This window comes from Marivivens donghaensis (genome assembly GCF_030410045.1).
GTDB lineage: Bacteria > Pseudomonadota > Alphaproteobacteria > Rhodobacterales > Rhodobacteraceae > Marivivens > Marivivens donghaensis.
On the sequence record NZ_JAUFRA010000002.1, the window covers coordinates 55,490 to 110,325 of the forward strand.

At 57.0% G+C, this 54,836-nt stretch carries 59 protein-coding genes (2 of these 59 running past the window's edge); 34 read left to right on the top strand and 25 right to left on the bottom strand.

Features of this window, described 5'->3' with window-relative positions:
* Positions 1-1,015, top strand: the end of a protein-coding gene (gene gyrB, locus QWY83_RS02015) for a DNA topoisomerase (ATP-hydrolyzing) subunit B (RefSeq protein ID WP_249946197.1). Its footprint begins 1,421 nt before the window's first position; 1,015 of the gene's 2,436 nt are visible here — the last part of the coding sequence; its start codon lies off the left edge, out of view; the stop codon is at positions 1,013-1,015.
* A gap of 51 nt (positions 1,016-1,066) precedes the next feature.
* Positions 1,067-1,825, top strand: a complete 759-nt coding sequence (locus tag QWY83_RS02020; protein WP_249946196.1) for a potassium channel family protein — start codon at positions 1,067-1,069, stop codon at positions 1,823-1,825.
* Here QWY83_RS02020 and QWY83_RS02025 read toward each other — a convergent pair whose 3' ends face one another.
* Together QWY83_RS02025 and QWY83_RS02030 are read right to left on the bottom strand one after the other, a co-directional pair.
* On the bottom strand, positions 1,826-2,542 hold the full coding sequence (locus tag QWY83_RS02025) for an LrgB family protein (RefSeq protein WP_249946195.1): 717 nt from the start codon (positions 2,540-2,542) through the stop codon (positions 1,826-1,828).
* The gene (locus QWY83_RS02030; protein ID WP_249946194.1) at positions 2,542-2,883 is read right to left on the bottom strand and encodes a CidA/LrgA family protein; all 342 of its coding nucleotides are present in this window, start codon (positions 2,881-2,883) and stop codon (positions 2,542-2,544) included. The genes QWY83_RS02025 and QWY83_RS02030 overlap by 1 nt, the downstream gene beginning before the upstream one ends.
* A 115-nt stretch (positions 2,884-2,998) precedes the next feature.
* On the opposite strand from QWY83_RS02030, the gene QWY83_RS02035 reads away from it, so the two are divergent.
* Positions 2,999-3,472 (top strand): lytic transglycosylase domain-containing protein, encoded by a 474-nt coding sequence (locus tag QWY83_RS02035; protein ID WP_249946193.1) that lies wholly within the window; start codon positions 2,999-3,001, stop codon positions 3,470-3,472.
* Here the strand turns inward: QWY83_RS02035 and trhO are convergent.
* Entirely contained in the window at positions 3,469-4,371 is a 903-nt protein-coding gene (gene trhO, locus QWY83_RS02040; protein ID WP_249946192.1) for an oxygen-dependent tRNA uridine(34) hydroxylase TrhO, read from the bottom strand. The genes QWY83_RS02035 and trhO overlap by 4 nt on opposite strands.
* A 114-nt stretch (positions 4,372-4,485) precedes the next feature.
* Between trhO and pncA the strand changes: the two genes are divergently transcribed.
* The 3 genes from pncA (at position 4,486) to pncB (ending at position 7,762) form a co-directional block, all read left to right on the top strand.
* Complete coding sequence (gene pncA / locus QWY83_RS02045; RefSeq protein WP_249946191.1) at positions 4,486-5,088, top strand: bifunctional nicotinamidase/pyrazinamidase; 603 nt, start codon at positions 4,486-4,488, stop codon at positions 5,086-5,088.
* A gap of 56 nt (positions 5,089-5,144) precedes the next feature.
* Entirely contained in the window at positions 5,145-6,404 is a 1,260-nt protein-coding gene (locus QWY83_RS02050) for a SulP family inorganic anion transporter (protein WP_249946190.1), read from the top strand.
* Positions 6,405-6,469: 65 nt separating this feature from the next.
* Positions 6,470-7,762, top strand: a complete 1,293-nt coding sequence (gene pncB / locus QWY83_RS02055; RefSeq protein WP_249946189.1) for a nicotinate phosphoribosyltransferase — start codon at positions 6,470-6,472, stop codon at positions 7,760-7,762.
* A gap of 107 nt (positions 7,763-7,869) precedes the next feature.
* Here pncB and QWY83_RS02060 read toward each other — a convergent pair whose 3' ends face one another.
* From QWY83_RS02060 to QWY83_RS02090, 7 genes are all read right to left on the bottom strand, one after another.
* Positions 7,870-8,580 (bottom strand): DUF3800 domain-containing protein, encoded by a 711-nt coding sequence (locus tag QWY83_RS02060; protein WP_249946188.1) that lies wholly within the window; start codon positions 8,578-8,580, stop codon positions 7,870-7,872.
* A gap of 41 nt (positions 8,581-8,621) precedes the next feature.
* Positions 8,622-9,035, bottom strand: coding sequence for an alternative ribosome rescue aminoacyl-tRNA hydrolase ArfB (gene arfB, locus QWY83_RS02065; RefSeq protein ID WP_249946187.1), 414 nt, complete (start codon positions 9,033-9,035; stop codon positions 8,622-8,624).
* 376 nt (positions 9,036-9,411) lie between these two features.
* Positions 9,412-10,044 (bottom strand): queuosine precursor transporter, encoded by a 633-nt coding sequence (locus tag QWY83_RS02070; protein ID WP_249946186.1) that lies wholly within the window; start codon positions 10,042-10,044, stop codon positions 9,412-9,414.
* Positions 10,045-10,125: 81 nt separating this feature from the next.
* Positions 10,126-10,971, bottom strand: coding sequence for an esterase-like activity of phytase family protein (locus QWY83_RS02075; RefSeq protein WP_249946185.1), 846 nt, complete (start codon positions 10,969-10,971; stop codon positions 10,126-10,128).
* Positions 10,972-10,973: 2 nt separating this feature from the next.
* Positions 10,974-11,885 carry a penicillin-insensitive murein endopeptidase gene (mepA, locus tag QWY83_RS02080; RefSeq protein ID WP_249946184.1) on the bottom strand — a complete coding sequence of 304 codons (912 nt, stop codon included), beginning with the start codon at positions 11,883-11,885 and terminating at the stop codon, positions 10,974-10,976.
* Positions 11,870-13,243 carry an MFS transporter gene (locus tag QWY83_RS02085; protein WP_249946183.1) on the bottom strand — a complete coding sequence of 458 codons (1,374 nt, stop codon included), beginning with the start codon at positions 13,241-13,243 and terminating at the stop codon, positions 11,870-11,872. The genes mepA and QWY83_RS02085 overlap by 16 nt, the downstream gene beginning before the upstream one ends.
* 80 nt (positions 13,244-13,323) lie before the next feature.
* On the bottom strand, positions 13,324-13,857 hold the full coding sequence (locus QWY83_RS02090) for an acyl-CoA thioesterase (protein WP_249946182.1): 534 nt from the start codon (positions 13,855-13,857) through the stop codon (positions 13,324-13,326).
* 126 nt (positions 13,858-13,983) lie between these two features.
* Between QWY83_RS02090 and QWY83_RS02095 the strand changes: the two genes are divergently transcribed.
* Positions 13,984-14,271, top strand: a complete 288-nt coding sequence (locus QWY83_RS02095; RefSeq protein WP_105233988.1) for a YggT family protein — start codon at positions 13,984-13,986, stop codon at positions 14,269-14,271.
* Positions 14,272-14,274: 3 nt separating this feature from the next.
* On the opposite strand, the gene QWY83_RS02100 is transcribed toward QWY83_RS02095, so the two are convergent.
* The gene (locus tag QWY83_RS02100) at positions 14,275-15,534 is read right to left on the bottom strand and encodes a UbiH/UbiF/VisC/COQ6 family ubiquinone biosynthesis hydroxylase (RefSeq protein ID WP_249946181.1); all 1,260 of its coding nucleotides are present in this window, start codon (positions 15,532-15,534) and stop codon (positions 14,275-14,277) included.
* A gap of 59 nt (positions 15,535-15,593) precedes the next feature.
* On the opposite strand from QWY83_RS02100, the gene QWY83_RS02105 reads away from it, so the two are divergent.
* The 4 genes from QWY83_RS02105 to QWY83_RS02120 all read left to right on the top strand — a co-directional run bounded on the left by QWY83_RS02105 (position 15,594) and on the right by QWY83_RS02120 (position 21,977).
* Positions 15,594-16,901 carry an amidase gene (locus QWY83_RS02105; RefSeq protein WP_249946180.1) on the top strand — a complete coding sequence of 436 codons (1,308 nt, stop codon included), beginning with the start codon at positions 15,594-15,596 and terminating at the stop codon, positions 16,899-16,901.
* A gap of 120 nt (positions 16,902-17,021) precedes the next feature.
* On the top strand, positions 17,022-18,200 hold the full coding sequence (locus QWY83_RS02110; protein WP_249946179.1) for an aminotransferase class I/II-fold pyridoxal phosphate-dependent enzyme: 1,179 nt from the start codon (positions 17,022-17,024) through the stop codon (positions 18,198-18,200).
* Between the two features lie 12 nt (positions 18,201-18,212).
* On the top strand, positions 18,213-21,221 hold the full coding sequence (locus tag QWY83_RS02115) for a DNA translocase FtsK (protein ID WP_249946178.1): 3,009 nt from the start codon (positions 18,213-18,215) through the stop codon (positions 21,219-21,221).
* Positions 21,222-21,368: 147 nt separating this feature from the next.
* Positions 21,369-21,977, top strand: a complete 609-nt coding sequence (locus QWY83_RS02120) for a LolA family protein (RefSeq protein ID WP_105233993.1) — start codon at positions 21,369-21,371, stop codon at positions 21,975-21,977.
* A 27-nt stretch (positions 21,978-22,004) separates the two neighbouring features.
* On the opposite strand, the gene QWY83_RS02125 is transcribed toward QWY83_RS02120, so the two are convergent.
* The gene (locus tag QWY83_RS02125; RefSeq protein ID WP_249946177.1) at positions 22,005-22,595 is read right to left on the bottom strand and encodes a transglycosylase SLT domain-containing protein; all 591 of its coding nucleotides are present in this window, start codon (positions 22,593-22,595) and stop codon (positions 22,005-22,007) included.
* A gap of 189 nt (positions 22,596-22,784) precedes the next feature.
* Between QWY83_RS02125 and hspQ the strand changes: the two genes are divergently transcribed.
* From hspQ to QWY83_RS02140, 3 genes are all read left to right on the top strand, one after another.
* Entirely contained in the window at positions 22,785-23,111 is a 327-nt protein-coding gene (hspQ, locus tag QWY83_RS02130; protein WP_105233995.1) for a heat shock protein HspQ, read from the top strand.
* 272 nt (positions 23,112-23,383) lie between these two features.
* Complete coding sequence (locus QWY83_RS02135; RefSeq protein ID WP_249946176.1) at positions 23,384-23,845, top strand: GAF domain-containing protein; 462 nt, start codon at positions 23,384-23,386, stop codon at positions 23,843-23,845.
* Entirely contained in the window at positions 23,842-24,489 is a 648-nt protein-coding gene (locus tag QWY83_RS02140) for a pseudouridine synthase (RefSeq protein ID WP_249946175.1), read from the top strand. Before QWY83_RS02135 ends, QWY83_RS02140 begins: the two co-directional genes overlap by 4 nt.
* 53 nt (positions 24,490-24,542) lie before the next feature.
* On the opposite strand, the gene QWY83_RS02145 is transcribed toward QWY83_RS02140, so the two are convergent.
* On the bottom strand, positions 24,543-25,979 hold the full coding sequence (locus QWY83_RS02145) for an aldehyde dehydrogenase family protein (RefSeq protein ID WP_249946174.1): 1,437 nt from the start codon (positions 25,977-25,979) through the stop codon (positions 24,543-24,545).
* Between the two features lie 132 nt (positions 25,980-26,111).
* Between QWY83_RS02145 and QWY83_RS02150 the strand changes: the two genes are divergently transcribed.
* The 4 genes from QWY83_RS02150 to QWY83_RS02165 all read left to right on the top strand — a co-directional run bounded on the left by QWY83_RS02150 (position 26,112) and on the right by QWY83_RS02165 (position 29,272).
* The gene (locus tag QWY83_RS02150) at positions 26,112-26,765 is read left to right on the top strand and encodes a peroxiredoxin (protein ID WP_249946173.1); all 654 of its coding nucleotides are present in this window, start codon (positions 26,112-26,114) and stop codon (positions 26,763-26,765) included.
* Positions 26,766-26,874: 109 nt separating this feature from the next.
* A complete protein-coding gene (locus QWY83_RS02155; protein ID WP_249946172.1) occupies positions 26,875-27,324 on the top strand; it encodes an ATP-dependent zinc protease family protein in 450 nt (149 codons plus the stop codon).
* Entirely contained in the window at positions 27,321-28,226 is a 906-nt protein-coding gene (gene rimK / locus QWY83_RS02160) for a 30S ribosomal protein S6--L-glutamate ligase (RefSeq protein ID WP_067551991.1), read from the top strand. The genes QWY83_RS02155 and rimK overlap by 4 nt, the downstream gene beginning before the upstream one ends.
* Positions 28,223-29,272: a succinylglutamate desuccinylase/aspartoacylase family protein gene (locus QWY83_RS02165; RefSeq protein ID WP_249946171.1), complete on the top strand. Its 1,050-nt coding sequence runs from the start codon at positions 28,223-28,225 to the stop codon at positions 29,270-29,272. The genes rimK and QWY83_RS02165 overlap by 4 nt, the downstream gene beginning before the upstream one ends.
* On the opposite strand, the gene QWY83_RS02170 is transcribed toward QWY83_RS02165, so the two are convergent.
* The 5 genes from QWY83_RS02170 to QWY83_RS02190 all read right to left on the bottom strand — a co-directional run bounded on the left by QWY83_RS02170 (position 29,269) and on the right by QWY83_RS02190 (position 34,201).
* Complete coding sequence (locus QWY83_RS02170; protein ID WP_249946170.1) at positions 29,269-29,880, bottom strand: L,D-transpeptidase; 612 nt, start codon at positions 29,878-29,880, stop codon at positions 29,269-29,271. The two genes, QWY83_RS02165 and QWY83_RS02170, sit on opposite strands and share 4 nt — an antisense overlap.
* 162 nt (positions 29,881-30,042) lie before the next feature.
* Positions 30,043-32,181: a polyribonucleotide nucleotidyltransferase gene (gene pnp / locus QWY83_RS02175; RefSeq protein ID WP_249946169.1), complete on the bottom strand. Its 2,139-nt coding sequence runs from the start codon at positions 32,179-32,181 to the stop codon at positions 30,043-30,045.
* Between the two features lie 250 nt (positions 32,182-32,431).
* Complete coding sequence (gene rpsO / locus QWY83_RS02180) at positions 32,432-32,701, bottom strand: 30S ribosomal protein S15 (protein WP_067551996.1); 270 nt, start codon at positions 32,699-32,701, stop codon at positions 32,432-32,434.
* Positions 32,702-32,837: 136 nt separating this feature from the next.
* Complete coding sequence (locus QWY83_RS02185; protein WP_249946168.1) at positions 32,838-33,599, bottom strand: calcium-binding protein; 762 nt, start codon at positions 33,597-33,599, stop codon at positions 32,838-32,840.
* An 80-nt stretch (positions 33,600-33,679) separates the two neighbouring features.
* A complete protein-coding gene (locus tag QWY83_RS02190) occupies positions 33,680-34,201 on the bottom strand; it encodes a DUF1643 domain-containing protein (protein WP_249946167.1) in 522 nt (173 codons plus the stop codon).
* A gap of 92 nt (positions 34,202-34,293) precedes the next feature.
* Between QWY83_RS02190 and QWY83_RS02195 the strand changes: the two genes are divergently transcribed.
* Entirely contained in the window at positions 34,294-34,605 is a 312-nt protein-coding gene (locus tag QWY83_RS02195; protein ID WP_249946166.1) for a hypothetical protein, read from the top strand.
* On the opposite strand, the gene truB is transcribed toward QWY83_RS02195, so the two are convergent.
* The 3 genes from truB to rbfA form a co-directional block, all read right to left on the bottom strand.
* Complete coding sequence (gene truB / locus QWY83_RS02200; protein WP_249946165.1) at positions 34,602-35,504, bottom strand: tRNA pseudouridine(55) synthase TruB; 903 nt, start codon at positions 35,502-35,504, stop codon at positions 34,602-34,604. The genes QWY83_RS02195 and truB overlap by 4 nt on opposite strands.
* A 63-nt stretch (positions 35,505-35,567) precedes the next feature.
* Positions 35,568-36,266 (bottom strand): phosphodiester glycosidase family protein, encoded by a 699-nt coding sequence (locus tag QWY83_RS02205; RefSeq protein WP_435404495.1) that lies wholly within the window; start codon positions 36,264-36,266, stop codon positions 35,568-35,570.
* Between the two features lie 5 nt (positions 36,267-36,271).
* A complete protein-coding gene (gene rbfA / locus QWY83_RS02210) occupies positions 36,272-36,682 on the bottom strand; it encodes a 30S ribosome-binding factor RbfA (protein ID WP_105236253.1) in 411 nt (136 codons plus the stop codon).
* Between the two features lie 97 nt (positions 36,683-36,779).
* On the opposite strand from rbfA, the gene dapB reads away from it, so the two are divergent.
* Positions 36,780-37,589, top strand: a complete 810-nt coding sequence (gene dapB, locus QWY83_RS02215; RefSeq protein WP_249946163.1) for a 4-hydroxy-tetrahydrodipicolinate reductase — start codon at positions 36,780-36,782, stop codon at positions 37,587-37,589.
* 10 nt (positions 37,590-37,599) lie between these two features.
* On the opposite strand, the gene QWY83_RS02220 is transcribed toward dapB, so the two are convergent.
* Positions 37,600-37,773 (bottom strand): DUF1674 domain-containing protein, encoded by a 174-nt coding sequence (locus QWY83_RS02220; RefSeq protein ID WP_249943133.1) that lies wholly within the window; start codon positions 37,771-37,773, stop codon positions 37,600-37,602.
* Between the two features lie 66 nt (positions 37,774-37,839).
* On the opposite strand from QWY83_RS02220, the gene QWY83_RS02225 reads away from it, so the two are divergent.
* The 9 genes from QWY83_RS02225 to QWY83_RS02265 all read left to right on the top strand — a co-directional run bounded on the left by QWY83_RS02225 (position 37,840) and on the right by QWY83_RS02265 (position 49,366).
* On the top strand, positions 37,840-39,111 hold the full coding sequence (locus tag QWY83_RS02225) for an RsmB/NOP family class I SAM-dependent RNA methyltransferase (RefSeq protein ID WP_249946162.1): 1,272 nt from the start codon (positions 37,840-37,842) through the stop codon (positions 39,109-39,111).
* Positions 39,112-39,226: 115 nt separating this feature from the next.
* Positions 39,227-40,936, top strand: coding sequence for a heparinase II/III family protein (locus QWY83_RS02230; protein ID WP_249946161.1), 1,710 nt, complete (start codon positions 39,227-39,229; stop codon positions 40,934-40,936).
* Between the two features lie 13 nt (positions 40,937-40,949).
* Entirely contained in the window at positions 40,950-42,539 is a 1,590-nt protein-coding gene (gene purH, locus QWY83_RS02235) for a bifunctional phosphoribosylaminoimidazolecarboxamide formyltransferase/IMP cyclohydrolase (RefSeq protein ID WP_249946160.1), read from the top strand.
* Positions 42,539-43,042, top strand: coding sequence for a signal peptidase II (lspA, locus tag QWY83_RS02240; RefSeq protein ID WP_249946159.1), 504 nt, complete (start codon positions 42,539-42,541; stop codon positions 43,040-43,042). The genes purH and lspA overlap by 1 nt, the downstream gene beginning before the upstream one ends.
* Positions 43,043-43,101: 59 nt before the next feature.
* On the top strand, positions 43,102-43,599 hold the full coding sequence (locus tag QWY83_RS02245; protein WP_249946158.1) for a DUF3035 domain-containing protein: 498 nt from the start codon (positions 43,102-43,104) through the stop codon (positions 43,597-43,599).
* 78 nt (positions 43,600-43,677) lie between these two features.
* Positions 43,678-45,006, top strand: coding sequence for a M16 family metallopeptidase (locus QWY83_RS02250; protein WP_249946157.1), 1,329 nt, complete (start codon positions 43,678-43,680; stop codon positions 45,004-45,006).
* A complete protein-coding gene (locus tag QWY83_RS02255) occupies positions 45,003-46,313 on the top strand; it encodes a M16 family metallopeptidase (RefSeq protein WP_249946156.1) in 1,311 nt (436 codons plus the stop codon). Before QWY83_RS02250 ends, QWY83_RS02255 begins: the two co-directional genes overlap by 4 nt.
* Before the next feature lie 54 nt (positions 46,314-46,367).
* Positions 46,368-48,212: a DNA mismatch repair endonuclease MutL gene (gene mutL, locus QWY83_RS02260; protein ID WP_249946155.1), complete on the top strand. Its 1,845-nt coding sequence runs from the start codon at positions 46,368-46,370 to the stop codon at positions 48,210-48,212.
* A complete protein-coding gene (locus QWY83_RS02265) occupies positions 48,212-49,366 on the top strand; it encodes a DNA recombination protein RmuC (protein ID WP_249946154.1) in 1,155 nt (384 codons plus the stop codon). The genes mutL and QWY83_RS02265 overlap by 1 nt, the downstream gene beginning before the upstream one ends.
* Here QWY83_RS02265 and QWY83_RS02270 read toward each other — a convergent pair.
* Both QWY83_RS02270 and QWY83_RS02275 read right to left on the bottom strand, forming a co-directional pair.
* Positions 49,356-49,997, bottom strand: coding sequence for a ChrR family anti-sigma-E factor (locus QWY83_RS02270; protein WP_249946153.1), 642 nt, complete (start codon positions 49,995-49,997; stop codon positions 49,356-49,358). The two genes, QWY83_RS02265 and QWY83_RS02270, sit on opposite strands and share 11 nt — an antisense overlap.
* A gap of 3 nt (positions 49,998-50,000) precedes the next feature.
* Positions 50,001-50,654, bottom strand: coding sequence for a sigma-70 family RNA polymerase sigma factor (locus QWY83_RS02275; RefSeq protein WP_435404492.1), 654 nt, complete (start codon positions 50,652-50,654; stop codon positions 50,001-50,003).
* Positions 50,655-50,757: 103 nt separating this feature from the next.
* Between QWY83_RS02275 and QWY83_RS02280 the strand changes: the two genes are divergently transcribed.
* The 5 genes from QWY83_RS02280 (at position 50,758) to QWY83_RS02300 (ending at position 54,495) form a co-directional block, all read left to right on the top strand.
* The gene (locus tag QWY83_RS02280; protein ID WP_249946151.1) at positions 50,758-52,059 is read left to right on the top strand and encodes an NAD(P)/FAD-dependent oxidoreductase; all 1,302 of its coding nucleotides are present in this window, start codon (positions 50,758-50,760) and stop codon (positions 52,057-52,059) included.
* Positions 52,056-52,814, top strand: a complete 759-nt coding sequence (locus tag QWY83_RS02285; protein WP_249946150.1) for a DUF1365 domain-containing protein — start codon at positions 52,056-52,058, stop codon at positions 52,812-52,814. The genes QWY83_RS02280 and QWY83_RS02285 overlap by 4 nt, the downstream gene beginning before the upstream one ends.
* Before the next feature lie 10 nt (positions 52,815-52,824).
* Positions 52,825-53,367, top strand: coding sequence for a DUF3833 family protein (locus tag QWY83_RS02290; RefSeq protein ID WP_249946149.1), 543 nt, complete (start codon positions 52,825-52,827; stop codon positions 53,365-53,367).
* Positions 53,368-53,369: 2 nt separating this feature from the next.
* Positions 53,370-54,098, top strand: a complete 729-nt coding sequence (locus QWY83_RS02295; RefSeq protein ID WP_249946148.1) for an SDR family NAD(P)-dependent oxidoreductase — start codon at positions 53,370-53,372, stop codon at positions 54,096-54,098.
* Positions 54,099-54,171: 73 nt separating this feature from the next.
* Positions 54,172-54,495 carry a DUF3775 domain-containing protein gene (locus QWY83_RS02300; RefSeq protein ID WP_249946147.1) on the top strand — a complete coding sequence of 108 codons (324 nt, stop codon included), beginning with the start codon at positions 54,172-54,174 and terminating at the stop codon, positions 54,493-54,495.
* A 3-nt stretch (positions 54,496-54,498) separates the two neighbouring features.
* Here QWY83_RS02300 and QWY83_RS02305 read toward each other — a convergent pair whose 3' ends face one another.
* Positions 54,499-54,836 carry the 3' portion of a transglycosylase domain-containing protein gene (locus tag QWY83_RS02305; RefSeq protein WP_249946146.1) on the bottom strand. 1,798 nt of this gene lie beyond the right edge of the window, so only the last 338 of its 2,136 coding nucleotides appear in the window; the start codon falls outside the window, past its right edge — the gene reads right to left on this strand; the stop codon is at positions 54,499-54,501.

The window sequence follows — 54,836 nt, forward strand, 5'->3', positions numbered from 1 at the left end:
CATGTTGTCGTCGCAGGAAATCGGCAACCTCGTCATGGCGCTCGGAACTGGCATTGGTCGCGACGAATTCAATCTGTCGAAACTCCGCTACCACAAGATCGTCATCATGACCGACGCGGACGTAGACGGTGCGCACATTAGAACGCTGCTCTTGACCTTCTTCTTCCGTCAGATGCCGCAACTGATCGAAGCAGGTCACCTCTATATCGCGCAGCCCCCTCTCTATAAGGTTTCGCGCGGTAAATCAGAGGTTTACCTCAAAGATCAGGCCGCGATGGATGAATACCTCATCCAGCAAGGCGTGGACGGTGCGATCCTGCGTCTGTCGAATGGCGCTGAACTTGCGGGTCAGGACTTGCTCCGCGTTGTTGAAAACGCACGCAGCCTGAAACGTGTAATCGACGCCTTCCCGACCCACTACCCGCGCCACATTCTTGAACAAGCCGCTGTCGCTGGTGCCTTTGTTCCGGGGGCTGTGGACGCTGACCTTCAGGGCGTCGCGGACCAGGTCGCGAAACGTCTGGACCTCATCGCTCTTGAATACGAACGCGGTTGGACGGGTCGTATCACTCAGGATCACGGCATTCGTCTCGCCCGTATTTTGCGCGGCGTAGAAGAGGTCCGCACCCTCGACGGCGGCATGCTCCGCTCTGGCGAGGCGCGCAAAACGGGCTCCTTCACCGAGGCGCTGCAAGAAGTCTACAACGAACCCGCGAAACTGATCCGCAAAGACCGCGTTCAGGTCATCTACGGTCCGCTCGGCCTGCTGCAAGCGATCCTCGAAGAAGGCGAAAAAGGTCTTTCGATTCAACGTTATAAAGGTCTGGGCGAGATGAACCCTGACCAGCTTTGGGAAACCACGCTGGACCCAGATGCACGCACCTTCTTGCAGGTTAAGATCGACGATTTGGTTGAAGCCGACGACATCTTTAGCAAGCTGATGGGCGATGAAGTTGAACCACGGCGCGACTTTATCCAGCAAAACGCGCTGAGCGTCGAAAACCTCGACTTCTAATCAATCTGACCCGCCCCAACTGGGCGGGTCTTTTGCTTTCGGCCCGACGACATGGAAAAAATCCGTTCCCTCTACGAAGACGACACCGTCGCCGCACATCGGTTTCGCTACGGCGTCCTCGTGTTCGACATCGCGACAATCCTCTTTGTGATTGGAACATCATTCTATGACCATACCGTCACCATCGAAATCATCGATGCGGTATTCGGCGTTTTGATCCTGACGGACTTCTTCATCCGCTTCTGGATCGAAAAAGAAAAACGCCTCATGGCATTCCGCCTCGCGACATGGGCTGATGTTGCAGCGGTACTATCCTTCCTCGCACCGATCACAGGCGAAGGCGTCGGCTTTCTCCGCATCCTGCGTACGCTCCGCTTACTGCATACATATCAATTGCTTAGCAGACTTCGTCAGGACTTCAGCTTCTTCCGCAAGAACGAAGATATCGTCCTCGCCTCCCTGAATCTCGGCGTGTTCCTCTTTGTCATGACGGGCCTCATCTACGCGACCCAAGTCAACGTGAACCCAGAGATCCGCAACTACGCTGACGCGCTCTATTTCACTGTGACGACGCTGACCACGACGGGCTTCGGCGACATTACCCTGACGGGTCCGTGGGGCCGCATGCTGTCAGTCGGCGTCATGATCTTTGGTGTGACGCTCTTCTTGCGCCTCCTCCAAGTCCTCTTTCGCCCATCCAAGGTCCGACAGGAATGCAAGACCTGCGGCCTCATCCTCCACGATGCGGACGCCGTTCACTGCAAACACTGCGGCGAAACGATCTACATTCGAACCGAAGGCGACGTGTGATCAGAACACGATTGCCCAGAGCACAGGCAGCAAGATCGCGGTCGCTAAGGCATTGAGGCCCATCGCTAATCCCGCAAACGCCCCCGCGACTTCGTTGACCTGAAGCGCCCGCGCCGTCCCGATCCCATGGCTCGCCGTGCCCATCGCGAACCCACGCGCAGCCCAGTCTTTGACCCCGACCGCATTCAGGACGAACGTCCCGAACATCGCGCCGAAAATGCCCGTGATAATTACGACGACCGCCGTGAGCGACGGCAGCCCGCCGATCTTTTCCGCGACAGCCATTGCGACGGGCGCGGTGATTGATTTCGGCGCGAGGGTGGCGAGGATATCTGGCCCTCCGCCCAGCAGCCACGCGATGCCCACAGCGGTGAAAATCGCGGTTAACGACCCGCAGAGCAGGCTCACTCCAATCGCCAAGGCCGACTGTCTGACCTTCGCCAATTGCCGATAGAGCGGAACCGCCAGTGATACCGTCGCAGGACCAAGGAGGAAGTGCACGAACTGCGCCCCTTCAAAGTATTGCGGGTAACTTGTCCCCGTCGAAATCAACACGCCGACGATCACGATCACCGAAATTAGAACGGGATTCAAAATCGGGTTACGCCCCGCCCTTTCGAACAGCCAAAACGCCCCCTGAAACGCGACCAGCGTCAACGTCAGGTGAAACAGCGGTGAGGCGCTCAGATAAACCCATGTATCGCGAAGGTTTTCCATCAGTTGCCTCGCTTCATCAGGCGGCTCATAATGAGGGCCGTCACCGCAATTGTGGCCAGCGTGCTGACGAACAGTGCTGCCGCGATGGGCAACGCCGCCTCACCGATCAGGCCGAAATGCATCATGACGCCCGCGCCCGCTGGGACGAACAACAGCGACATGTATTTCTGCAATCCGCCGGCGACCTCGCCTAAATCCGTTGGAACAAAACCACGTATTATCAAGTAGATGAACAGCAGAACCATGCCGACCACGGGGCCGGGGACGGGTAGGGCGAGCGTGCCCACGATGACTTCGCCGATCAATTGGCAACTGAAAATCAGTGTTAGATAGCCCAGCATCTCGTGCCTCCCGCTGTCGTATGATTAAGGGGTAAAGGGCCAAACCGCTTGGCGCAAGTTCGCCGATCTTTTCGCACCCACTATCCGACGGTATCGCCCCACGCTAAGACAGGCCATGATCACACGTCGCCACGCCTTGTTTGTTACCCTCTCCGCGCTCGCTGCTTGCGGCAAAGGCGGGGATTTGACCACTTTCGACCACGGCTATAACCCGCCGTTTTTCCCGGGTGAGACGCCTGAAATGCGGGTCTTGGTCAACAAATGGGCGGATAGGCATGAAATTCCTAGAACATTGCTCCACCGCGTGATCCAGCGCGAAAGCGACTACCGCGCGGGTGCCCGCAATGGCCCCTATTACGGCCTCATGCAGATCCTTCCGCAGACGGCCAGAACGATGGGGTATGAAGGCCCCGACAGCGGGCTGTTGGACGCAGAAACTAACCTGCAGTACGCGGGACGTTACTTGCGCGGCGCGTGGCTCGTCTCTGGCGGAGACGAGGACGAAGCGATCATGTGGTATGCACGCGGCTACTATTACGAGGCCAAACGCCTTGGCCTGTTGGTCGAAACGGGCCTACGCGCGGGTTAACGACCCAAGTGCTTTTCGCCCCGTTCACGGGCAAGCTCGATCTGTTTCTGGCGCATACGGAACCGCGCCTTATCCTCGTCCGAGGTCTCGTCAACGCACTGGTGGCAGGACACGCCGTTTTCCCATTCGGGGCGCGATTTGTCCTCTGGCATCACAGGACGACGGCATGCATGGCAGAGCTCGTGCGGACCCTCAACCAATCCATGCCCAACTGACACACGTCCGTCGAACACGTAGCAATCACCCTGCCATTTGCTGTCTTCCTGAGGCACCTCTTCGAGGTATTTCAGGATGCCGCCCTTGAGGTGGTAAACTTCGTCAATGCCTTGTTGTTTGACGAAATTCGTCGATTTCTCGCAGCGAATACCGCCGGTGCAGAACATCGCGATCCGTTTGTTGTGGAACCGATCTTTATTCTCTTCCCACCACTGCGGGAACTCGCGGAACGATTTGGTCTGCGGATCAATCGCGCCCTCAAAGGTGCCGATCGAATATTCGTAGTCGTTGCGCGTATCGATCACCACAACGTCGGGCGCAGTGATGAGATCGTTCCAATCCTTCGGCTCGACGTAGTGGCCCACAGCAGCACGCGGATCAATGTCCGGCTGGCCCATGGTCACGATCTCTTTCTTCAGGCGCACCTTCATTTTGCCAAAGGGCTGATCCTTCGCGGTCGAGTTCTTCCAAACCAGATCGGCACAGCCAGGTAGCGCACGGATGTGCGCCAGCATGGTATTGATCGCAGCTTCAGAACCAGCAACGGTGCCGTTGATCCCCTCTTTCGCAAGAAGGAGCGACCCTGTGATCCCTTCGCGTTGGCACAGCTCAAGGAGCGGCCCACGGATTGCAGCGGGGTCGGGGAATGGGGTGAAATGATAGAGCGCGCAGACAGTATACATGGGGTTTCCATACGCCTGTCGCAGCGTGCGGGCAAGTCTGGCCAAACGAGGTAGGCGCATTGACGGTGGTCCTGCAACCGCTAGGGTATGGCCACGCCGAAAACGGAGAGTCCCATGCACCCCAAAACCCACGCACTGATCGTCATCGATGTTCAAAACGACTTCTGCCCCGGTGGTGCGCTCGCCGTTGCGGGTGGGGACGACATCGTCAGCGGGATCAACGCGCTGATGGATGACTTCGGGGTCGTTGTGCTGACCCAAGACTGGCACCCCGCGGGCCATTCCTCCTTTGCCTCGTCTCACGCAGGAAAATCCCCGCTCGAACTGATCGACATGCCCTATGGCCCACAGGTCCTCTGGCCCGATCACTGTATCCAAGGCACCACGGGCGCCGATTTCCACGCCGATCTCCGCACCGATGCTGATCTGATCATCCGCAAGGGCATGAACCCCGCCATCGACAGCTACTCTGCGTTCTTTGAGAACGACCATACCACCCCAACGGGCCTCGAAGGTTACCTTCGAACGCGCGGCATCACCGACGTCACCCTCGTCGGCCTCGCAACTGATTTCTGCGTGAACTACTCGGCCGTTGATGCGGCGAACCTCGGGTTCAAAGTGACCGTTCGAACCGACCTCTGCCGTGGGATCAACTTTGACGGATCGCTTGCCGCCGCGATTGAGGGGATGAAAAGCGCAGGCGTATCGGTCCTCTAAATTTCCTTGCAATAGAAGCAGTTGAGGAGCAGCATCCGCCCGAGAGGACGGACATCATGACCCCCAAATTGCTATCGACCCTGCCAGCGACCACGCTGGCCAGTCTGCGTGCCGATGTGTTTGCGGGCATCACCGTGGCGATGGTGGCTCTGCCGCTGAGCCTCGCGATTGCGATTGCTTCGGGTGCTGATCCGTCGACGGGGCTGGTCACTGCGATTGTCGCGGGCTTCTTGATCTCGGCCTTTGGCGGCAGCCGCGTGCAGATCGGCGGCCCGACAGGTGCGTTTATCGTTGTCGTCTATGACGTGATTGCCCGCCACGGGTTCGATGGCCTTCTGCTCGCGACCTTTTTGGCGGGGATCATCCTGATCATCGCCGCCACCTTGCGCGCTGGCACCCTCATCCGCCACATCCCCGAAGCCGTCATCAACGGCTTTACCATCGGCATCGCCGTTATCATCGCATCCAGCCAGATCAAGGACGGTCTGGGTCTGACGATGGACCACCTTCCCGCCGATATGATCGAGAAAATCCCCGCCCTGTGGGAAGCCCGAGACACCCTTTCTCTCGCCGCTGTTGGGGTCACTCTGGTGACGATGGTATTGATCTATACACTGCGCCGCGCCGCCCCGCGTTGGCCGGGTTTGATCGTCGCTGTCGCCGCGACCTCGGTCGCTGTGCCGCTGTTTAACCTACCCGTTGATACGATTGCCGACCGTTTCGGCACGCTCTCCGCATCTCTGCCTGCGCCGCAGCTCCCCGACATGGATTTCGCCCGCCTAAGGGAACTCTTCCCCTCGGCCATGATCATCGCCTTCCTCGCGGGCATTGAATCGCTCCTCTCGGCCATCGTCGCCGACCGCATGATTTCGGACCGCCACAAACCCAACGCAGAGCTTTTGGCCCAAGGCATCGCCAACCTCGCCTCGCCGCTCTTTGGGGGACTGCCCGCGACAGGCGCCATCGCACGCACCGCGACCAACGTGCGGGCAGGGGGGCGGACACCGCTCGCTGGCATGATCCACGCGCTGGTGATCCTCGTCGTGATGTGGGTCGCTGCCCCGCTCGCCTCTGGTCTAGCAATGCCCGCGCTGGCTGGTCTCCTGATCCTCACCGCATGGAACATGGCAGAGCCGCACAAATGGGGCGAATGGATGCGCGATGACCGCGCAAATGTCGCGCTCCTCCTGATCACGCTCGGCCTGACGGTCCTCACCGACCTCACCATCGCCATCGGCACGGGCGTCACGCTGGGCCTCGCCCTGCGCCTTCGTAGCAACGCCAAACCACTAGATTGGACCCCTCGGGACAAGTGAACCTTGCACCTGCCCCCTGATCTTTGATCTAAGCGGCCCTAACGTAATCCGAAAGGCCCCGTGTCATGGTCGATCTCGCAACTCGCGTCTATAACCACAAATGGAAGATCGACCCTATCGTGCGGTCGCTCATCGATACGGACTTCTACAAGCTGCTGATGTGTCAGTCGGTGTTCCGCAACAAACGCGACACCCGCGTGACCTTTAGCCTGATCAACCGCGCCAAACACATCCGCCTTGCTGACATGATCGACGAAGGCGAACTGCGCGAACAACTCGACCACGTGCGGTCCTTGTCGCTCACCCGCGGGGAATCCACTTGGCTGCGCGGCAACACCTTCTACGGCAAACGCCAGATGTTCCGCCCCGACTTTATGGAGTGGTTCGAGAACCTCCGCCTGCCCGCCTACCACCTCGAAAAACACGACGGCCAATACGAACTCACCTTCGAAGGCTCCTGGCCCGAGGTCATGCTCTGGGAAATCCCCGCGCTCGCCATCCTGATGGAACTCCGCTCCCGCGCGGTCCTCAACACCATGGGTAAATTCGAACTCAAAGTGCTCTACGCCCGCGGCATGACGAAACTCTGGGAAAAGGTGGAATCCCTCCGCACGATCCCCGACCTGAAACTCGCGGACTTCGGCACCCGCCGCCGCCATGGCTTCCTCTGGCAGGACTGGTGCGTTCAGGCCCTCATCGAAGGCCTCGGCGATAAATTCATCGGCACCTCGAACTGCAAAATCGCCATGAAGCGCGACATCGAAGCCATCGGCACCAACGCCCACGAGCTTCCCATGGTCTACGCCGCCCTCGCCAAAACCGACGAGGACCTCCGCCGCGCGCCCTATGACGTGCTCGCCGATTGGCACGAGGAACACGACGGCAACCTCCGCATCATCCTGCCCGACACCTACGGGACCAAGGGCTTTCTCGACAACGCCCCCGATTGGCTCGCCCAGTGGACGGGCATCCGCATCGACTCTGGCGATCCCGCCGAAGGGGCCGAGACCGCGATCCAATGGTGGAAGGCCCGTGGCGAAGACCCCACGAAAAAGCTCATCATCTTCTCGGACGGGCTGGACGTGCACAAAATCCACGAACTGTCAGACCAGTTCCGTGGGCGCGTGAAGGCCTCCTTTGGCTGGGGCACCATGCTCACCAACGACTTTATCGGCCTCACTGACGGAGACGCCCTCGCCCCCTTCTCGCTCGTCTGTAAAGCGGTCGAAGCCAACGGCGCCCCCACCGTCAAACTCTCCGACAACCCCAACAAAGCCATGGGCCCCACCGATGAAGTCGCCCGCTATAAGCGCGTGTTCGGAGTCGGTGAGCAGGAGGCGCGGGAGGTTAGGGTTTGATTTTTCAGCAAAACATTTACTTGTTGTTAATGCATTTTGCATTATAACAGAACATGAAGACCGGCAGTTCAGTGACACTCGTCTTGACAGCCTTATGGCGCCGGTCATCACTTACTCGGGTAATCTTTGTATCTCTTGGGGAAGCGCTTTGCGCTGAAACCTTTGATTATTTTTTCGAGTTTTGATCGGTGAGTGGAAGTATTGTCGCCATGTAAAAATTGACGACAATATAAATCGACGTCCGCTAATTGGATTAACCTACTATGATGACTTTTCGCGAAATGGACCGTGTCGACTAGTTGTTTAATTTCGCGCCCTAAAAGACGGCTTGTTCCCTCTTCCCTAAATTTCGACAAGTTTGCGACTGATGGACCAATGTTTGGCTCATCATAATCGCCGATTAGCATACCCACACTTTTTTCTGATTTTAAAAAGCTATCTACCCTTTCCACAAAACACATAAATGTAAACTCTTCGCAATCTTGCGATGTATTTATGAATGTTACTGGCTCGGGTCGGACCCTAGCATAGATCGAGTTTACCTCTGGTTCCGCGCTGATAGCGATGAGTTTCTCTAAGATCTCCAACCGCTCATCAATCGGTTTTCCTTTAAAGTTCTTTTTCCCGTGGAAAATATCTTTTGCATGAAATTCTGTGTCGACACTTAGAAGCGCAGTCCCAAATACATCTTTCGCAAGTTGATTTAACTTTTCCTCAACGCTTGCGATATCTTTGGAGGATATGACAACACCTCCGAACCAATGTGCTTCTTGTTTACCAAATTCGTATTTGACTTCGTCATAGTAAACTAAGTGCATTGTTTGAGCGGCCCTACAAAGAGTGAGTGTTAACTATCTAGTTACTCAACCTTACCGCGTAAAGCCTTAACCTCCCCCCTGATCTTCTTCGCCTCAAGCCGTCTCCTGACCGACCCCTTCGTGGGCTTTGTGGGGATGCGGCGTTTGGGGACGTGGGTGGCTTTGAGGATCATCTGGGCGAGGCGGTCGCGGGCGATCTCTCGGTTGGTGGCCTGCGAACGGGTGTCCTGTACAAAGATCACGATGGCGCCGTCGGTCGTCCATTTGGACCCCGCGATGTGCCGCAGCCGTCGTTTCACCGCATCGGTCAGAGAGGGGCTGCGTTCGGCCTCGAACCGCAGCTCGACCGCCGTTGACACTTTGTTCACGTTCTGACCGCCGGGGCCGGAGGCGCGGACAAATTGCTCGGTCAGTTCCCAGTCTTGCAGGGTGATTTCGTTAGAAATCCGTAGCATAAGCGTAAATAAAACCTGTTTTGCGGCGAAAAGGGTGCGATTGCGGGTTTTGCGGTATTTGGATACCGTTCGTGGCTCCCCAAATACGTCCTGAATCTGCCCGAAACAGGTGCGATTGCAAGGAAAAGGGCCGCCCCGGCGATGAGGCGACCCTTCGAAAGTCCAGGAGGTGGGTGCGGTTAGGTCGTCCCACCTGAGTTCGTCGTCAGCCAAGGGCTGCCTTAGCTGCGATCCCCCCAAGCTGTCCCGACACCATTCTCCAATACCTTTCTTGACACTGGATCACCTCCTTTCAATGAGTTTCGCCTGTAAACTCAGGGTGACACATATGTCGTGTATGTCAAAACTTTTTGAGCCAGATTTAGTGAAACTTTTGTTACGCTGCCGATTTTTTGGCCAACATTTGGCCGACAATGACGCGGAAAGGCACAAGCGCGAGAAGCGCAATCGCCAGTTTCACGGCATAGTCCGCAACGCCCAAAGTCACCCAAAACGGCATCTCAGCGCCCACCGTCATCACCGGCATCGCGTCCCAAGCCCAAGAAATCTCAGCATTCGCCGTTTCCCCGAAATTGATGAAAGCAGCAAAAGCGATGGTGAAGAAAAGCACAGCATCAACGGTCGATGAGATGACAGTCGAGATGATCGGAGCTTTCCACCAGCTGCCGTTGCGCAGGCGGTTAAAGATAGCAACATCAAGGAGTTGCGCGACGAGGAACGCCGTTGCAGACGCGATCGCGATACGCAGCGGAACGGCTGGGCCGAACTCGAGTTGGATCTGGTTGCCGATCAACGAGCAGACGATACCGACGACAAAGCCAGCAAGGATCACCTTGCGAGCAGCCTGCGCGCCATAGACGCGGTTCATGATGTCGGTCACGAGGAACGCGATCGGATAGGTGAAGGCACCCCAAGTTAGGATCCCATCAAGGATGAGGAACTGAACGAGGATGTTCGAGGCCACTACAACGATGGCCATGGCGAGAACGCCAAAGAGGATACGGGTCATGTCTATATTCCGTTTTTACAAGGTAGCGGCGACTTGGCCCCTTTCGGGGACGCGGTTGATTAGAGCCGCTGCGACCTTCTGTCAATCGGTCAGTTGATACTCGACCAGAGTGCTCGGGCCAAAGGTCTGGCCGTTGTCGGACACCATGGTGAGGCGGATATGGTCTGTTTCATCGCGCCAGACGGCGATGCCTTCGAGGTTGCTGTGGGTGCGCAGTTCGGTCTGGAGGAGGGTTTCCTCATTCGTGCCGTCCATGTCGAAACGGCGAACACGGGACCTAAACCCGACGCCGAGGAAGTCGCGCTCAAGCAGGTAGAATTTGCCATCGGGTCCGATGTCCGCGCCCGTTACGAGGAAAGAGTCGCTGCGAGGGATGGTAAAAGCGACGTCCCAATCATTGCGGTAGCGGTAGACGGGAAACGGTAGGTCAAAGCGGCCAGAGCGTTCGGGGACGGTGTAGATCGTGCCATCTGGCCCAGTGGCGAGTGCTTCTAGCCCAGCGTTCGATTGAAAGCTGTCAAAGTCGGCGGAGCGTGCAAATGGCAGGGCAGGGCCGTCGGGCTGATCGTAGGCCATGATGCGGGAACGGGCTTCGAAACTGATATAAATCTGGCCGTTGGGACCAAAGGCGATCCCTTCGGAGTCGGTTTGTCCGTCGCGCAGAGGCCGACCATCCTCTCCGTTTAGAGGGATCATTTGCCTGACGGACAAGCCCGTCAGAACCTGGTCGTTTCGGGTCAATTCGCCCCGCAAGAGATAGCCGCGGTCCGTGACCATGGTGAAGGCCGTGCCCGTTGGGTTAAGCTCAATGGCGGACAGCTCCTCGGCCCCTGGGATGTTGAAGGCGAACTTGGCGACAAGTTGGGCTTCGGACAGCGCAGGGGTGGCCCCGAGCAGGGCGAATGCAACAGTAATCCAGTGTTTCAATGTCAGCGTCCAGCGACCACAGCGCATTGATCGGGAAGGTCATTCATCCGCAGCGGACCACGTGGCGGAGCAGGCGGTTGGCCTGAGGGCGGCGGCGGATTGAGGATGTCATTCACCCATTTTTCCGCATCTTCGCAGCCATCGCCTGCAGGAATAGGGGCCTGATCCTGACAGGCGTCATCGCCAGCGGGACAGTTCAAACGCACATGGAAATGGTAATGGTGTCCCCACCACGGACGGATTTTGCGGAGCCAATCACGGTCGCCTGTCGCGTTCTTGCACATTTCGACCTTGGCGCCTGCGAATACAAAGATACGGGCGACGCGGGGGTCTTCTGCAGCGCGACGAAGGATGGCCTCGTGTTGTGGCGACCAATCGCTGTTGGTGTAGGCACCGTTCGCACGTTGCATGGTGATGGAGGAGAGGCTTTCGCGTTCAGCCTCGGTCAGGTCGAGGCGGCTGGGGGGAAGCATCCAGATATCGACGTCGAGGCCGATTTGGTGGCTCGCGTGTCCTGTCAGCATCGGGCCGCCACGCGGTTGGCTCATGTCGCCAATATAGAGGCCGTCCCACCCGGGTTGGGTCGCGGCAAAGGCGCTGAGGTCCTCGACAAAGGACACAAGCTGCGGCTGACCCCAGTTGCGGTTTCGGCTGAGGCGCATCGCTTGCCACGTTTGACCGTTTTCAGGCAGCTCCATCGCGCCGGATTGGCACCCACGGGCGTAGGAACCGATGGCCTCTGACGCGCCGTTGCTGGGTGTCGGGATGTGGCCGAACACCTCTTTGGCGACGCGTGTGTCGTTCGAAGATTGTGACGACATCACCGATGATGATGTCGTCGTCTGTGCGGTGTCGTTTGCCTTGCAAGCCGTGAGGGCCAGCAATACACACAATGCCCCTAGTGTGCGGACCATGCTGCGCGATCTCCTTCGCTGTTGACCCAGCGTAGCATCAGAAGACCGATCAGGAAAAGGACGATTACAGGGATAAAGCCCAACTGGTTGCTGCCCGTGGCGTAGGTCGTGATGCCGATCATCATGGGCGCGAGGAACGCAGTCGCCTTGCCTGTGAGAGCAAAGAGGCCAAAGGCTTCTGCGGGGCGTTCGGGGTTCGTGTGGCGCACCATCAAAGAGCGCGATGCAGAATACAGCGCGCCGCCTGCGCCGCCAATTGCGGCCCCACAGATGTAGAAGATGATATCGGGCAGGCTCGATCCTTCGGGCAAGGCCATCGGGCCAATGTGAGTGCGCGACATGCTGACGATGATGGTGCAGACCACCATAAGGACGACGATGGCCGCTGTGATCACCGCTTTAGGGCCGTAGCGTTTGTCAGCTATGCCGCCGATCCATGTAACGATCGCTGCGGTGATTGCGCCGATGATACCAAAGACGCCGATCTGCATCGTTGCCCAACCCAGCACCAATTTCGCGTAGACGCCGCCGAAGGCATAGAGCGAGTTCAGCGCGTCGCGGTAGAGCATGGAGCCTACGAGGAACGAGGTCAGGCTGCGGCTTTGACCGATGGATTTCACCGCGCGGATCAGTTCGGGGACGACTTCGCCAAAGCTGGTTTTGCGGCGAGGCGTTGAGGTGTCATCGCGGACCCAGAGGAAGAACGGGATCATGAACACGAGATACCAGATCGCGATGAAGGGACCGACCGAACGGGTACCTTCGCGGGTCGATGCGTCGAGGCCAAAGATGGGGTCGATGCCCAAAAGCGTTTTGCCGCTGTCACCTTCGGCAAACAGCAAGAGCATGATGAACAGCGATACCACGCCGCCCCAGTAGCCAAAGGCAGAGGCCGAGCCAGAGATTTTGCCGACCTCTTTGTCCGTGCCGAGCGAGGGCAGGATCGCGTTGACGAAATTCAGACCAGATTCAGCGGCGATGAAGCCGATGTAGAAGATGATCAGCGAGATGGTGAGGGTGGCACCGTCTGGTGTCAGGCCCCAGAGGAAGGCAGAAGACACCACGTAAATCACTGAAAAGAAGGCGATCCACGGGATTTTGCGTCCGCTGAGGTCGGCCCAAGCGCCCATGAATGGCGCTGAAATTGCGATGATCACGCCCGCGATGGCAGAGCCGAGGGACCAGAGCGATTGCGCGTCGGCTTCGGGGGTGGCGGAGCCGCTTGCAGTGAACCAGTCGGCTGCGACGGCAGCGAAATAGGGGCCAAAGATAAAGGTCAGGCCGAGCGTGTAATAAGGCTGTTGCGCCCAATCAAAGGCCATCCAGCCCCAGATGCGCTTTTTCGCTGATACTGACATGATGTTTCCCCAACCGTTTGATCGATATAGATCAGAGAAACCGTCGGTCTGGCAAGCAAACCTTTAGTAACAGGGTGTTATCAGTGTTTCGGCGGCCAAGGACGTTTGGTCTCTGCGTCTATCCACGCTTTGACCCATTCGCCCAAGTCTGGCGAGGGGCCTGTGTGGCCCATACAGGCAGCGACTTTTTCAGGGGCAATGATGCCTGATTTACTGGTCACAGCCGAACGGATCAGAACGTGGTTCGCGCATTCCCCGTTCGAGAGCCACATGCTCTGCTCAATGTAGATGAACTTATCGTCCCAGCCGATGGGCACGGACTTCATCGTGATTTTATCGAACATGCGGATACGACGGCGATAACGCGGGGTCGAACCAGCAACCGTTAGGCCCCAGCCGTTCTGTTTGAGCGCCTTGAGGAGGCCAGACGCCTGACCGAGCGGCAAACGCCCCATGTCAAACAGGGTCAGCGTCCGTCCATTGTTCAGTTCCCACCAGAGGTCGAGGTCCCACGGCCAGCAGATATGATGGGTCACATAGGTTTCACCAAACTTCACCTTTGGGTCGTTGCGATGAACGAACATCTGCCAAATCAATCGGAGGAACGGATACATGTGTGACCTTTCATTCTGCAGATGCAAAGAAACGTCAGCCGCACCCAAGGTCAACTGGAACGTTGGGGCAGGGATTGCCGAATGGCCCTGCGCACATTACCTGATGAGCAACTGAAAGGACGCGATATGACCTCTATCTTCCAAATCCTGCTGATGATTATCGGCGTGGCCCGTTTTATGATCTTCGCTCACTTTATCATGAGCTGGCTGATCAGCTTCCAAGTGCTCAACGTGCGTCAGCCTCTGGTTGCGCAGGTTTGGTATGGTCTTGAGCGGTTGCTCGACCCGATTTATCGCCCGCTGCGGAATTTCCTGCCGCGCATGGGCGGGTTGGATTTGTCGCCGGTTGTCGCGCTTTTGGGCCTAGAGGCAATCCGGATCATCCTGATCAACAACATCGCGATGTTCTACTAAGACTTAGCTGCGCATCAAGCTGGGCAGATCACCAGTGAGGCCGGCGGCTTCGCGGACGAAATTGCGTCGTAAGGCGGGGATGGAGTTTACCACGCCCATGCCCACATCGCGCACCGCCCGCAGCAGCGGGTTGTCGTTCGAGAAGAGTTTGTTGAACGTGTCCGTCGCGACCGCGAGCGTTGCCGTGTCAAAGCGGCGCCACTGTTGGTATTTGCTCAAGACGATTGGGCTTCCGATGTCCTGACCTGTGTGGCGTGCATCACGCAGCACGTCGGCGAGCGCGGCGATATCCCGTAGACCCGCGTTGAGGCCTTGACCTGCAATGGGGTGCATCCCGTGGGCCGCATCACCAACCAGAGCGATACGATCAGCGATAAAGCTGTTCGCGAGGGTGAGGTTCAGCGGATAGGTGAACCGCTTTCCTTCGAGGCTGATGTCGCCAAGGAAACTGCCAAAGGCGGGTTTGAGGACCTCGAGGAAGGTCGCGTCATCCATCGCGGCACATTCGGCGGCGCGGGCGTCAGTTTCGCTCCACACGATAGAGGAACGGTTGCTTTTGAGCGGCAGGATGGCCAGCGGGCCGTGCGGCATAAAGAACTGATGGGCGACGCCGCCGTGGGGTTTTTCATGTGCAACGGCGCAGACAATACCCGTTTGTCCGTAGGTCCAGCCTGTGCGTTTGATGCCAGCACGCTCTGCAGTGCCTGATTTGCGTCCGTCACAGCCAACCAGCAGGGCCGCGGTGAGTGTTTTGCCGGACGCGAGCGTGACGCTGATCCCGTTTTCGGTCAACGATTGGGCGGTCACGGTTTCGGGTGCGTAAAGGGTAATACGGTCACTTTCCTCCATCGCCTCCATAAAAGCGGGGCGGAGGTGGCGGTCTTCGACCATGTAGCCCATCGGGCCTTCTTCGATTTCGGCGTGGTCGAAATGGAGCATCCACGGGGCAGGGCCTTGGCCTGCGATACCGTCGGTGACTTTGATCTCGAGCATTGGTTCGGCGACGCCCGCGACTTTGGACCAGATGCCGATCCCTTTGAGCAGGCGTTGAGACGCGAGGGCCAGCGCATAGGCGCGACCGTCAAAGGATGGGTCCTTGTAGGTGTCGAGCGGCACGGTATCAATAACCCCGACCGAGAGGCCGAAGTGAGCGGCAGCCAGAGCAAGCGCGGGGCCATTTAGGGCGCCGCCGACGATGAGGAGATCGTGGTCGTAGGTCATGGCGTGAATATGGGCCAAATCGCGGGATTGTCCATGCGACATCGTCCCGCTAGCGTTGAGTCAATTGCACGAGGGAGATTGCCATGCAGTATTGGCGGTGTATGACAGCGGCAGACTTGGGCCGTGGGATCGGTTCGGGGGAAATTGACCCCGTTGACCTGACAAAGGTGTTCCTGACCGCAATTGATGAACACGAACATCGCGACCGCATTTATGCGCGGGTGACCCCCAAACGCGCCTTGGCAGAAGCACAAGCCGCGTCTGATCGTGCTAAAGCGGGTTTGCGTCGGTCGGCGCTCGACGGGGTGCCGATCAGCTGGAAGGATTTGTTCGACACGGCGGGGACGGCGACAGAGGCGGGGACGCTCTATCTAAAGGATCGTATTCCTTCGCGGGATGCAGAGGTTCTGCGGAACGCAACGGCTATGGGTTTGGTGTGCTTGGGTAAAACCCATATGACCGAGATCGCCTTTAGCGGTTTGGGGTTAAACCCGATCACGGCAACGCCGCCTTGTGTGAATGATCCTGATGTTGTTCCAGGTGGATCGTCGTCGGGGGCTGCAGCCTCGGTCGCCTTTGGTCTAGCTGCTGCGGCGGTTGGGTCGGATACAGGTGGATCGGTGCGCGTGCCGAGCGTTTGGAACGATCTGGTCGGTCTAAAGACAACGCATGGGCTTTTGTCGCTGAAGGGCGTTGTGCCCCTGTGCAAGACCTTTGATACCGTCGGGCCGCTGTGTCGGTCGGTTGAAGACGCGGCGCTGATGCTGGGTGCATTGGGTGGTCACGCGGCCGATTTGACGGGGAGCGACCTGAACGGCGTGCGGTTGGCTATCCTCGATACGATTGCAATGGAAGATGTGCGCGATGCCCCGAAGACGGCGTTTATGGCGGCTATCGCTCGATTGGAGGAGGCTGGCGCAGAGATCGAACATGTCCGGTTTGAACCGCTTCGCCGTGCCTTTGAACTGGCGGGTATCCTCTACACCGTTGATGCCTATGCCTATTGGCGCGACATTATCGAAGCTGATCCGTCGAAGATGTATCACCAAATCCTGACGCGTATTCGCGCGGGCGATGCCTTTAGCGCGGTGGATTTCGTCGCGGGTTGGGCGGAACTCGACGAAATTCGTGCGGAATATCACGCTGCACTGGCTGGTTTTGATGCGGTTATCATGCCGACCTCTCCGATTTTGCCTCCGAATGCGAAACGGTTGGAGGAGGACGGGGAGTATTTCGTCCAAGAAAACCTGATGACGCTCCGCAATACGCGTGTCGGCAACCTGATGGGCGAGTGTTCTCTGACGCTCCCTACGGGCGTTCCGTCCTGTGGCATCATGCTGAACGCGGCGCCAATGAGCGAAGCACGATTGCTGCGGATCGGTGCAGCGGCAGAGCGTGCCTTGGCCTAAATGCCACATTTCTGATGCGGGACGCTCTGGATTCGTTCCGTTTTTCTGGACAGCGCAGGCGGTCGGGGGTTATCAAGGTACAAAGCGGGACGAAAATGATCTCGCAACATTGAGGCAGAAATGATCTATCCGGAGCGGTTCTCGAACCTTGCGGACTACGCATTCCCGCGTTTGCGGGCTCTACTCGACGTCCATGAACCGGGCGGAGAGCCTCTGGCGTTGACCATTGGAGAGCCACAACACGCGTTCCCGTCGTGGGTTGGGGCTGTCTTGGCCGACAACATCGCTGGTTTTGCGAAATACCCGCCCAATGATGGCGAGCCTGATCTTCTGGCTGCAATTTCTGCATGGATTGACCGTCGCTATGGCGTCGTCGTTGGGCCTGATCGGATCATGGCGCTGAACGGGACGCGTGAGGGGCTTTATAATGCTGCCATGGCGCTTTGCCCTGAAACGAAGAACGGCAAACGGCCTGTCATCCTGACGCCGAACCCGTTCTATCAAGTCTATATGATCGCTTCGATTTCGGTTGGTGCGGAGACTGTTTTCGTTCCTGCGACCGCAGACAATGGGTTCCTGCCTGACTATGCGTCGATGCCTGCGGATGTGTTGGATCGCACGGCGATTGCTTACATCTGTTCCCCGTCGAACCCACAGGGTGCTGTGGCGTCGCGGGACTACTGGCGCGAGTTGATTGCGCTGGCCGAGAAACACGATTTCCGCATTTTCGCAGACGAGTGCTATTCCGAGATTTACCGCGATGAAGCGCCTGTGGGTGCTCTCGAAGTGGCTGCGGAAATGGGTGCGGACCCAGAGCGGATCACGATTTTCCATTCGCTGTCCAAACGGTCGAACCTGCCGGGCTTGCGGTCTGGTTTCGTTGCGGGCGGGACAGAGTCTATACGGCTGATCCGTCAGTTGCGGGCTTATTCGGGTGCGCCTCTGCCGCTGCCTATACAATGTGTATCTACACGTGTTTGGAGCGATGAAGAGCACGTGATTGAGAACCGCGCGCTCTACAACGCGAAATACAAGATGGCCGAAGAGGTTCTGGGGAACCTGCCTGGCTATCACACGCCCGAGGGCGGATTTTTCCTGTGGTTGCCTGTCGAAGATGACGAGGCGGCTGCACTGAAGCTATGGCGAGAAACCGGAGTGCGTGTGCTGCCCGGCGGGTATCTGAGCCGTGATGTTAACGACAAAAACCCCGGTAAGGGGTTCATTAGGGTCGCCATGGTGGCTCCGATGGAAGAGATGCGACGCGGTCTGACTTTGATCCGCGAATGCCTCTACGATTAAAGGGATTTTGGTATGGCCTCTTATTCGACACGTCAGCGCGACCCGCTCTTGGATAGCACCACGCAGGCTATTCTGGAAAAACGTGGCAAAGAGCTTTTGGGCCTCGGCCTGATTGCACTGGGGGTCATCGTGGGGCTGATGGTCGGGTCCTATTCGCCCGAAGATCCAAGCTGGATGCTCGCCACCGATGCGCCTGTTCAAAACTGGATGGGCCGTATGGGTGCGTCGATTGCTGCGCCGTTGATGCTGGTCGTTGGTAAGGCATCGTGGTGGCTGGCGCTGATCCCAATGGTCTGGGGTCTGCGGTTGACGCTGCACTACGGTGCTGAGCGTGCCTTTGGCCGTTTGGTGTTTTTCCCGATCCCGATTGTCGTCGCGGCGATCTATTTTGCGACCTACTCTGCCGATCCAAGCTGGACCCATTCATTTGGCTACGGCGGGATGCTCGGTGATACGGTTCTGGGGATGATCCTGACGCCGCTCGTAGCGGGGTCCTTGCTGTGGGTGAAGGTCGCGGCCCTGATTTCGGGTATCGCGATGCTGGCGCTGGGTGCGTTTGTTCTGGGCTTTACGATGCCAGAAATTCGCACGGGCTGGCGTTTCTTCCTCTATGGCCTCGTTGTCCTCTACGATCTGATTTTGCGCCTTGTTGGGCGCGGTGCGGATATGTCCGTTCGTGCGGCGCAGGTTGGATATGCCAACGTACAGAGCCGTCGTGATCAGGCTCGCAGCGACCGCAAATATTCCCAAGACGAGATTGACGCGTTCTACGCTGTGCCTGATCCAGAAGAGCGTCAGCGCGTGGCACATGTTGTGCGTAGCAATCCTGTCACCGCCGACACGATGCCGAAGATGCCGAAAATCGTTGCTGCGGCCGCGATGGCGGCACCTGCGCGTCCCGTCCCAGCCGAGGCCTCTGGTCTGCGTAGCCTGATGCCGAAAATGTTCGGTCGTGCGCCTGAGGTGGAGCTAGAGCCAGAACTGATCGAATCTGAGCCGCCGATGATGGCTGGTGCACAGGCGCCTGATGATGATCGTATTCGCGCCCGTATTTCTGATGTGATCCGTAACCGTAACGTCCAGCCTGTTGTTGAGCAAAAGCAGCCGCCGATCGTTCGCACGGCAGACGGCGTGCGGATTGAACCGACATTGGTTGCGGGGCGTGGTCCTCGTCCGCTCGTCGCGCAGCCTACGATTGCGGCGCCTCATTCTGTTGAGCCGCCAGTGATGCGTCAGCCGATGCCAGAGATGGGCATGGAGATGCCGCAGTGGGCCGATGAGACCGAAATTCTGGTCGATGGCGACGATTCCAACATCTTTGCTGACATTGATCGTGATGATTACGAGCCAGACTATGAACCTGCGCCGATGCCGCAAATGCGTGCTGCGCCGATTCCGACAGCAGAGCCGCGTCGTCTGGTTCAGAACTCGTTGAAGCGGTCTGTTGTTCCGTCGAAGCAGGCGCGTGCTGAAGCCCAGCCTTCGCTATCGTTCGAAGACAAAGGGATGGATTATGAGACGCCACCGCTGAACCTGTTGATGGACCCAGCGGATGTTGAACGTCACGTTCTGTCCAACGAAGCGCTCGAAGAAAATGCACGGATGCTCGAGGCGGTTCTGGATGACTACGGTATCAAAGGCGAAATCGTATCGGTTCGTCCCGGTCCTGTTGTCACGATGTACGAGCTTGAACCTGCGCCGGGTCTGAAGGCGAGCCGTGTTATCGGTCTGTCCGATGACATCGCGCGTTCGATGTCAGCCCTGTCCGCACGTGTATCGACGGTTCCCGGTCGTTCGGTCATCGGTATCGAACTTCCCAACGATAAGCGCGAGATGGTGAGCTTCCGCGAAATCCTGTCGAGCCGCGATTATGGCGATGGCAATCATCGTCTGCCGCTGGCGCTGGGTAAGGACATTGGTGGTGAGCCGATCGTGGCGAACCTCGCGAAGATGCCTCACTTGCTGATCGCGGGTACGACGGGTTCGGGTAAATCGGTTGCGATCAACACGATGATCCTGTCGCTGCTTTACAAGCTGACGCCTGATGAATGCCGTCTGATCATGATCGACCCGAAGATGCTCGAACTGTCGGTCTATGACGGCATTCCGCACCTTCTGTCGCCTGTTGTGACGGACCCGAAAAAGGCGGTCGTTGCCCTGAAGTGGGTCGTCGGTGAGATGGAAGAACGCTATCGCAAGATGTCCAAGATGGGCGTTCGTAACATCGAGGGTTACAACGGTCGCGTTCGTGATGCGTTGGCGCGCAACGAGATGTTCGAGCGTACCGTTCAAACTGGATTTGACGAAGAGACGGGCGATCCGATCTTTGAAACCGAAGAATTCGCACCAGAAGCAATGCCCTACATCGTCGTTATCGTCGACGAAATGGCAGACCTTATGATGGTTGCGGGCAAAGAAATCGAAGCCTGTATTCAGCGTTTGGCGCAGATGGCGCGTGCTTCGGGTATCCACCTGATCATGGCAACGCAGCGTCCGTCCGTGGACGTGATCACCGGCACGATTAAGGCGAACTTCCCGACGCGTATTTCGTTCCAAGTGACCTCGAAAATCGACAGCCGCACCATTCTGGGTGAACAGGGTGCTGAACAGCTGCTCGGTATGGGTGACATGCTCTATATGGCTGGCGGTGGTCGCATCACACGTATTCACGGCCCGTTTGTCAGCGATGAAGAAGTCGAAGAGATCGTGACCTATTTGAAGTCCTATGGCCCGCCGACCTACGTCGGTGGTGTAGTCGAAGGTCCAGATGAGGACAAAGAGGCTAACATCGATGCAGTCCTTGGCCTAGGTGGCAACACGAATGGGGAAGACGCCCTATACGACCAAGCCGTTGCTATCGTGATCAAGGACCGTAAATGTTCCACCTCCTACATCCAGCGGAAACTGGGCATCGGCTACAACAAAGCTGCGCGTCTGGTTGAGCAAATGGAGGACGAAGGTGTGGTTTCGTCTGCGAACCACGTCGGAAAGCGCGAAATATTGGTGCCTGAACAGCACTAAGAGCGAGAGGCGCGGAGGATGAGGACCTTCCGCGCCTTTTATCTTTTTACCGAATAACACTGGCTTGTTATCGCTTAGCCGTTGGAAAACAGGTCGATTGTCCCCATGTTTTGGGGCAAGAACGCCTCGTTTGATAAAGGTAAGTTGATGAATAAACTTCGCCGTACATTATTGGCCGCCCCGCTTTTGCTGGCTGCACTGGGTGGGCACGCACTACGGGCTGAGCCTTTGTCGCTCGGGCAGATTTCGGATTTCTGGAATGGTCTCCAGACGGCCGAGGGCACGTTTACCCAGATCGCGTCTGACGGAACGATGTCGACGGGAACGCTGTATATTAAGCGCCCAGGTCGTATCCGCTTTGAATATGATCCACCCGAAGAGGCGATGGTGATTGCGGGCGGCGGGTCGCTCGCGATTTTTGACCCGCGGTCGAACACTGGCCCTGATCGCTATCCGCTGAGCGAAACGCCACTGAGCATTATTCTGCGTCGGGACGTTGATCTGACCGATGAAAGGATGGTGGTTGATCATCGTTCAGACGGGGCGACCACTCAGATCACGCTGCAAGACCCAGATCACCCTGAATACGGGAACATCAAACTGGTGTTCACCGACCCGCCGATGCTCAACCAGTGGATTGTCACGGATAACGCAGGTGGGCAGACGACGATGGTGCTGAATACGCTTCGGATTGGCGGACGGGTGCCAGAGCGGTTGTTCAATATCATCGCGGAAGAACGCGATTGGCAGAAATAAGAAAGGCGGCCTAGGCCGCCTTTTCCATTAGAACCGTGCAGCGCGGCAGCGTGTTAGCTGCTGTTGATACATGGTCGAACGATCCGCGACTTCGCCCGCGATCCGCACGAGCCATGATTTCGCGCGGTAAGTGCCGCGCAGGTAACCCGTCCGACCCTCGTGGTAGGCGAGGTATTGGTTGCGGGTGTCGTTGAGTGGGATACCCGTGTCTTCGGTCGTTTGGGTCATATACCAACCCATAAAATCGGCCGAGTCTCGGATGTCATCACGACGCGCGCCCATTCCGCCTTCGGCCCGCTGATATTCGCGCCATGTCCCGTCCAAGGCTTGGCTATAGCCGAACGCGGAAGACTGACGGCCCATCGGGATGACGCCCAAAGCATATTGATGCGGCGTGCGGTTGTTCGAGATGAATTTGCTTTCCTGATAGATCATCGCCATCAGAACATGGGGTTCGACGCCCCAATTGCGCTTTGCAGCGCGGAAAGCGCTAACGTATTGCGGGCGCTCTGTCAGAATTGCGCAGGCGTTATCGAGGTTCCGCGGAGCGGTCCCTTCGCGCTCGCCACAACTGCCAAGCACCAGCACAACCAACAATGCGCGAAAGATTCTGCTCATCTGCCTCTCGCTCTCTATTTTTAAAGAAGTTTAGCCGATTTCAGCGGTCAATGAAACGTGAATCCCTGTTTGCGTCATAAAGTTTACTGGTCGCGGGTTGATTTGGTTTACAGACTGTTTCCAACGTTTCGTGTCACTGGCGTAGACATTCGGGGTGAGGCACGGATAGTAGTTAACGGGGGTACTGCTATGCTTAAAACGCGCGCGCGCTATCAATTGGGTCAAGTTGTTCGGCATCGGAAGCATCCCTTCCGTGGTGTTGTCTTTGACGTGGACCCAGAGTTTTCGAATACCAACGACTGGTATGAGGCAATCCCGGAAGACAGCCGCCCCCGTAAGGACCAGCCGTTCTATCACCTTTTGGCTGAGAACGACGAAAGCTACTACGTCGCCTATGTGTCCGAGCAGAACCTCGTTGCTGACTACTCGGGCGAACCCGTTCGTCATCCTGACCTAGAAGAATTTTTCGGGGGCTTTCAGGACGGCCAATACGAAATGTACGTCCAATTTAACTGAGTAGCTGAACCTCGACGCCACACAACTGGGTGGGGGCATTAGTGCATAGCGCCGAGGGAAGCATATTGCAGCTACGATTGTATTATCTCTCCTTATGCGGGCAATCGCATGTTCGAATAAGGGCAGTCTGGTGGCGCGATCGGATATACCGCAGAGCAGTTGCACTATGCTTGTAGACTGTTTCGACCTTAAAGGTCGCTCTGCACTGGTTTTTGCGGTTTAGTCGGACTATCCCAAGGTTTGGATAGACTTGAGAGAAAGGCATTCAAACCATGCGAGTGACCTATTCCGATTTGGCAAAAACCATCGATGCGCTGACGGCGGGCGAAACCGACGAGGTCGCGCTGATGGCAACCGTTGCGTGTGAAGTGCATCACGCCGATGATCGGTTCGATTGGACCGGCTTTTACCGTGTGGTTGAGCCCGAGGTGCTAAAGATCGGGCCGTATCAGGGTGGGCACGGGTGTCTGGTGATCCCGTTTGCGCGTGGCGTGTGTGGCGCAGCTGCGCGGACCCAAGAGATCCAGCTGGTGCCTGATGTCGAAGCGTTCGAGGGTCACATCGCCTGTTCGTCCTCGACGCGGTCTGAAATCGTTTTGCCTGTGTTTAACGGTGCGGGTGATCTGATTGGCGTGTTCGACATTGATAGCAATCTGCCTGACGCCTTTACCGAAGAAGATGCTGTGGAGTTGAGCGCCATTCTAGCGACTGTGTTCGGGAGTTCCCTGACATGAGCGACGACTATAATCCGCCCCAAGATCCGCTCGTGGTTCTGGATCAAGACCATGAGATTTTGGTCGTCGACAAACCCTCTGGGCTATTGTCCGTACCGGGGAAGGGTGAACATCTTGCCGATTGTCTGATCGCTCGGGTTCAGGCGGCTTTTCCCTCCGCGCTTTTGGTACATCGTTTGGATCGGGACACGTCGGGCGTGATGATCTTTGGCCTGACGCCACATGCGCAGCGGCATTTGGGCAAACAGTTCGAGGATCGGCGCACGAAAAAGACATATGTGGCAAGAGTTTGGGGCGAAGTCGCCGCAAAGACGGGCACGATTGATTTGCCGTTGATCGTGGATTGGCCGAACCGTCCGTTGCAGATGGTCGATCATGAAAATGGGCGGTCTGCGGTCACGGATTATCGAGTGATGCGCGTTGGAAAAGGGGAGTCGCGCGTGAGGCTCTACCCAAAAACGGGGCGGTCCCATCAGTTGCGTGTGCATATGAAAGAGATCGGGCATCCGATTTTGGGCGACCCGTTCTATTCGACGGGTGCAGCACGCGATTTTCCGCGTTTGATGCTGCATTCAGAGACGCTGCAGTTCTTACACCCTGATGGTGGGCAGGGGATGCGGGTCACGGCTAAAGCGCCGTTCTAGACATGAAAAAGGAGGGGCGAGCCCCTCCCTTAATCGTTTGATATGTTTGGAACTTATTCGTCCCAGCCAGCGATGGTTTTGGATTCGAGGAACTCTTCGATCCCCCAAACGCCGCCTTCACGTGCGCGGCCAGAGGCCTTAACGCCGCCGAACGGAGCGCCTGCTGCACGGCTACGACCGTTCATTTCCACCATGCCAGAACGCAGGACGCGAGACAGGCGACGGCGACGTTCGGTGCTGGTGGACTGAACGTAGTTCGTCAGACCGTAGGGGGTGTTGTTGGCGATCGCGATGGCTTCTTCTTCGGTGTCGAAGGGGATGATCGACAGCACGGGACCAAAGATTTCCTCTTTTTCGATGGTCATGCCCGGCTTCACATCCGCGAAAACGGTCGGACGCACGTAGAAGCCCTTGTTCATGCCTTCAGGCAGGCCAAGTCCGCCTGCAACCAAACGCGCACCTTCGTCGATGCCCTTTTGGATATAGCCTTGGATCTGGTCCCACTGGCGTTTGTTCACCACGGGGCCGATGTGATGACCGCTCTGATCGGCTGGGGCGACTTTGGTCTTTTCGGCGGTTTCTTTCGCGATTTCAACGGCCTGATCGTAAATGCTGCGTTCGACTAGCATACGAGTTGGGGCGTTACAGGACTGACCAGAGTTGTTAAAGCAGTGACGAACGCCACGCACGACGGCCTTTTCATCGGCGTCTGCAAAGATCAGGTTCGCGCCTTTGCCACCGAGTTCGAGCGTCACGCGCTTCATCGTTTCGGCGGCTGTCTTGGAGATCGCACGGCCAGCGCGGGTCGAACCCGTGAAGCTGATCATTTCCACGTCTTCGTGTGCGGACAATTGGGTGCCAACACCCATGCCGTCGCCATTCACGAGGTTGAACACGCCAGCGGGGATGCCTGCATCGTGGATGAATTCCGCAAAGAGCATCGACGACAGTGGCGACTCTTCTGACGGTTTCAGGACGATAGTGCAGCCAGCGAGCAGCGCGGGGATGACCTTGAGCGTGACCTGGTTCATCGGCCAGTTCCAAGGTGTGATCAGACCGACGACGCCAATCGGTTCTAGCGCGATTTGGGTGTCGGTGACGCTGTCACGTAGCGGACGGATCCATTCGACTTCGTCAAAGGCCTTTAGGAAGTTACCGAGGTGCCACGGAATGCATTCTGCCTGATCGTCGCGGGACATGTCGATAGGCGCGCCCATTTCCATGCTGATCGCTTGGGCCATTTCCTCTTTGCGGAGGTAATACTGGTCTAGGATCTTAGCGACGAGCGCCTTGCGTTCTGCGGGCGCAGTTGCAGCCCATGCGGGGAACGCAGCCTTTGCCGCGGCAACAGCTTTGTCCGTATCGGCCTGACCACCAAGCGAAATCACGGCGCAGGGTTCCTCTGTCGAGGGATTGATTACCGCACAATCGTTTGGCGTCGCCGGAGCAACCCATTCAGCATTAATATAGAATTCGCGTTTCTCGATCATCTCACCCTCTCTCCGATAATTTGATCATATCTGAGCGGACCCTATCAACGTGCGACAAAAGCGCAAGAGTGGGTAGCGATAACGTTACTGACTCCATATATCTCGGGCCAATGACATCCATAGGAGGTAGTTATGGGTCTTCGTATTAATGATATTATCCCGAATCTGACTGTCGAAACCGATCAGGGCGCCTTTGCGTTGCACGATTGGATTGGCGATCAGTGGGCCATTCTTTTCTCGCACCCCAAAGATTTTACGCCTGTTTGCACCACCGAATTCGGCGCTGTTGCTCAGCTCGCTGACGAATGGGCAAAACGCGGCACCAAAGTGATGGGTATCTCCGTTGATGGTGTTGAAGAGCACAAGAAATGGAAAGGCGACATCGAAGCATTTGCAGGCGCAAAAGCCGGTTTCCCGATCATTGCTGACACCGACCTCGCTGTTGCGAAAGCATTCGACATGCTGCCTGCCGAAGCCTATCTGCCCGATGGCCGCACACCTGCTGACACCGCGACTGTACGTTCGGTGTTCATCGTTTCCCCAGACAAAAAGCTACAGCTGACAATGACTTACCCGATGTCCGTTGGCCGTAACTTTGCCGAAGTTCTGCGCGCGCTGGATGGTCTGCAGGCAACCTTTGGCAACCCGATCGCGACGCCCGCGAACTGGACCGTTGGTCAGGATGTTATCGTTGCTCTGTCGCTAAACGACGATCAAGCACGCGAAAAATTCGGCGAAATCGACGTAAAGCTGCCATATCTGCGCACTGCAAAACACAACGCCTAATCCTCTTTGGATCAGGTCAAAGCCCCGCCTGTGTTGCGGGGCTTTTTCTTTTCGTAGACAGGCACATCAGGTTACGATAGCGGAGCGTCACGAACCTATGAGTCTGCGTATGGCTACCAAACCCCCTATCATTATTGGATGGCGTGAATCCGTTGCCCTGCCTGAGCTGGGCATCCAAGAAGCCATTGCCAAGATTGATACAGGTGCGCGGACCTCTGCGATCCATGCCACGCGGATCAAAGTGTTTGAAAAAGACGGGCAGGACTGGGTGCGGTTCCACGTGCCGCATGCTGGGCTTGAGAGCGCAGTCACCTGCGAAGCCCGTCTGGTTGATCGTCGCGAGATCAAGAATACCTCTGGTATTCCCCAAGAGCGTTTGGTGATCGAAACCCAATTGGTGCTGGGGCCACATACTTGGAAAGTGGAGGTGTCATTGGCGAACCGTGCCAATATGAACCTGCCTCTCATCCTCGGGCGAACTGCGATTCGCCGTCGTAATATTCTTGTTCATCCCGGCCGGTCGCATCTGGCGGATGGCACCCGAAAGGACCACAAATGAAAATCGCGATGCTGGCGCAAAACGCCGATTTGTATTCCCATCAGCGTATGAAAGAAGCGGCTGAAGCGCGGGGTCATGATTTTGATATCATTAAGACTTTGCGTTGTTACATGAACATCGCGAGCCGTCGGCCCGAGGTCTATTACAACGGTGAAAAGCTGCCGCATTATGACGCTGTTATCCCGCGTATCGGGGCCAGCGTGACGTTCTATGGCCTCGCAGTGTTGCGTCAGTTCGAGATGATGGGTGTCTATCCTTTGAACGAATCCGTCGCGATTGGGCGCAGCCGCGATAAGCTTCGGTCAATGCAGTTGATGGCGCGTGATGGCATCGGTCTACCTGTCACGACATTCGCGCATGACCCAAAGATTACCGACGAGGTGATCAAGCTCGCTGGTGGTGCGCCTGTGGTGGTGAAGTTGCTCGAAGGGACGCAGGGGATCGGTGTGGTTCTCGCCGATACTGACCGTTCGGCAAAGTCGGTGATCGAAGCGTTCCGCGGTGCTGACGTGAACATCATGGTGCAGGAGTTCATCAAAGAGGCTGGTGGCACGGACATCCGCGCCTTTGTGATCGGTGGCCGCGTTGTTGCCGCGATGAAACGCACGGGCGCTGAGGGCGAATTCCGTTCTAACCTGCATCGTGGGGGATCGGCTGAGGTTGTCCGTTTGTCCCCCGAAGAACGCTCGACCGCGATCCGTGCGGCAAAGGCGATGGGCTTGAATGTCTGTGGCGTCGATATGCTGCGGGCGAACCACGGTCCTGTGGTGATGGAAGTGAACTCGTCGCCGGGTCTCGAGGGTGTTGAGGCTGCGACGGGTATCGATATCGCGACTAAGATCATTGAATTCATTGAGAAAAACGCAAAAATCGGAAAGACAAAGACGAAGGGCAAAGGATGACGACGCCTCGTAAGCCCTTTGAAATGGCGGGGCGTCGTATCGCGCCCGGCCAGCGCAGCACTGTCGATTTGCCCGTTAGTACGCTGTCTGATCACACCCCTGTCACCATGTCGGCGCATGTCATTCATGGTAAAAAACCAGGTCCCGTGATGTTCGTTTCGGCGGCAATCCACGGCGATGAGGTCATCGGGGTTGAGATCGTTCGTCGTCTTCTTCGGACGCCGAATTTGGATCGTTTGGCAGGGACGTTGATTGCGGTTCCAATTGTGAACACCTTTGGGTTTTTGAACCAATCGCGATATCTGCCTGACCGTCGTGATTTGAACCGTTGTTTTCCTGGCTCGCCTTCTGGCTCGCTGGCTGCACGGTTGGCGTATCTGTTTTTGACAGAGATCGTTGAGCGGTCGGATTTTGGCATCGACCTTCACTCTGCTGCGATCCAGCGGACGAACTTGCCGCAGGTGCGAATTAACCCTGGAAATGAACGTCTGATCAAAATGGCAGATGTTTTTGGCGCTCCTGTGATCATTCCATCAAAACAGCGTGATGGTAGCCTTCGCAAAACGGCTGCTGAAGTGAACTGCGATATGCTTCTTTATGAGGCGGGCGAGGGGCTTCGGTTCGACGAATATGCTGCACGCACGGGCGTGATGGGCATTCTGCGGGTGATGCGCGAACTGGGTATGATTTCGTCTCGTGGCGTGACCAAACCCAAGGTCCGGCCCGTTCGGGCCACGACATCGTTCTGGCTGCGGTCCCCTGCGGGCGGATTGCTGCGGATGTTTCGTCAGACGGGCGATGCGGTGCGTGAAGGAGAGGTTCTGGGCATCGTGTCCGACCCGTTCGGCGAGAATGAAACAGAGATCGTCGCGGATCAGGCGGGGATCATCATTGGTCGGTCGAACTTACCCGTGATCAACGAAGGCGACGCGCTGTTCCATATCGCGGTATTGCCACGACCGAAGGCGGCGACCGAGACCGTAGAGACCCTCGCAGAGCAGTTGGTCGAAGCTCAGCCGCTCTTTGATGAGGATGAAATCATTTAATAGGCGTGGATGACCGTTCCGATTGGAACACGATTATAGAGGTCAATCACGTGGCTATTATACATGCGGAAGCAGCCGTTTGAGGACGCGCTGCCGATGCTGCGGGGGCTCGTCGTGCCATGCACGCGGATCGCCGTGTCGCGGCCGTTTTCATAGACATACATCGCGCGCGCGCCGAGCGGATTTTGCGGACCACCGGGCATGCCGTCAGCGTATTGTGCATAGGCATCGGGGTTCCGCTGGATCATCTCTGGCGTTGGTGTCCAGCTCGGCCATTCGACCTTGCGACCGATCACGCCAGTGCCGAAATAGGCTAGACCTTCCTGACCGATGGCGCAGCCGTAGCGGATGGCATAGCCCTCAGCAACGGTGAAATAGAGGTGTTTGCTCTGCGGGAGGATGTGAATTTCCCCGACAGGTAGGTTCGGGTTCACCGATACCACGGTTGCCCAGTATTTTTCGGGGATCGAGTAATTGCCTTCGGTCTTGCCCGGTAAGGTCGCGCTTAATTCGCTGAGCCATGTCGATTGCGGAGCTGACCGGGCAAATGCGCTGGTTGCAAAAAGGCTGGCAGCGGATGTTGTCAGGAAAGTGCGGCGATTGATCATGGCAAACCTCATGGAACGGATACCCTACAATACAGTTTAAGCGTGTTTTCGCATAGGTCATACACGATGCTGTGAACTGGCAAGCCTCGATTCATAGGGTAGGGCAAAAAGAAAACCCCGACGCGAGCGCCGGGGTTCCCAAGATTTCGAAGGAAGAACGCCTTATTCTTCGGCAGCTGCTTCTTCTACTTTTGCTTCTTCGCCAGTTTCCTGATCGACAACCTTCATCGACAGGCGAACCTTGCCGCGATCGTCGAAGCCGAGGAGTTTCACCCAAACTTCTTGACCTTCCTTGAGAACGTCAGACGGGTGGTTCAGGCGACGGTTTTCGATCTGCGAAACGTGCACCAGACCGTCACGTTTGCCGAAGAAGTTCACGAAAGCACCGAAGTCGACGAGTTTGACAACTTTGCCTTTGTAGACCTTGCCTTCTTCTGGCTCTGCAACGATCGAGTAGATCATGTCGTAGGCCTTCTGGATCGCTTCGCCGTTGGCGGATGCGATTTTGATGATGCCTTCGTCGTTGATGTCGACTTTTGCGCCCGACACTTCAACAATTTCACGGATGACCTTACCGCCCGAACCGATCACTTCACGGATCTTGTCGGTCGGGATCTGCATGGTTTCGATTCGCGGAGCGTGAACCGAGAACTCGTTAGCCGAGGTCAGAGCTTTGCTCATTTCACCGAGGATGTGCAGACGACCCTGACGGGCTTGCTCGAGTGCTTTTTCCATGATGGCCGGAGTGATGCCCTGAACTTTGATGTCCATCTGTAGCGAGGTGATACCAGCTTCGGTGCCTGCTACTTTGAAGTCCATGTCGCCGAGGTGGTCTTCGTCGCCGAGGATGTCGGTCAGAACAGCGTAGGAACCGTCGTCTTCGAGAACGAGGCCCATTGCAACGCCAGCAACAGGTGCTTTGAGCGGAACGCCAGCGTCCATCATCGAAAGGGAGCCACCACAGACCGAAGCCATGGAGGACGAACCGTTCGATTCAGTGATCTCGGACACAACGCGGATGGTATACGGGAAGTCGGTCGCTGCTGGCAGAACTGCCTGAAGCGCACGCCATGCCAGTTTACCGTGACCGATTTCACGACGACCCGGCGAACCAACGCGGCCAACTTCACCAACCGAGTACGGAGGGAAGTTATAGTGCAGCAGGAAGTTCGAACGGAAGTTGCCGTGCAGAGCGTCGATGATCTGTTCGTCGTCGCCGGTGCCGAGGGTGGTAACAACCAGACCTTGGGTTTCGCCGCGAGTGAACAGAGCCGAACCGTGAGTACGCGGCAGCAGGCCAGTTTCACATACGATCGGGCGAACCTGATCCAGTGCGCGACCGTCGATGCGCTTACCTTCTTTAACAACCGAACCACGAAGAACCGAGGATTCGAGCTTTTTCAGTGCGGAACCGAGATTGCCGTCTTCGAGTTGTTCTTCGGTCAGGGTCGCTTTGATTGCTTCTTTTGCAGCAGCAACAGCAGCAACGCGTTCCTGTTTGTCGGTGATCGCGTAGGCAGCGCGCATTTGCTCTTCGCCAGCGGCTTTCACAACTTCGTAGAGGTCAGAGTAGTTCGGCGGAGTGAACTCGAACGGCTCTTTTGCGGATTCTTCTGCCAGATCAATGATCAGGTCGATAACCGGCTGGATTTGCTGGTGGGCAAAGTTCACAGCGCCGAGCATTTCTGCTTCGGTCAGCTCGTAAGCTTCGGATTCAACCATCATCACAGCGTCTTTGGTGCCTGCAACAACCAAGTCGAGGCGCTGCTCGGGGTTGGTGCGCAGGTTCTGCATATCGTCAACTTCAGGGTTGAGGACGTATTCGCCATCAACGAAACCAACGCGGCAACCAGCGATTGGGCCCATGAACGGTGCGCCAGAGATGGTCAGTGCAGCCGAAGCAGCGATCATCGCAACGATATCCGGATCGTTAACGAGGTCGTGGCTCAGCACGGTGCACATCAGAAGAACTTCGTTTTTGAAGCCAGGTGCGAACAGCGGGCGGATCGGGCGGTCGATCAGACGCGCGGTCAGCGTTTCTTTTTCGGTCGGGCGCGCCTCGCGCTTAAAGAAACCGCCCGGAACTTTACCGGCGGCATAGTATTTCTCTTGGTAGTGAACCGTCAGGGGGAAGAAGTCCTGACCCGGTTTCTGTTCCTTAGCGAAGGTCACGTTTGCCATGACCGAAGTTTCGCCAAGGGTGGCAATCACAGTGCCGTCAGCCTGACGGGCAATCTTGCCGGTTTCCAGAGTGAGCGTTTCTTCGCCCCACTGGATGGATTTTTTCACTTCATTGAACATCAGCGTATCCTAATTGGGAGCACTCCCGCCCCTGCGGGTCTCCCGTTTGCATGGTGGCCCCATTGCCACCGACCCCTCTATCCTAACTCGAGCGCCGGGGTCTAAGCGCAGCGTCTCAGATAGCGGGCGGATACAGGAAAAATAGGGTTTTGGGAAGTCTTGTGTTTGTAGGCGTCTGGACGGTCTGCTGAAACGAAAATCGCCCGCTCGGGAACCGAACGGGCGATCAAAATCACAAAACCTGGCGCGATTAGCGGCGGATGCCGAGGCGCTGGATCAGGGACTGATAACGAGCTTCGTCTTTAGCTTTGGTGTAGTCGAGCAGCTTACGGCGCTGAGCAACCATCATCAAAAGGCCACGACGACCGTGGTTATCTTTTTTGTGGGTTTTGAAGTGTTCTGTCAGCGTCGCGATGCGCGAGGTCAGGATTGCAACCTGAACTTCGGGCGAACCTGTGTCACCTTCTTTGGTGCCGAATTCTTTGATCAGACGTGCTTTTTCTTCTGGCGTAATCGACATCGGGGTCTCCTTTAGGATTAAGGGTTATGGCGCGTGCCGGGATGTCGTCCAGCAAGGCCCGTGGAGTATCAAGCGGTCCAACGACCGAAGATTGGGGGCGGATAGTCGATTCCTTGCATAAAATAAAGGGAAATCGTCAGAGGGCGACAAGCTGGACCAATGACATGTCCAAATTGGCGACCCCGTGTAGGTAGGCGATTGATGTTCCGTCCGCTAAAAGATGGAGCCCGCCATCGTCGGTCATTGTCGATAGTTCGGGCAAAGTTCCCTCGTAACCGATCACGATAACGTCCTCCTCGGTCATGTCATCAATGTCGACTTCGGTCGTGGAGCGCGACAGGAGGGCAAAGATGTCCGCACCTGTACCGCCGTTCAGATTATCGCCGTCACCGCCCAAGAGGACATCGTTGCCTGCACCGCCATTTAGGTAGTCGCGGGTTTGGAAGTCCGTCTCTCGGCCGTTCAGGATATCGTCGCCTGAACCACCGTGGAGCACATCTGAACCAGATCCGCCGTCCATCACATCATTTCCAAGCGAGCCAAGGAGCGAATCGTTTCCTTCGCCACCCGACATTAGGTCATCACCATCGCCACCAATGATCTGATCGTCGCCGGTTCCGCCGAGAATTGTGTCGGTGCCGATGCTGCCGAAAAGACTATCATTCCCAGCATCGCCAAAAACGGTGTCGTCACCTGCGCCTCCGATCACCTCGTCATCGTCATTGCCACCTGACAGGAGATCGTCGCCACCGCGCCCGTCGATGAAATCTGCGCCATTTCCCCCCGATATTTCGTCGATATCTTCGCCGCCCAGCAGGATGTCGTCCGCATCAGATGTGACGGGGATAAGGGCTGCGCCCATGGCGGCAATGCTCATCAAACCGAGTAGCCAGAACATTTGAATCCTCATCCACAACAGAACATGCCGCGACCATAAAACAGTTCGGCCTGGGCTGAGAGGATTCTCGGGTTAACTGGTTAACCGACCCAGAGTTCGGGTTGGCTATCGTAGCCGATATAAAGCGGGTGTTTGGGGTGGCCTGATTTGGTGACACCTAATGAATAAAGGGGTTTTCCTACAGCACGCAGTAATGTTTCAACTTGCTTGCCTCTATCCAGATGATCACCGTGGGCACCCCAAGCGCAGATGATCTGATCGCCGTCGCGGATCCAGTCGCGGGCAGAATTTTCGATGGCCTCGTCATTCAAAGGGCCGACGGGATCGGCCGCGGCGCGCATCTTTTTCGGGTCTGTGTCGCGCCACGCAAAGATATTCGTGACCCTAAACGCGCCAAAGCCGAGCGCACGGGCACGACGTTCGCAGCGTTCGACGGTGGGATCGTTCTGAACTTCGGTCGCGGTCGATGGGTTCAGCATTACAAAAAGGGCACGCCGACCTGATGGATTCCACTCGCGCGTAAGGTGATATCGGTATTTTTCACAATCCGAATAGGTTGCAACTGACGCTGCATCGCCTTTGAGATGCCTTTTTTCGATCATGTTCCGACATAAATTGACCCAAATTTTCGCTACTATGATGAGGAACTCGCCGGATTGGAAGCGAGATAGGAAACGAATCGAGAGGCAGACCGATGGACTGGGGAAGCTTATTGACCTTTGCCACGCTAGGCGTGGGCGCCGCCGTTGATTTCACGTCAGGCGGTAAAGATGCCGATGTGTCGGCAGAGGATGACCATCTTCATGAAGAGGACGGTTTTGACGATGTGGCGACAGCTTCGCTGGACCCATTGTTTGATGACGCGGCAGACGAAGATGACGGTTATTACGCCGTAGCGGATTTCTATCCGACGATTGATCCGCAGACGGCGATTTTGCCTTGGGGCGATCCCGAGGTGGATGGTGATTTCGACGATAGCGACTTTACGCTAGGACTTGCGGCTTAACGAACAAAGACGCGGGCGGGATGTATTTCACCTGCTTTGAAGACGCCGACAGCGACCGCTTCGCCATCAAAACTTGCCCAACATTCTTCGCCGTATTCGACGTCGTGCGCGATCACGACGGCAGGGTTGCCATTGCGCAGTTTTGCGAGGCTTTCGGGCGGGCAGCGGACTTCGGCGATGTCGGCAAGACCTTGTTCGAGCGGGCGAAGATAGCTGTCTAGCTCTGGCTGTTTTGCCAATTCTTCGAGTTTTTCCAGAGACATACCCTCTTCGGCGGTGAAGGGGCCTGACCAGATGCGGCGCAGGTGATGGACGTGGCCGAAGCATCCGAGTGCCTCACCCAGATCACGCGCGATGGACCGCACATAACCGCCCTTGCCGCAGGTCATTTCTAGGACGACGTGGTCAGCATCGGGGCGGTCAACCATCAGCAGCTCTTCGACCCAGAGGGGACGGGCTGCGATTTCGAACTCTTCGTCATCGCGGGCCAGTTTGTACGCACGCTGACCGTCGATTTTCACAGCAGAGAATTTCGGTGGCACCTGCATGATTTCACCGAGGAAACCACCCAAGGCACCTTTGATCTCGTCATCGGTGGGACGTTGATCCGAAGTTTTGATGATCTCACCCTCTGCATCATCGGTATTCGTCGCAGCGCCGAGGGTCACGGTGAACTCATACGCTTTGAGCGCGTCCGTGATGTAGGGGATCGTTTTTGTCGCCTCTCCCAGCGCAACAGCCAAGACGCCAGTCGCTTCGGGATCGAGCGTCCCAGCGTGCCCAGCCTTTTTCGCACCAAAGGCCCAACGGACCTTATTCACGACGGCAGTCGAGGTGATCCCAGCGGGTTTATCAATCACCAGCCAGCCGGAAATATCGCGACCTTTGCGTTTGCCCATGTTTACCTCCGTCGTGTCGGGTTGCGCCCACTATCGCTCATAGGCCTAGGGGTCAACCATAGGCTAGGGGGCGACTACGCCAACTATTGGTCCCATGCGTACGCCATTTGCGGTCCGACCAAGCTGTGGTGCGTAGAGACGTGACACTCGTCCATCGAGGTAAAGCGCGTTCTTTGTCTGCAGTACGTCACGGAAGAATTCGCCCATCTCCCAAAAAGTTACTGGTCGGTTAGAAATTGCAAAATAAGCGGTTCCGTCGGCTCCGACGCCAACACCGTTCCGAAAGTTGCGGGATGTGCTTTCACGAAGAAAACGCGGGTGAAGAGCGCCATCGATGACCAACATGGGGCCAGATTGGGTGGCGTAGGTGCAGTCGGGCGCCTCGGTTTCAAAGCTTAGCGTTTCGATGACCCGGGCGCTGTTTTCGGTGATGCAGAGCACGCCATTGGGCAGCATGCCGAAGTTCCCCGGACCTGCGTTCGTTACCAGCCGCATGGTTTGGATGCTGTCCTCTATGTAGAGGCCGACGGGGCTGCGGTCTTCGTGATACATGCCCGCGTTCATCGCAAAGGACAGTGGGCCTATGTCCGCTTCGACTGCGGAAAAGCTGCCGTAGACTGCGCCGTTGTCATCGCTGTGAAACAGCCGCAGGTCTTCTGTCGCGGGATCGACCGCGCAGACGGTGAAATCACCATCGTCGGTGCAAATGACCGCCTTTGCAGGTCCGCACAGGATGCAGAGCAAGGCGATTAGCCCACGCATCAGGGTCATTCTTCTTCGTCGGAGCGGTCCAGATCGCGACGCACGTGTTCATCAGCGAACATGCGGCGCGTGTCATCCATACGGTCGAACGTCTCGTCGAGTTCGAACTTGATCTGAGGCGCGAACTTGAGCGTGATGCCGCGTGTGACCAGATGGCGGATCTCTGCCGTATTACGGCGGAGCGCCTGCAGACACAGTTCTTTATCCTTGCCGCCAAGCGGAAGGACGTAAGCTGTCGCTGTTTTCAGATCGTTGGAAACACGCACTTCGCCAACGGTGATCGACATGCGCCCGAGTTCGGGATCATGCACGTCACCACGAGCGAGCACTTCGGATAGGGAGCGACGAACAACTTCGCCAACGCGCAACTGGCGTTGGGAGGGTCCGGCACCTTCATGTGAACGGTTCTTTGCCATATTGCTCATGTAAGCCTGTTGTCGGCCCTTGCCAAGCAGGGCTTTGAGGGGCAAGCAGGGGTGCACGCAGGAATAAACGCACGCGAAGGACGCCGATATGACAGATTTACCAGGTATTGTGATCACCGGAGCTTCGGGCCGGATGGGTCAGATGCTGATCAAAACCGTGGTCGAATCGGACAAAGCGCGCCTGGTAGGTGCGATTGAGCGGGCAGGCCATGCATGGGTTGGTCAGGATGTTGGCACTGCAATGGGTGGCGCTGCGCTGGGCGTGATTGTCACGGATGATACGGCTGCCGCGTTTGCAAATGCTGATGCTGTCATTGATTTTACCGCGCCCGTTGCGACGATTTCCTTTGCCCAAGAAGCTGCGAAAGCAGGCGTTGTGCATGTGATCGGCACCACAGGTTTCGAGGATGAACATTTGGCCGAGGTTGCGGCTGCGGCCTCTAAGACGCCGATCATTCGTGCGGGGAATATGTCGTTGGGTGTGAACCTTCTGACCGTCCTCGCTAAGAAAGTCGCTGCTGCCTTGGATGACGATTTCGACATCGAGATCATCGAGGCGCATCACAACAAGAAAGTCGACGCTCCGTCAGGGACTGCACTGATGCTGGGTGAAGCTGCTGCCGAAGGGCGCGGGGTGTCGCTCAAGGACGTGCGCGATTCGGGGCGTGACGGGATTACGGGTGCGCGCAACAAAGGCGACATCGGTTTTGCGGTCGTTCGTGGCGGCGATATCGTTGGTGAACACGACGTGATGTTCGCCGCTGCCGGAGAACGGATCGTGCTGCGCCACATCGCAACGGATCGCGCTGTTTTTGCTCGCGGTGCTCTCAAGGCTGCGCTTTGGGGGCAGGGCAAACCCGCTGGCGAATATTCGATGATTGACGTTCTGGGCCTTTAATACAGGCCGATCAGAAGTCGATCGCGATTCCCTTTTTCTCCCAATCACCAAAGCGCACGGCCTCTGGGCCGTCGCGTCCGCCGAGTTCGGTGGGCAGGTCCAACGGCTTTGCAGCTTTGCGGCGTTCTTCTGCTTCGGCCAAAGCGCGGAGTGCTGCGGGCGGTAGGTCTTTTTGATCAGTCATGTGCTTTCCTTGTCCCTGTGGTTCCTCTGATATAGTCGGGGTTATCTTTTCGGCCAAGAGGACGCCATGACACAGACCGGCATTGCCCCGCGCCTAGCCGCGCATAGACTGCTAAACGCCGTGACCGAAGATGGTCGTCTATTGTCCGAAGTGACAGCACACCACTTGGCCAAGCTCGAACCCGAAGATCGCGCCCGCGCCCAGCGGTTGGTTGTCGATACGCTGCGCGGATTGGGGCGTGTGGATCGTGTTTTGAAACCCCATTTGCGGAAAATGCCGCCTTTGTCGGTGCAAAACGCGCTGCGGTTGGCGTCCTTTGAATTGCTGACAGGTGCTGCTGGTCATGGCGTTGTGAACGCATATGTCGAAATCGTTGGTAAGGATCGCAAGACGGTTGGCCTTAAGGGTCTGGTAAACGCCGTGCTGCGCAAGGTCGCTGCCGAAGGGTCGGATAACTGGGGCAAACTGCCCGTTCCGCAGTTGCCGAAATGGCTGCGCGTTCCTTTGATCGAGGCATGGGGCAATAAGGCTGTGATGGCGATGGAGCACGTGCAGATGCGTGGCGCGCCACTCGACATCACTGTTAAAACCGATCCAGAGGCTGTTGCGGCTGCATTGGGTGGCGAAGTGCTGCCAACAGGGTCCGTGCGTCTGTCTGATGGCGGGCAGGTCTCTGCCCTAGCTGGTTTTGATGCTGGCGACTGGTGGGTTCAGGACGCAGCAGCGGCGATCCCTGTCAAGGTGTTGGCCCCGAAGGCGGGGGAAACCATCCTCGACCTTTGCGCGGCCCCCGGTGGTAAGACGATGCAATTGGCTGCAGCTGGCGCTGAGGTCACGGCGCTGGACGTATCGGAAGCGCGGATGGCACGGGTGCAGGAAAACCTGACTCGCACAGGTCTGACGGCCAAGATTGTTGTCGCGGATGCCTTTGCGTTTGATGAAGGCGGGTTTGATGCGGTGCTGCTTGACGCGCCGTGTTCTGCGACGGGCACAATTCGTCGGCACCCTGACCTGCCTTATGCGAAAAACGGGAGCGAGTTTGGGGCTCTGATCGACCAACAGGTTGGTCTGATCGATCACGCGTTGTCGCTGGTGAAACCGGGTGGACGATTGGTTTACTGCACCTGCAGCCTTTTGCCAGACGAGGGCGAAGTTCAGATCGAAGAGCTGCTCGAGCGTCATCCTGACCTGACCATCGACCGTGATGCGCTGTTGATCGAGGGTGTGGACCCCGAATGGATCACCGAAGAAGGCGGTCTGCGTCTGCGTCCAGACTACTGGGCGGACAAGGGCGGTATGGACGGATTTTACCTTGCAGTTGTGCGAAAGCCTGCGTGACACACGTTGCTTTGGCAGCTAACATCCGCGACAAAACAATGACGCGGACACCGCAGACCGAGGCAGACCTGATTTGGCCCAACCAACGACACGGCGTGGGAAATATACCCATTTCATGAACCGCTTTCAGGCGCGGTTGGCTGGCCGTAAGCGGTTGCCAACGGGTTTCGTGTCGCAGCCAGAACCGCAGTCGATTGGTTTATTCGCCAAAGGCCGCCAGCTTTGCGCTGGGAACTTCTTGTTTGCGGGTCAGTTGGTCGAAGCACCCGATACGTCTATTTGGGATATCGCCACCGAAGAGTCGCCGATTGCGCCGTTGTTGCATGGCTGTGCGTGGTTAGATGATCTTGCTGCGGTTGGGGATCACAAGGCCCGCACAAAAGCGCAAGATTGGGTGTTTGAATGGATCGACCGTTACGGGCGAGGTCGCGGGCCAGGTTGGACGCCTGACCTCACCGGGCGGCGTCTGATCCGGTGGATCAACCACGGCTTTTTCATCATGCGGTCGCGGGAAAAGGTCGATATCGACAAATACCTGACGAGCCTTGCACGGCAGACGTTGTTCCTTTCGCGGCGTTGGAAATCCACGCTGCCTGGTTTGCCTCGGTTCGAAGCGCTGTCTGGCATGATATACGCGGGTCTTTCTCTCGAAGGAATGTCGTCGCATGTTGCCCCCGCCTTGGCAGCGTTGTCGCGGGACTGTCGGGATCAGATCGACGTTGAGGGCGGTGTTCCGACACGCAATCCCGAGGAGCTTTTGGATGTTCTGACGCTTTTGTGTTGGGTCGTTCAGGCTCTTGAGGAAAGTGAACGTCCCGTTCCTGAAACCATCACCGCCGCGATTAATCGGATTGCACCAACCCTACGTGCGATGCGTCATGCGGACGGTGGGTTGGCACGGTTCCATGGTGGGGGACGAGGCATCGATGGGCGGCTCGACTATGCGCTGGGCGCGTCGGGGAATAAGGACCTGCCCGATCACAGCCGACATATGGGGTATGGCCGACTGGCGGCTGGGCGCACAACGGTTGTGATTGATGCGGCCCCGCCTCCTACAGGTCAGGCGAGTTATGATGCACATGCGTCGACCTGCGCGTTTGAGCTGACCTCTGGGCGTCGCCCTGTTGTGGTGTCCTGTGGGTCTGGCCGAAATTTTGGCATGGATTGGCGGCGGTTTGGTCGTGCAACGGCCAGCCATTCGACTTTGTCGCTGGCTGGGTATTCCTCGTCCCGTCTGGGTGCGCCAAGCCGATTGAACGGCATCCGTCATGAGCTGTTGGTGGATACACCCGACCTTGTTCCTGCCGAATATTCGACGACGCAGTTCGGCACACGCTACGAAGTCGCTCACAACGGCTACCAGATGACCCATGGTTTGACCCATGCGCGGACGCTGGATTTGTCGGTCGAAGGGCGGGATCTATCGGGCGAAGACCTGCTGACCACGCTGAGTGACGCCGACAAACTGCGGTTTGACCGCGCGATGGAGCGTGATGCGGGGGGGATTCCCTTTGGCCTGCGGTTCCACCTGCATCCCGAGGTCGAGGCCTCCTTGGATATGGGGGGCACGGCTGTGTCGCTGACGCTCAAGAGTGGCGAGATTTGGGTGTTTCGGCACGATGGATCGGCTGAAATGCGGCTTGAACCGTCAGTTTTCCTAGAAAATGGCCGACTAAAGCCCCGTGCGACACAACAAGTGGTTTTATCTGGGCGCGCGATGTCCTATGCGACGCGCGTTCGCTGGACTCTGGCAAAGGCGCACGAGACACCAAATGCGGTGCGTGATTATGCCATGGACGATCCGGCAGGGCTGGAAAACGACTGAACCGGAGAAAACGATGACCGACCTTTACCCCGTGCGCCGTGCGCTGCTTTCTGTATCCGATAAAACCGGATTGATCGAACTGGGGCAGGCGCTTGCTGCTCGTGGTGTCGAGTTGTTGTCGACTGGTGGGTCGGCGAAAACCCTGCGTGATGCTGGTCTGACGGTCAAAGACGTCGCCGACATCACAGGTTTCCCCGAGATGATGGATGGTCGTGTAAAGACCCTGCACCCGAATGTGCATGGCGGCCTTCTCGCCCTGCGCGACAATGCGGATCACGTCAAAGCGATGGAAGAGCACAACATTGGCGGTATCGATCTGTTGGTCGTGAACCTCTACCCTTTCGAAGCTGCTCTGGCCCGTGGCGCGGACTACGAAGAGATGATCGAGAACATCGATATCGGTGGCCCTGCGATGATCCGTGCCTCTGCGAAGAACCACGGTTTTGTTGCGACGGTTGTGGACGTTGAGGATTACGCTGCCCTGTTGGCTGAACTGGACGCAAACGACGGTCAAACCTCTTATGCGTTCCGCCAGCGGTTGGCGCAGATCGCTTATGCGCGGACTGGCGCCTATGACGCTGCCGTATCGAACTGGATGGCCAAAGCAATCGGCGAGGACGCGCCGCGCCGTCGCGTTGTTGCTGGCGAAATCAAACAAACTCTGCGCTACGGCGAAAACCCGCACCAGAACGCTGCATTCTACGTCGACGGTACGGCACGCCACGGTGTTGCGACTGCAGTTCAGCATCAGGGCAAAGAGCTGTCCTATAACAACATCAACGACACCGACGCGGCCTATGAACTTGTTGCTGAGTTCGATCCGGCCAAGGCTGCTGCCGTTGCGATCATCAAGCACGCAAACCCTTGTGGCGTTGCCCAAGGCGCGACCCTGATCGAAGCTTATCAAAAAGCATTCGATTGCGACCGCACCTCGGCGTTTGGTGGCATTGTTGCGCTGAACCAACCGCTCGACGCTGAAACCGCGCAAGCGATCACCGAAATCTTTACCGAAGTCGTCATTGCGCCAGGTGCATCGGACGAAGCGAAAGCGATCTTTGCGGCTAAGAAAAACCTGCGCCTCCTGACCACCGAAGGTTTGCCCAATGTCCTCGACGCATCGTTCACCGTGCGTCAGGTCGCTGGAGGTATGCTGGTGCAGGACAAAGACGCGGGCTTTATCGGTATGGACGACCTGAAGGTTGTCACGAAAAAGGCACCGACTGACGAACAAATGGCGGACCTTTTGTTCGCGTGGAAAGTCGGCAAGCACGTTAAGTCCAACGCAATTGTTTACGTCAAAGATGGCGCAACGGTTGGCGTTGGTGCGGGCCAGATGAGCCGCGTCGACTCTGCCCTGATCGCGGCCAAGAAAGCTGAACGTATGGCGGATGTTCTGGGCCTTCCTGCGCCACTGACCATCGGTTCTGCTGTTGCCTCTGACGCGTTCTTCCCGTTCCCTGACGGTCTGATGGAAGCCGCTGCTGCTGGCGCGACCTGCGTGATCCAGCCAGGTGGTTCGATGCGCGATGATGAAGTGATCGCAGCCGCAGACGAGGCGGGCCTCGCGATGGTCTTCACCGGCATGCGACACTTCCGTCACTGATGACTGGGCGCGCAAAACGTAATGGATTCCGGCTCGTTTTTTGGGCCGGATTCTGGACCTTCCTTTTGGATCAGATCACCAAGTTTTTGGTGGTTCACGTTCTGGGCCTGCGTGTGCTCGAACGGATCGAGGTTTTGCCGCCGTTCATCGAATTCCGGATGGCGTGGAATCCTGGCGTGAATTTCGGACTTTTTGCAGGGTTGGATATGCGCTGGGCGTTGATTGCGCTGGCGATTGGTATCTCGGGCTTTGTCCTTTGGTGGCTAAAGCGTGAAGGCGGCAATCGCTGGACGTATCTATCGGCGGGACTGTTGATCGGCGGTGCGATTGGCAACGTCGTCGATCGGGTTCTCTACGGTGCGGTGGCAGATTTCTTGAATATGTCCTGCTGTGGCTTTGAAAATCCCTATGCGTTTAACGTTGCAGATATCGCGATTTTTGTAGGTGCGTTTGGGCTTGTGATCTTTACTGGAGAGCGGAAGCCCGCCAAATCGCAGAAATAGACCCCGTGACGAGCGCCTCATCCTGCGCTAAACACAAGGCGAAATCCGGAGGGTATCAAATGCGTGGATTACTACTGGCCCTATGTGCGGCGCTGACGTTGTCGGCCTGTGGCGGCGGTGAACGCACCCTGCACCGGACCAGTCTGACGGATGGATCGCCTGATGAATTCGGCGTTCAACCCACGCGCACCTTGGAACTTCCACAGTCGATGAACCTGTTGCCCACCCCGACTCCTGGCGGCGTGAACCTTGCGGATGCAAACCCTCAAGCGGATGCCATCGCGGTTCTGGGTGGCTCTGTGACAGGTGGTGTCGGCGGTGATGCAGCACTTATGGCGCAAGTGTCCCGTTTCGGTGTTGATCCGTCGATCCGTTCTGTTTTGGCGGCTGAGGATGCTGCGTTCCGCAAGCGTCGCACCAATTTGTCGCTGTTCCGCATCTTCAATCGCGATCGCTATTTCCAAGCGTATCGTGGTCAATCTCTGGATGCCTATGCACAGCTAGAACGGTTCCGCTCTTTGGGCGCTGCGGTGCCGTCTGCACCTCCAGCTAACTGACGGTAACAACTGCGTTTCCATGTCTTGCGGTGGCCGCCCTGTGGGGTAGGTTCTATGCGACCCTGTTGGAGGATGCGTATGTTCCGAACTTTGTTTGCTGCCCTGTCCCTTTTGGCTATGCCTGCCATCGCCGAAGAGGTGACGACCTTTACCCTCGATAACGGGATGGATGTGGTGGTCATCGAAGACCATCGTGCCCCTGTTGTTGTGCATATGGTTTGGTATCGGCGGGGCTCTGCGGACGAACCGTTGGGGCAATCGGGCGTCGCGCATTTCTTGGAACACCTGCTGTTTAAGGCGACCGACAACATGGCGTCGGGTGAATTGTCCGAGGTCGTCGCGGCGAATGGTGGGTCGGACAACGCGTTCACGAGTTATGATTATACCGCATATTATCAACGGGTTGCGGCGGATCGATTGCCGTTGATGATGCAGATGGAAGCCGACAGGATGGTTAATCTACGGCTGACGCCAGCGGACATTGCCACTGAACGCGACGTGATCCTCGAAGAACGAAATATGCGGGTCGAGAACAACCCGTCCGCCTTGGCACGTGAACAGATGATGGCAGCGCAGTATTTGAACCATCGATACGGTGTTCCTGTGATCGGTTGGAAGCACGAGATGGAGAGCCTCGAGCTAGAGGACGCGCTTTCGTTTTACGACCTCTACTACAGCCCCAATAACGCCGTACTAGTCGTCGCTGGTGATGTTGATCCTGCCGAGGTGCGATCGCTTGCCGATCAATATTACGGTGTCATCCCGCCCGAGGAAAACCTGCCCGAACGGCTACGTGCCGAAGAACCACCGCAGACCGCTACCCGTCGATTAACCTTTGTCGATCCGCGTGTGTCGCAACCCTATTTGGCACGCAGTTATCTGGCCCCTGAACGGGATAGTGGTGATCAACAGAAAGCCGCAGCGCTCGTCTATTTGGCAGAAATGCTGGGTGGTTCACCGTTTTCGTCTGCTCTTGGAGTGGCGCTCCAATTTGATACGCAGCTCGCTGTTTATACTGGTGCTGGATACGATGCCGATAAATTGGATGATACCACATTTTCGCTGAGCGTGGCTCCAGCTGAGGGCGTCGCTCTATCCGAAGTAGAGGCTGCAATGGATGCTGCGATCGCAGAGTTTTTTGCCTCGGCGATTGACGCGGCTCGGCTTGAAAGCATACGCACCCAACTTCGCGCGGGGCAGATTTACGCACGTGATAACGTTGAAGGACTGGCTAATCGATACGGCGCCGCACTGTCCCAAGGGTTAACCGTTCAAGACGTTCAGGATTGGCCAGCCGTACTAGAGGCCGTAACCGCCGATGACATCAAAGCGGTCGCAGCAGAGGTATTGGACACCAAGAGGTCCGTCACAATGTGGGTTGCGGCTAGCGAAGGAGACCTGAAATGATCCGCTTTATCGCTGCTTTTGTAGTCGGTTTCATTGCTATTGCCGCCCGTGCTGACGTTGCCATTCAGGAACTCACAACGCCATCGGGTATCAATGTTTGGCTCGTAGAAGAGCATTCTATTCCCTTTGTGGCGCTTGAGGTGAACTTTGTCGGCGGCACGGCCTTGGATGAGGCTGGAAAGCGTGGCGCGACAAACCTGATGATGGCCCTGATCGAAGAAGGTTCGGGCGACATGACTGCCCAGCAGTTTCAAGCGGCGCGGGAGGCATTGGCCGCAACCTACGAATTTGATTCTTACGACGACGGCGTGACGATTTCGGCTAAGTTCCTAACTGAAAATCGTGATCAGGCGGTCGCACTTTTGGCTCAGGCGATCAATCAGCCGCGGTTCGATCAAGACGCCATAGATCGTGTGCGGGGACAGGTTTTGGCCAATATCGCGTCCAGTGCTAAGAACCCAAATCGGATCGCTGGAGAGGCATTCTACAGCGCTGCGTTTGGCGATCATCCTTATGGCTCGGACGACAGCGGAACTGTTGAGACGGTCAATGCGTTGACCCAAGACGACATGTTCACAGCCCACCGGAATGCGTTGGTACGGTCGCGTGCTTATGTGTCTGTCGTTGGCGATATTGATGCAGAGGCCGTTGGTCCAATAGTTGATCAGCTTTTGGCTGGGTTGCCAGAAGATGGCCCTGCGTTGCCAGATCACGTCGACTTTGGCCTCAAGGGTGGGGTGACGGTGGTGCCGTTTGATATCCCGCAATCTGTTGCTCTATTTGGTCAGGCGGGTCTAAAGCGCGATGATGAGGATTTCTTTGCCGCCTATATCCTGAACACCATTCTAGGTGGGAACGGCCCCCAGTCGATCCTGATGGAAGAGGTGCGCGAAAAGCGCGGGCTGACCTACGGGATTTATTCCTATTTGGTTCCCAAAGATCACGCCGAAATGTGGTTAGGCTCAGTTGCGTCAGCGAATGATCGGATGGCCGAAACGTTAGATGTCGTCATGGATCAGTGGGCGCGCGTTGCGACCGTGGGTGTCTCTCAAGAAGAGCTCGATGCCGCAAAGACCTACCTGACGGGGGAGTATCCGCTTCGTTTTGACAGCAATCAAGCGATCGCGGGAATTATGGTTGGGATGCAGGTTGAGGGGCTTCCGGTCGATTATGTGATCCATCGGAATGACTATATTAACGCGGTGACCTTGGAGGATGTGAACCGCGTGGCGCGTGAAATTCTCGACCCCGAAGCCCTGCATTTCGTGGTCGTCGGTCAGCCTGTCGGGTTGGAAACGACAGAGTAATGTTCACGAAATACCCCTGTTAGAATCGTGTGAGGCCGTGCTAAACCTTGTGGCATGGCCTTACCTGACCCCAATATAACCGAAACCCGTCCGCATATTCGACAATTGGACGATGCCGCGATTAATAGGATCGCGGCGGGTGAGGTGGTCGAACGCCCAGCCTCTGCCGTCAAAGAACTGGTCGAGAACTCTATCGATGCGGGATCGCGTCGGATCGAGGTCGTGATTGCTGATGGTGGCAAGACGCTGATCCGTGTGACGGACGATGGCTGGGGTATTCCATCGGATGAATTGCCTTTGGCCCTGTCGCGTCATGCGACCTCGAAAATAGACGGCTCGGATCTGCTGAACATCAACTCTTTTGGGTTTCGCGGCGAGGCGCTGCCGTCGTTGGGTGCGGTTGGTCGTTTGTCGATCACCTCTCGCGTTGCGGGGGCCGAGGCCGCGACGATTACGGTCGCGGGTGGGCGGATTGAGGCGGTCAAACCCGCCGCGCTGTCGGCGGGCACCGTCGTCGAGCTGCGGGATTTGTTCTATGCGACCCCTGCGCGACTGAAATTCCTGCGGACCGATCGGGCAGAAATGCAGGCGATCACGGATGTAGTGAAACGTCTGGCGATGGCTGAACCCTATGTGAGCTTTTCGCTGATTGATGCGTCGAATGGGGATCGTCGCGAAGTGTTCCGTGCGGATTCTGAACAAGGCGAGATGTTCGATGCGCTGAACGGTCGTCTTGCAGCGGTGCTGGGCCGTGAATTTGCCGACAACGCATTGCCGATTGATGCAGAGCGGGATGGGTTTCACCTGACGGGCTATGCGGCGTTGCCGACCTATTCTCGTGGCTCTGCCGTCGCGCAGTTTCTGTTTGTGAATGGTCGCCCTGTTCGGGACAAGCTTTTGGTGGGCGCTCTGCGTGGTGCCTACATGGATTTCTTGAGCCGTGATCGACATCCTGCGGCGGCACTGTTCGTCGATTGTGATCCGACGCTGGTCGATGTGAACGTCCATCCCGCAAAGTCCGAGGTGCGTTTTCGTGAACCCGGCATTGTTCGGGGATTGATCGTGTCTGGGCTGCGCCACGCACTTGCAAATGCAGGGCATAGGGCATCGACGACTGTGGCTGCGGATACGCTAGGTGCGATGCGTCCCGAAGCGCCGCAGAGGCCGATGTATCAGATGGACCGACCGTCCTACGGGGCGCGTGCGATGACCTATCAGATGCAAGCCCCTGCACCGCAGACGATGGGATTCGCCGAAATGGCGGCACCCTCGGCTCGGTTCGAAGAGGTGACTGAGGACGAGGTGAAACCGCTCGAGTCATTGCCTCTGGGTGCGGCGCGGGCGCAGGTTCATGAGAACTACATCATCGCGCAGACCGAAACGGGCATGGTTATCGTGGACCAGCACGCAGCCCACGAACGGCTTGTCTATGAAAAGCTGAAACGACAGATGGCGGAAAACGGTGTTGCGGCGCAGGCGCTCCTGATCCCAGAGATCGTAGAGATGTCGTCGGGCGATGCAGCGCGATTGCTGGAGATTGCTGACGACTTGGCTCGGCTTGGCCTCACGCTGGAACCATTTGGTGGTGGTGCGATTTGTGTGCGCGAAACGCCTGCGATTTTGGGCGAGGTGAACGCGAAAGCCATGTTGATGGATATCTTGGATGAGCTTGCCGATTTGGGCGATAGCCAAGCGGTTCAAGCCAAGATCGAGGCCATTCTATCGCGTGTCGCCTGCCATGGGTCGATCCGATCTGGTCGCCGTATGCGGGCGGAAGAGATGAATGCGCTTTTGCGTGAGATGGAGGCGACGCCTCATTCTGGTCAGTGCAACCACGGTCGCCCGACCTATGTGGAATTGCGACTGACCGATATTGAACGTTTGTTTGGACGGACCTAATGACGATTGACCTGAATGATCCTCTGACCTTGATCGCAATTGTGGGGGGCGCGTTTGCGCTGGTCCTTGTGATCTTGTTGATCATGGTTGTGAAGCGTGCGGGGCAATCGACGCAGATGGCGCAGATCGTGGCGAGCCAGATGGGTGGCGTGACGCAGCGCGTACAGATGTTGTCGGACGGTCAGCAGCAGTTGTTTGGCGGCCTGACATCGGTGACCGAGGCGCAAGCGCAGTCGCAGGCTAATATGCTCAAGCTGATGGAGCAGCGGTTGCAGAACGTGACCGAGATGATGAACCGCAATTTGACGACCAGTGCCAAAACCACAGCGGCCTCGCTTGGTGAACTACAGCAGCGGTTAAAGACCATCGACAAGGCCCAAGAGAACATCACCAAACTGTCGGGCGATGTACTGAGCCTTCAGGACATTCTGTCGAACAAACAGACCCGTGGCGCGTTCGGAGAAATCCAGTTGCATGACATCGTCTCAAAGGCTTTGCCGTCGGATAGCTACAGCCTCCAGCACACTCTATCCAACGGCAAACGCGCCGACTGTTTGATTCACCTCCCGAACCCTCCGGGGCCGATTGTGATCGACAGTAAGTTCCCATTGGAGGCCTATGAGGCTCTTCGTCGTGCGAAGTCGGATTATGAGCTGAACGACGCTGCGCGTTTGATGCGGACGGCGGTGCGGACGCACATTAAGGCGATCAGTGAGAAGTATATCATTGAGGGTGAAACGGCGGACGGCGCGTTAATGTTCCTGCCGTCCGAGGCCGTTTATGCCGAACTCCACGCCAACTTTAGTGAGTTGGTGCGCGAGGGGTTCAATGCGCGGGTTTGGATCGTCTCCCCGACGACCTGCATGGCGACCCTCAACACGATGCGCGCGATTTTGAAGGATGCGCGGATGCGTGAACAGGCTGGGGCCATTCGCAAGGAATTGGCCCTGTTGTATACGGACGTTGATCGTCTGGGCACGCGAGTTGAAAACCTCGACCGACATTTCGGGATGGCGGCTAAGGATATCGCAGAGATCAAAATCAGTGCGGATAAGGCGGGGCGCCGTGCGCAACGTCTCGATAACTTTGATTTCGAAGAATTGGCACCCGACGCTGATCCCGCCGTGGTGCCGCTGTCCGTGCCTAAATCCTAACGAACCGCTGCGCGATCCGCGGCAGGAACGAATTGAACTTTAGCGGTGCATCGGTCGCGGCGAGGCAAATGCACGCTTCGCCTTCTTCTGCGATTGGCGTGTGGTTCAAGTCCTCGTTGGCGACTTCAACATCACCTACGCCAAAACGATCAGACTCATCTTTAAACGCGCCCTGCAGGACCAGCGTCAGTTCTAGGCCGCGATGCCCATGATCGGGCACGGCGACACCGCCTGGAATATGCAGCAGGCGCACAGTCGCACCACCGTCAGACGCTAGGATCATTTGACGGACGCCGCCGCCAACGGGCCGCCAGCGCACGTCGTCTTTGTCACCGCCAACGTAGTCTTGGAGCGGGGCAGGGAAGATACCCTTGGCGTAGCGTTTCTGCGGGGCTTCGGGCGTGTTTGCGATCAGCGCCATCGTCGCGGCGAAGGAGTCGTTCGACATTGATACCGCACCAGCGGACATCATGACCTCGCCACCCACGGCTTCGAATTCACCGAGCCGAGAACGGCACTCATCACAGAGCGACACATGGGTTGCGACCACGAGGCTGAAGGCTTCGGGAAGGGTGCCAGCGGCGTAGCCCATCAGAAGCTGGTCGGTTAGGTGATGCTTAATTTCAGCCATGTCTTACCTCATCGTGTGGCGCAAGCGGTCCAGCGCCAATCGGATACGGGATTTGATCGTGCCAAGCGGCAGTCCGGTCTGTTCCGCTATCTCAGAATGGCTGAGATCGCCGAAATAGGCCTTTTGGATCAACTCTCGTTGCTTCTCAGGCAGGGCTGCTATCGCCTCACCTAGTTTGTTGGTTTCTTCCTGAAGGACGAGCACCTCTTCCTGATCGGGTTCGGCGTCTGGTCCCCAAGGGAGATCTTCTGGTTCGGGGCGTCGGGCGCGCCGGATCATGTCGATCTGGCGGTTCCGCGCGATGGTAAAAATCCATGTCGCAACACTCGCCCGTGCTGGGTCGAACAACGCGGCTTTGCGCCAGATGGTGGCCATGACCTCTTGGGCGCATTCCTCTGCGACGTCCGCTGACGCGCCTGACCGCATCAGAAACCCTTTAACCCGCGGCGCGAAATGCGCGAACAAGCGCGCAAACGCTGCCTGATCCTGCGTATCGCGGACCGCGTAAATCTCGTCGAGCCATTCGGCCCGAGCGGGGGTCTTCTGTTCGGTCACGCGCGACGTTTCCTTTGGTTTCGATCCAACTGTCTTGGACCAACCATAGCTGTACGGCTGGACAGGTCTATCTGAATCGAGTGTTTGGGTCTGCGTGAACATAAAGATGCTACGTCGCAAAGCGCGTTCTGGATCACCTCGCGAAAGAGTTTCATCCAAAAACCTGTTTGGACCGTAACACCAATAACCAAGTTCGGAGATATCGATGCCATTTGAAAGCCTAACACCCGCCCCAAGAACTATCGCAGTCATCGGCGGGGGTATTTCCGGCATGGGTGCAGCCTATAACCTCGCTCAACATCATCGCGTCGTATTGTTCGAGGCAGAGGCATCAATCGGCGGGCACGCACGCACTCGTCCAGCTGGTCGTGACGGCGCTGATCTCGTGGATACGGGGTTTATCGTTTTCAATTACGCGAATTATCCGCATCTGACGGCATTGTTCGATGAACTGGACGTGCCCGTAGTTAAGTCCGACATGAGTTTTGGTGCGTCAATTGACGGCGGGCGATTTGAATACGGGCTAAAAAATCTGTCGGCGATTTTTGCGCAGAAGAAAAACGCGCTGAACCCGCGTTACCTTCGCATGATCAGTGACATTTTCAAGTTCAACAGCCGCGCCTTGAGCATTGCGAAGTCTGACCAGACAATGACTGTCGGCGGAATGCTCGACAAACTCTGCGTCGGGTCGTGGTTTGCGGAACGGTATATCCTGCCACTGTCGGGCGCCATTTGGTCAACACCCGTCGAGAAAATCATGGAATTCCCTGCCTACGCCATGATGCAGTTCTTCGAAAATCACGCGTTGCTTAGCCATACAGGTCAGCATCAATGGTACACGGTTGAGGGCGGGTCGCGGTCGTATGTGACTCGGCTCGAGGCGCAAATGCGTGCGCGTGGCGTTGAGATCCGTACTGGAGCCTATGTCGATGCGGTGCGTCGAACGGTGGGTGGTGTCGAGGTGAAGTTGTTCGGCGCAGATTGGGAGGCCTTCGACGACGTTGTCTTTGCGACCCACTCCGACGATAGCCTGCGCATGTTGGCCGATCCGCGTGCCCACGAAACGGCAGCGCTTTCGAAAATGGCGTATCAGCCGAACCGCGTTGTTCTGCACTCCGATGCATCCATCATGCCGCGACATAAATCGGTTTGGTCGTCGTGGAACTACACCGAAGTTACTGGCCGCACAGATGAGCCGATTGATTTGACCTATTGGATGAACTCGCTGCAATCGTGGTTAACGGGCGACGACTATTTTGTGACGCTCAATTCGAACCGAACGATCCGCGAAGATTTGATCTGGGACGAGGTGACACTGCGCCACCCTGTTTATGACCTTGGCGCGCTGGAAGCCCAGAAAGAGGTCGCAGCATTTAACGGCACCGATAACACATGGTTCTGTGGCGCTTGGATGAAAAACGGTTTCCACGAGGATGGTCTCTCCAGCGCTTTGGACGTCGTCGCGGGTATCAATACAGCAACCAACGTTCGAGTGGCGGCGGAATGATCCCTGTAGACTACATCGAAGGGCAGACCTTTCATGGGCGGCGGGGCGCGATCCGAAACGCATTTCGCTACTCCATCGACTATGTGCTGCTGGACATGGATGTCGAGGTGAGTGCGCCGTGGGGCTTTGCTCGAAATTCAGCGCGGCCTTGGTCCGTGCGTGATGTAGACCATGGGGGGGCGCCCAAGCAGGGGCAGGGTGTTGCATGGGTACGCAGCGTTCTGGATGCGCACGGGATCGGACAGATGGGCCGTATCCAGCTTCTGACCCAACCGCGCGCGTTGGGCTACGTCTTTAATCCTGTCAGTTTTTGGCTCTGCCATGATCGTGATGGTGTTCTGCGTGTCGTGATCGCCGAGGTGAACAACACCTTCGGTGATCGGCATTCGTATCTGTGTCACCACGATGACCTTGCGCCGCTAAATCGAAATGGTTGGGTCACAGCGCAGAAGATATTCCATGTGTCACCGTTCCAGACGATTTCGGGCGGCTACAGGTTCCGGTTCGATATCACCCGCAGCGCCGTCGATATCGTCATTGAATTTGGAGACGGTGCTGACGGTGGAGTTGTCGCGACCCTAAGCGGCCCTCGCCGTTCGCTGCGAAATCGGGACATCGCGAAGGCTTATCTTCGTCGTCCATTGGGGTCGTTGCGTGTGATGGGGCTCATCCTTTGGCAGGCGATGAAGCTTCGAAGCAAAGGTGCCAAATATCGTGATCGCCCCGTTCCACCCGTTCAAGACGTCAGCCGTTAGGAGGTAGATTATGGTTCAGTTTTTTCTAGGCATCTGCGTCGCCTTTGCCGTTGTTCTACTGATCAGTGCGCGGTTCGGGTTTGCAGCGCAGAAGGTTGAGGATTATCCCTCGGGCCGTCCGATCGACATACGTACAGATTTGAACGGAAAGATGCTGTGCAGTGGTGTGATTTATGGTCCGTTTGGGCGTGTTGCATCACGGTTTTTTGGTCAGTTCAATGCATCATGGGACGGAAATTCCGGCGAAATGACAGAGGAATTCCAGTATGATAGCGGCGCTACGCAGCTTCGCCATTGGGACCTGAAGGTTGCGGAAGATGGCACCATCACTGCGACTGCTCCCGACGTGATTGGCACGGCGACGGGTCGTCAGGGGGGCTCTGCTATCGTGCTGAACTACAAGATCAAACTGACCGAGGATGCGGGGGGGCATGTCCTGTCTGTGACAGATTGGATGTATACATCGCCCTCAGGTGAGCTGGTGAACAGGTCGCAATTTCGAAAGTTCGGTATCAAGGTCGGAGAACTCATCGCGACGATGCGTCGGGTGTAAAGATGCGGGACTGGGCTGGCAAAACCTATTGGCTGATCGGCGCAAGCGAAGGACTGGGGCGGGCACTCGCGGAAATTATGTCCGATGCCGGTGCGGAATTGATCCTGTCGGCGCGCTCAGAAGAGCGACTTCAGGACGTATCGGGTGGCCTGTCATGGCCTGCGCGGATAGTGCCAGTCGATGTGTCTGACACCGAAAACGTTCGCGCCGCTGCAGCCTCAGTCGGTCCAGTTGACGGCGTGGTGTTCCTCGCGGGCGTCTACTGGCCGATGGCCGCGACCGAATGGAACGCGGATGATGCGGAAACCATGGTTGACGTGAACCTCATGGGGGCGATGCGCGTTTTGGGCGCGACCGTGCCCGACATGGTGCAGCGTAATGCGGGCCACATTGTTCTTACTGGATCTCTATCTGGGTTTCGTGGCTTGCCAGGCGCGATTGGCTATTCGGCCTCAAAGGCTGGAATTATGTCGTTGGCCGAAACTATGAAGTCCGACCTCAAGCGAACTGGGATAGAAGTTCAGGTGGTGAACCCAGGCTTTATTCGTACCCGACTGACCGACAAGAACACGTTCAACATGCCGTTCATCATGTCGCCCGAAGACGCGGCGCGCGTGATGTTCGACCATATGAATAGCCGGAAGTTCAAACGCAGCTTTCCGACATTGTTTTCGTGGTTTTTCCGAGCGTCACAGCTGATGCCTGATTGGCTTTATTTCCGAATATTCTGATTTGCGACAGATCAAAGCCACGGTCGGCTAATCGGCACAAAGTTACTGCTATCCATGCGAACGGGAGGCAGCAATGCACATTACATCTGACAAAGTCGCCGAGGTGATCATCCTTGCGCGTGAACTTGATCGAGGCGAGGCCGAGTTTGACGGCTTTGTCGGTCGTCTGAACGAGGAAGAGCAAGCGGCGCTTGTGGCGATCTTCTGGGTCGGCCGCGGCAGCTTTGAACCCGAAGAATATGCCGAAGCCTATAAGACCGCCATTTCCGAGGCCAGCGCACCAACCGAAGATTACCTTAAAGGGTCGCCACACCTCGCCGACCACTTGGAAAGTGGGCTAGAGGCATTGGGAATCGACAGTTCGGACGCCGAAGACGATCTCTATCGCGGTGGCTGATCGTTAGTTTCCAGCGTTTTGTAAATCGCGCAGAATCAGGTCGATGAGCGACTTGGCTTGTTCGTCCGACATCACGGGGCCAGCGGGTTCGCCGCTGGGCGCGGTCATTGGCAACGGGAGCGGGATCATCCCATCCAACACGCGGCTCATGGTTTCGTGCCAAACCTCTGCGGGTAGACCGCCACCCGTTACGCCAGACAGTGGCGTATTGTTGTCATACCCCATCCACACACCAGTCACGTAGTCAGCCGTAAAGCCAATGAACCACGCATCGCGTGCGCCTTGGGTCGTGCCGGATTTACCAGCAATCTGCCAGCCGTCGATTTTCGCCCGCTGACCAG

What these genes read in the sequence shown, in the direction of transcription:
- QWY83_RS02190 (WP_249946167.1), bottom strand. Translation starts at nt 34,201, where the DNA reads ATGATCGAAAAAAGGCATCTCAAAGGCGATGCAGCGTCAGTTGCAACC.
- QWY83_RS02110 (WP_249946179.1), top strand. Translation starts at nt 17,022, where the DNA reads ATGATCTATCCGGAGCGGTTCTCGAACCTTGCGGACTACGCATTCCCG.
- QWY83_RS02140 (WP_249946175.1), top strand. Translation starts at nt 23,842, where the DNA reads ATGAGCGACGACTATAATCCGCCCCAAGATCCGCTCGTGGTTCTGGAT.
- QWY83_RS02165 (WP_249946171.1), top strand. Translation starts at nt 28,223, where the DNA reads ATGACGACGCCTCGTAAGCCCTTTGAAATGGCGGGGCGTCGTATCGCG.
- pncB (WP_249946189.1), top strand. Translation starts at nt 6,470, where the DNA reads ATGGTCGATCTCGCAACTCGCGTCTATAACCACAAATGGAAGATCGAC.
- QWY83_RS02150 (WP_249946173.1), top strand. Translation starts at nt 26,112, where the DNA reads ATGGGTCTTCGTATTAATGATATTATCCCGAATCTGACTGTCGAAACC.
- QWY83_RS02035 (WP_249946193.1), top strand. Translation starts at nt 2,999, where the DNA reads ATGATCACACGTCGCCACGCCTTGTTTGTTACCCTCTCCGCGCTCGCT.
- truB (WP_249946165.1), bottom strand. Translation starts at nt 35,504, where the DNA reads ATGGGCAAACGCAAAGGTCGCGATATTTCCGGCTGGCTGGTGATTGAT.
- pncA (WP_249946191.1), top strand. Translation starts at nt 4,486, where the DNA reads ATGCACCCCAAAACCCACGCACTGATCGTCATCGATGTTCAAAACGAC.
- QWY83_RS02300 (WP_249946147.1), top strand. Translation starts at nt 54,172, where the DNA reads ATGCACATTACATCTGACAAAGTCGCCGAGGTGATCATCCTTGCGCGT.
- QWY83_RS02185 (WP_249946168.1), bottom strand. Translation starts at nt 33,599, where the DNA reads ATGTTCTGGCTACTCGGTTTGATGAGCATTGCCGCCATGGGCGCAGCC.
- dapB (WP_249946163.1), top strand. Translation starts at nt 36,780, where the DNA reads ATGACAGATTTACCAGGTATTGTGATCACCGGAGCTTCGGGCCGGATG.
- QWY83_RS02105 (WP_249946180.1), top strand. Translation starts at nt 15,594, where the DNA reads ATGACAGCGGCAGACTTGGGCCGTGGGATCGGTTCGGGGGAAATTGAC.
- QWY83_RS02250 (WP_249946157.1), top strand. Translation starts at nt 43,678, where the DNA reads ATGTTCCGAACTTTGTTTGCTGCCCTGTCCCTTTTGGCTATGCCTGCC.
- QWY83_RS02205 (WP_435404495.1), bottom strand. Translation starts at nt 36,266, where the DNA reads ATGCGTGGGCTAATCGCCTTGCTCTGCATCCTGTGCGGACCTGCAAAG.
- QWY83_RS02225 (WP_249946162.1), top strand. Translation starts at nt 37,840, where the DNA reads ATGACACAGACCGGCATTGCCCCGCGCCTAGCCGCGCATAGACTGCTA.
- mepA (WP_249946184.1), bottom strand. Translation starts at nt 11,885, where the DNA reads ATGGTCCGCACACTAGGGGCATTGTGTGTATTGCTGGCCCTCACGGCT.
- QWY83_RS02295 (WP_249946148.1), top strand. Translation starts at nt 53,370, where the DNA reads ATGCGGGACTGGGCTGGCAAAACCTATTGGCTGATCGGCGCAAGCGAA.
- QWY83_RS02085 (WP_249946183.1), bottom strand. Translation starts at nt 13,243, where the DNA reads ATGTCAGTATCAGCGAAAAAGCGCATCTGGGGCTGGATGGCCTTTGAT.
- pnp (WP_249946169.1), bottom strand. Translation starts at nt 32,181, where the DNA reads ATGTTCAATGAAGTGAAAAAATCCATCCAGTGGGGCGAAGAAACGCTC.
- rimK (WP_067551991.1), top strand. Translation starts at nt 27,321, where the DNA reads ATGAAAATCGCGATGCTGGCGCAAAACGCCGATTTGTATTCCCATCAG.
- QWY83_RS02145 (WP_249946174.1), bottom strand. Translation starts at nt 25,979, where the DNA reads ATGATCGAGAAACGCGAATTCTATATTAATGCTGAATGGGTTGCTCCG.
- purH (WP_249946160.1), top strand. Translation starts at nt 40,950, where the DNA reads ATGACCGACCTTTACCCCGTGCGCCGTGCGCTGCTTTCTGTATCCGAT.
- lspA (WP_249946159.1), top strand. Translation starts at nt 42,539, where the DNA reads ATGACTGGGCGCGCAAAACGTAATGGATTCCGGCTCGTTTTTTGGGCC.
- arfB (WP_249946187.1), bottom strand. Translation starts at nt 9,035, where the DNA reads ATGCTACGGATTTCTAACGAAATCACCCTGCAAGACTGGGAACTGACC.
- QWY83_RS02090 (WP_249946182.1), bottom strand. Translation starts at nt 13,857, where the DNA reads ATGTATCCGTTCCTCCGATTGATTTGGCAGATGTTCGTTCATCGCAAC.
- QWY83_RS02095 (WP_105233988.1), top strand. Translation starts at nt 13,984, where the DNA reads ATGACCTCTATCTTCCAAATCCTGCTGATGATTATCGGCGTGGCCCGT.
- hspQ (WP_105233995.1), top strand. Translation starts at nt 22,785, where the DNA reads ATGCTTAAAACGCGCGCGCGCTATCAATTGGGTCAAGTTGTTCGGCAT.
- rbfA (WP_105236253.1), bottom strand. Translation starts at nt 36,682, where the DNA reads ATGGCAAAGAACCGTTCACATGAAGGTGCCGGACCCTCCCAACGCCAG.
- QWY83_RS02125 (WP_249946177.1), bottom strand. Translation starts at nt 22,595, where the DNA reads ATGAGCAGAATCTTTCGCGCATTGTTGGTTGTGCTGGTGCTTGGCAGT.
- QWY83_RS02195 (WP_249946166.1), top strand. Translation starts at nt 34,294, where the DNA reads ATGGACTGGGGAAGCTTATTGACCTTTGCCACGCTAGGCGTGGGCGCC.
- QWY83_RS02030 (WP_249946194.1), bottom strand. Translation starts at nt 2,883, where the DNA reads ATGCTGGGCTATCTAACACTGATTTTCAGTTGCCAATTGATCGGCGAA.
- rpsO (WP_067551996.1), bottom strand. Translation starts at nt 32,701, where the DNA reads ATGTCGATTACGCCAGAAGAAAAAGCACGTCTGATCAAAGAATTCGGC.
- QWY83_RS02230 (WP_249946161.1), top strand. Translation starts at nt 39,227, where the DNA reads ATGAACCGCTTTCAGGCGCGGTTGGCTGGCCGTAAGCGGTTGCCAACG.
- QWY83_RS02060 (WP_249946188.1), bottom strand. Translation starts at nt 8,580, where the DNA reads ATGCACTTAGTTTACTATGACGAAGTCAAATACGAATTTGGTAAACAA.
- QWY83_RS02115 (WP_249946178.1), top strand. Translation starts at nt 18,213, where the DNA reads ATGGCCTCTTATTCGACACGTCAGCGCGACCCGCTCTTGGATAGCACC.
- QWY83_RS02050 (WP_249946190.1), top strand. Translation starts at nt 5,145, where the DNA reads ATGACCCCCAAATTGCTATCGACCCTGCCAGCGACCACGCTGGCCAGT.
- QWY83_RS02280 (WP_249946151.1), top strand. Translation starts at nt 50,758, where the DNA reads ATGCCATTTGAAAGCCTAACACCCGCCCCAAGAACTATCGCAGTCATC.
- QWY83_RS02100 (WP_249946181.1), bottom strand. Translation starts at nt 15,534, where the DNA reads ATGTCGCATGGACAATCCCGCGATTTGGCCCATATTCACGCCATGACC.
- QWY83_RS02170 (WP_249946170.1), bottom strand. Translation starts at nt 29,880, where the DNA reads ATGATCAATCGCCGCACTTTCCTGACAACATCCGCTGCCAGCCTTTTT.
- QWY83_RS02275 (WP_435404492.1), bottom strand. Translation starts at nt 50,654, where the DNA reads ATGTTCACGCAGACCCAAACACTCGATTCAGATAGACCTGTCCAGCCG.
- QWY83_RS02285 (WP_249946150.1), top strand. Translation starts at nt 52,056, where the DNA reads ATGATCCCTGTAGACTACATCGAAGGGCAGACCTTTCATGGGCGGCGG.
- QWY83_RS02270 (WP_249946153.1), bottom strand. Translation starts at nt 49,997, where the DNA reads ATGGCTGAAATTAAGCATCACCTAACCGACCAGCTTCTGATGGGCTAC.
- QWY83_RS02135 (WP_249946176.1), top strand. Translation starts at nt 23,384, where the DNA reads ATGCGAGTGACCTATTCCGATTTGGCAAAAACCATCGATGCGCTGACG.
- mutL (WP_249946155.1), top strand. Translation starts at nt 46,368, where the DNA reads ATGGCCTTACCTGACCCCAATATAACCGAAACCCGTCCGCATATTCGA.
- QWY83_RS02155 (WP_249946172.1), top strand. Translation starts at nt 26,875, where the DNA reads ATGGCTACCAAACCCCCTATCATTATTGGATGGCGTGAATCCGTTGCC.
- QWY83_RS02120 (WP_105233993.1), top strand. Translation starts at nt 21,369, where the DNA reads ATGAATAAACTTCGCCGTACATTATTGGCCGCCCCGCTTTTGCTGGCT.
- QWY83_RS02020 (WP_249946196.1), top strand. Translation starts at nt 1,067, where the DNA reads ATGGAAAAAATCCGTTCCCTCTACGAAGACGACACCGTCGCCGCACAT.
- QWY83_RS02255 (WP_249946156.1), top strand. Translation starts at nt 45,003, where the DNA reads ATGATCCGCTTTATCGCTGCTTTTGTAGTCGGTTTCATTGCTATTGCC.
- QWY83_RS02290 (WP_249946149.1), top strand. Translation starts at nt 52,825, where the DNA reads ATGGTTCAGTTTTTTCTAGGCATCTGCGTCGCCTTTGCCGTTGTTCTA.
- QWY83_RS02025 (WP_249946195.1), bottom strand. Translation starts at nt 2,542, where the DNA reads ATGGAAAACCTTCGCGATACATGGGTTTATCTGAGCGCCTCACCGCTG.
- QWY83_RS02220 (WP_249943133.1), bottom strand. Translation starts at nt 37,773, where the DNA reads ATGACTGATCAAAAAGACCTACCGCCCGCAGCACTCCGCGCTTTGGCC.
- QWY83_RS02070 (WP_249946186.1), bottom strand. Translation starts at nt 10,044, where the DNA reads ATGACCCGTATCCTCTTTGGCGTTCTCGCCATGGCCATCGTTGTAGTG.
- QWY83_RS02265 (WP_249946154.1), top strand. Translation starts at nt 48,212, where the DNA reads ATGACGATTGACCTGAATGATCCTCTGACCTTGATCGCAATTGTGGGG.
- trhO (WP_249946192.1), bottom strand. Translation starts at nt 4,371, where the DNA reads ATGTATACTGTCTGCGCGCTCTATCATTTCACCCCATTCCCCGACCCC.
- QWY83_RS02245 (WP_249946158.1), top strand. Translation starts at nt 43,102, where the DNA reads ATGCGTGGATTACTACTGGCCCTATGTGCGGCGCTGACGTTGTCGGCC.